General features: G+C 47.4%; 49 protein-coding genes, 1 tRNA gene and 1 pseudogene (1 of these 51 only partly in view). 14 read left to right on the top strand and 37 right to left on the bottom strand.

The genetic code is table 11. The features are described 5' to 3' along the window. Positions 1 to 103: 103 nt before the first annotated feature. Together IXB50_RS08210 and sipA are read right to left on the bottom strand one after the other, a co-directional pair. A tRNA-Lys gene (locus IXB50_RS08210) sits at positions 104 to 175 on the bottom strand. 111 nt (positions 176 to 286) lie between these two features. Continuing rightward, a complete protein-coding gene (sipA, locus tag IXB50_RS08205; RefSeq protein ID WP_246564253.1) occupies positions 287 to 616 on the bottom strand; it encodes a regulatory protein SipA in 330 nt (109 codons plus the stop codon). Between sipA and IXB50_RS08200 the strand changes: the two genes are divergently transcribed. Further along, entirely contained in the window at positions 615 to 1,415 is an 801-nt protein-coding gene (locus IXB50_RS08200) for an ion transporter (protein ID WP_246564251.1), read from the top strand. The genes sipA and IXB50_RS08200 overlap by 2 nt on opposite strands. Before the next feature lie 31 nt (positions 1,416 to 1,446). On the opposite strand, the gene IXB50_RS08195 is transcribed toward IXB50_RS08200, so the two are convergent. After that, positions 1,447 to 1,926 (bottom strand): hypothetical protein, encoded by a 480-nt coding sequence (locus IXB50_RS08195; RefSeq protein WP_215608469.1) that lies wholly within the window; start codon positions 1,924 to 1,926, stop codon positions 1,447 to 1,449. Between the two features lie 83 nt (positions 1,927 to 2,009). Further along, positions 2,010 to 3,494, bottom strand: a complete 1,485-nt coding sequence (locus IXB50_RS08190; RefSeq protein WP_215608468.1) for a serine/threonine protein kinase — start codon at positions 3,492 to 3,494, stop codon at positions 2,010 to 2,012. Between the two features lie 110 nt (positions 3,495 to 3,604). Between IXB50_RS08190 and argC the strand changes: the two genes are divergently transcribed. The 5 genes from argC to IXB50_RS08165 all read left to right on the top strand — a co-directional run bounded on the left by argC (position 3,605) and on the right by IXB50_RS08165 (position 15,674). Continuing rightward, positions 3,605 to 4,567, top strand: a complete 963-nt coding sequence (gene argC / locus IXB50_RS08185) for an N-acetyl-gamma-glutamyl-phosphate reductase (protein ID WP_215608467.1) — start codon at positions 3,605 to 3,607, stop codon at positions 4,565 to 4,567. Between the two features lie 591 nt (positions 4,568 to 5,158). Further along, positions 5,159 to 6,184, top strand: coding sequence for a DUF1350 family protein (locus IXB50_RS08180; protein ID WP_215608466.1), 1,026 nt, complete (start codon positions 5,159 to 5,161; stop codon positions 6,182 to 6,184). Between the two features lie 116 nt (positions 6,185 to 6,300). Beyond that, positions 6,301 to 10,494 carry a DEAD/DEAH box helicase gene (locus IXB50_RS08175; RefSeq protein WP_215608465.1) on the top strand — a complete coding sequence of 1,398 codons (4,194 nt, stop codon included), beginning with the start codon at positions 6,301 to 6,303 and terminating at the stop codon, positions 10,492 to 10,494. Between the two features lie 518 nt (positions 10,495 to 11,012). Continuing rightward, the gene (locus IXB50_RS08170) at positions 11,013 to 13,418 is read left to right on the top strand and encodes an EAL domain-containing protein (protein WP_215608464.1); all 2,406 of its coding nucleotides are present in this window, start codon (positions 11,013 to 11,015) and stop codon (positions 13,416 to 13,418) included. Between the two features lie 513 nt (positions 13,419 to 13,931). Then, positions 13,932 to 15,674, top strand: coding sequence for a DUF3747 domain-containing protein (locus IXB50_RS08165; protein WP_215608463.1), 1,743 nt, complete (start codon positions 13,932 to 13,934; stop codon positions 15,672 to 15,674). A gap of 51 nt (positions 15,675 to 15,725) precedes the next feature. On the opposite strand, the gene IXB50_RS08160 is transcribed toward IXB50_RS08165, so the two are convergent. The 5 genes from IXB50_RS08160 to def form a co-directional block, all read right to left on the bottom strand. Further along, positions 15,726 to 16,214, bottom strand: coding sequence for a hypothetical protein (locus tag IXB50_RS08160; protein ID WP_215608462.1), 489 nt, complete (start codon positions 16,212 to 16,214; stop codon positions 15,726 to 15,728). A 131-nt stretch (positions 16,215 to 16,345) separates the two neighbouring features. Next, the gene (locus IXB50_RS08155) at positions 16,346 to 17,563 is read right to left on the bottom strand and encodes an FAD-dependent monooxygenase (RefSeq protein ID WP_215608461.1); all 1,218 of its coding nucleotides are present in this window, start codon (positions 17,561 to 17,563) and stop codon (positions 16,346 to 16,348) included. A gap of 11 nt (positions 17,564 to 17,574) precedes the next feature. Continuing rightward, a complete protein-coding gene (locus IXB50_RS08150) occupies positions 17,575 to 18,597 on the bottom strand; it encodes a methyltransferase domain-containing protein (RefSeq protein ID WP_246564249.1) in 1,023 nt (340 codons plus the stop codon). A gap of 125 nt (positions 18,598 to 18,722) precedes the next feature. Continuing rightward, the gene (locus IXB50_RS08145) at positions 18,723 to 18,923 is read right to left on the bottom strand and encodes a hypothetical protein (RefSeq protein WP_215608460.1); all 201 of its coding nucleotides are present in this window, start codon (positions 18,921 to 18,923) and stop codon (positions 18,723 to 18,725) included. 92 nt (positions 18,924 to 19,015) lie between these two features. Continuing rightward, positions 19,016 to 19,573, bottom strand: a complete 558-nt coding sequence (def, locus tag IXB50_RS08140; RefSeq protein ID WP_326520750.1) for a peptide deformylase — start codon at positions 19,571 to 19,573, stop codon at positions 19,016 to 19,018. Positions 19,574 to 19,779: 206 nt separating this feature from the next. Between def and IXB50_RS08135 the strand changes: the two genes are divergently transcribed. Beyond that, a complete protein-coding gene (locus IXB50_RS08135; protein ID WP_215608459.1) occupies positions 19,780 to 20,685 on the top strand; it encodes a cell division protein FtsX in 906 nt (301 codons plus the stop codon). 103 nt (positions 20,686 to 20,788) lie between these two features. On the opposite strand, the gene psaC is transcribed toward IXB50_RS08135, so the two are convergent. Beyond that, on the bottom strand, positions 20,789 to 21,034 hold the full coding sequence (gene psaC, locus IXB50_RS08130; protein ID WP_215608458.1) for a photosystem I iron-sulfur center protein PsaC: 246 nt from the start codon (positions 21,032 to 21,034) through the stop codon (positions 20,789 to 20,791). Between the two features lie 437 nt (positions 21,035 to 21,471). On the opposite strand from psaC, the gene acpP reads away from it, so the two are divergent. The 3 genes from acpP (at position 21,472) to tkt (ending at position 25,503) form a co-directional block, all read left to right on the top strand. Beyond that, positions 21,472 to 21,714: an acyl carrier protein gene (acpP, locus tag IXB50_RS08125; protein WP_215608457.1), complete on the top strand. Its 243-nt coding sequence runs from the start codon at positions 21,472 to 21,474 to the stop codon at positions 21,712 to 21,714. Between the two features lie 67 nt (positions 21,715 to 21,781). Then, positions 21,782 to 23,035, top strand: a complete 1,254-nt coding sequence (fabF, locus tag IXB50_RS08120; RefSeq protein ID WP_215608487.1) for a beta-ketoacyl-ACP synthase II — start codon at positions 21,782 to 21,784, stop codon at positions 23,033 to 23,035. Between the two features lie 470 nt (positions 23,036 to 23,505). Further along, positions 23,506 to 25,503 (top strand): transketolase, encoded by a 1,998-nt coding sequence (gene tkt / locus IXB50_RS08115; RefSeq protein WP_215608456.1) that lies wholly within the window; start codon positions 23,506 to 23,508, stop codon positions 25,501 to 25,503. Between the two features lie 276 nt (positions 25,504 to 25,779). On the opposite strand, the pseudogene secG reads toward tkt, so the two are convergent. The 4 genes and pseudogenes from secG to IXB50_RS08095 form a co-directional block, all read right to left on the bottom strand. Then, positions 25,780 to 26,004, bottom strand: a pseudogene (secG, locus tag IXB50_RS22755) (preprotein translocase subunit SecG); the annotation flags it as partial. A gap of 137 nt (positions 26,005 to 26,141) precedes the next feature. After that, the gene (gpmI, locus tag IXB50_RS08105) at positions 26,142 to 27,740 is read right to left on the bottom strand and encodes a 2,3-bisphosphoglycerate-independent phosphoglycerate mutase (protein ID WP_215608454.1); all 1,599 of its coding nucleotides are present in this window, start codon (positions 27,738 to 27,740) and stop codon (positions 26,142 to 26,144) included. Positions 27,741 to 28,340: 600 nt separating this feature from the next. After that, entirely contained in the window at positions 28,341 to 30,062 is a 1,722-nt protein-coding gene (locus tag IXB50_RS08100) for an ABC-F family ATP-binding cassette domain-containing protein (RefSeq protein ID WP_215608453.1), read from the bottom strand. A 127-nt stretch (positions 30,063 to 30,189) separates the two neighbouring features. Beyond that, on the bottom strand, positions 30,190 to 30,915 hold the full coding sequence (locus IXB50_RS08095) for a DUF928 domain-containing protein (protein WP_215608452.1): 726 nt from the start codon (positions 30,913 to 30,915) through the stop codon (positions 30,190 to 30,192). A gap of 90 nt (positions 30,916 to 31,005) precedes the next feature. Between IXB50_RS08095 and IXB50_RS08090 the strand changes: the two genes are divergently transcribed. Next, positions 31,006 to 31,620: a PsbP-related protein gene (locus IXB50_RS08090; protein ID WP_215608451.1), complete on the top strand. Its 615-nt coding sequence runs from the start codon at positions 31,006 to 31,008 to the stop codon at positions 31,618 to 31,620. A 265-nt stretch (positions 31,621 to 31,885) separates the two neighbouring features. Here the strand turns inward: IXB50_RS08090 and IXB50_RS08085 are convergent, their stop codons facing one another. Next, the gene (locus tag IXB50_RS08085) at positions 31,886 to 32,425 is read right to left on the bottom strand and encodes a hypothetical protein (protein ID WP_215608450.1); all 540 of its coding nucleotides are present in this window, start codon (positions 32,423 to 32,425) and stop codon (positions 31,886 to 31,888) included. Positions 32,426 to 32,812: 387 nt separating this feature from the next. Here IXB50_RS08085 and IXB50_RS08080 point away from each other — a divergent pair, with 387 nt between their 5' ends. Further along, positions 32,813 to 34,123: an AAA family ATPase gene (locus IXB50_RS08080; protein ID WP_246564247.1), complete on the top strand. Its 1,311-nt coding sequence runs from the start codon at positions 32,813 to 32,815 to the stop codon at positions 34,121 to 34,123. Between the two features lie 3 nt (positions 34,124 to 34,126). Here the strand turns inward: IXB50_RS08080 and aroQ are convergent, their stop codons facing one another. The 3 genes from aroQ to IXB50_RS08070 form a co-directional block, all read right to left on the bottom strand. Further along, complete coding sequence (gene aroQ / locus IXB50_RS08075) at positions 34,127 to 34,573, bottom strand: type II 3-dehydroquinate dehydratase (RefSeq protein ID WP_215608448.1); 447 nt, start codon at positions 34,571 to 34,573, stop codon at positions 34,127 to 34,129. 123 nt (positions 34,574 to 34,696) lie between these two features. Next, positions 34,697 to 34,828: a hypothetical protein gene (locus tag IXB50_RS22410; RefSeq protein ID WP_281413252.1), complete on the bottom strand. Its 132-nt coding sequence runs from the start codon at positions 34,826 to 34,828 to the stop codon at positions 34,697 to 34,699. 179 nt (positions 34,829 to 35,007) lie between these two features. Continuing rightward, positions 35,008 to 36,264, bottom strand: coding sequence for a competence/damage-inducible protein A (locus tag IXB50_RS08070; RefSeq protein ID WP_215608447.1), 1,257 nt, complete (start codon positions 36,262 to 36,264; stop codon positions 35,008 to 35,010). A 166-nt stretch (positions 36,265 to 36,430) separates the two neighbouring features. Between IXB50_RS08070 and IXB50_RS08065 the strand changes: the two genes are divergently transcribed. Next, a complete protein-coding gene (locus IXB50_RS08065) occupies positions 36,431 to 37,993 on the top strand; it encodes an ArnT family glycosyltransferase (RefSeq protein ID WP_215608446.1) in 1,563 nt (520 codons plus the stop codon). A gap of 89 nt (positions 37,994 to 38,082) precedes the next feature. Here IXB50_RS08065 and IXB50_RS08060 read toward each other — a convergent pair whose 3' ends face one another. Beyond that, positions 38,083 to 39,147 (bottom strand): glycosyltransferase family 4 protein, encoded by a 1,065-nt coding sequence (locus IXB50_RS08060; RefSeq protein ID WP_215608445.1) that lies wholly within the window; start codon positions 39,145 to 39,147, stop codon positions 38,083 to 38,085. A 407-nt stretch (positions 39,148 to 39,554) separates the two neighbouring features. After that, positions 39,555 to 40,835 carry a serine hydroxymethyltransferase gene (gene glyA / locus IXB50_RS08055; protein ID WP_215608444.1) on the bottom strand — a complete coding sequence of 427 codons (1,281 nt, stop codon included), beginning with the start codon at positions 40,833 to 40,835 and terminating at the stop codon, positions 39,555 to 39,557. Between the two features lie 468 nt (positions 40,836 to 41,303). Between glyA and crtB the strand changes: the two genes are divergently transcribed. Then, positions 41,304 to 42,233: a 15-cis-phytoene synthase CrtB gene (gene crtB / locus IXB50_RS08050; RefSeq protein WP_215608443.1), complete on the top strand. Its 930-nt coding sequence runs from the start codon at positions 41,304 to 41,306 to the stop codon at positions 42,231 to 42,233. 116 nt (positions 42,234 to 42,349) lie between these two features. On the opposite strand, the gene IXB50_RS08045 is transcribed toward crtB, so the two are convergent. The 17 genes from IXB50_RS08045 to IXB50_RS07965 all read right to left on the bottom strand — a co-directional run. Beyond that, on the bottom strand, positions 42,350 to 42,802 hold the full coding sequence (locus IXB50_RS08045; RefSeq protein WP_215608442.1) for an RNA recognition motif domain-containing protein: 453 nt from the start codon (positions 42,800 to 42,802) through the stop codon (positions 42,350 to 42,352). 748 nt (positions 42,803 to 43,550) lie between these two features. Next, positions 43,551 to 46,091, bottom strand: coding sequence for a M48 family metalloprotease (locus IXB50_RS08040; protein WP_215608441.1), 2,541 nt, complete (start codon positions 46,089 to 46,091; stop codon positions 43,551 to 43,553). 139 nt (positions 46,092 to 46,230) lie between these two features. Continuing rightward, positions 46,231 to 47,475 carry a metallophosphoesterase family protein gene (locus tag IXB50_RS08035; protein WP_215608440.1) on the bottom strand — a complete coding sequence of 415 codons (1,245 nt, stop codon included), beginning with the start codon at positions 47,473 to 47,475 and terminating at the stop codon, positions 46,231 to 46,233. A gap of 108 nt (positions 47,476 to 47,583) precedes the next feature. After that, complete coding sequence (gene prfA, locus IXB50_RS08030; RefSeq protein WP_215608439.1) at positions 47,584 to 48,687, bottom strand: peptide chain release factor 1; 1,104 nt, start codon at positions 48,685 to 48,687, stop codon at positions 47,584 to 47,586. 107 nt (positions 48,688 to 48,794) lie between these two features. Continuing rightward, complete coding sequence (gene rpmE / locus IXB50_RS08025; protein ID WP_215608438.1) at positions 48,795 to 49,037, bottom strand: 50S ribosomal protein L31; 243 nt, start codon at positions 49,035 to 49,037, stop codon at positions 48,795 to 48,797. A 50-nt stretch (positions 49,038 to 49,087) separates the two neighbouring features. Continuing rightward, complete coding sequence (gene rpsI, locus IXB50_RS08020; RefSeq protein WP_215608437.1) at positions 49,088 to 49,498, bottom strand: 30S ribosomal protein S9; 411 nt, start codon at positions 49,496 to 49,498, stop codon at positions 49,088 to 49,090. A 42-nt stretch (positions 49,499 to 49,540) separates the two neighbouring features. After that, positions 49,541 to 49,972 carry a 50S ribosomal protein L13 gene (gene rplM / locus IXB50_RS08015; protein WP_215608436.1) on the bottom strand — a complete coding sequence of 144 codons (432 nt, stop codon included), beginning with the start codon at positions 49,970 to 49,972 and terminating at the stop codon, positions 49,541 to 49,543. Between the two features lie 86 nt (positions 49,973 to 50,058). Then, on the bottom strand, positions 50,059 to 50,937 hold the full coding sequence (truA, locus tag IXB50_RS08010) for a tRNA pseudouridine(38-40) synthase TruA (RefSeq protein WP_215608435.1): 879 nt from the start codon (positions 50,935 to 50,937) through the stop codon (positions 50,059 to 50,061). 10 nt (positions 50,938 to 50,947) lie between these two features. Next, on the bottom strand, positions 50,948 to 51,298 hold the full coding sequence (gene rplQ, locus IXB50_RS08005) for a 50S ribosomal protein L17 (protein WP_215608434.1): 351 nt from the start codon (positions 51,296 to 51,298) through the stop codon (positions 50,948 to 50,950). A 93-nt stretch (positions 51,299 to 51,391) separates the two neighbouring features. After that, positions 51,392 to 52,339, bottom strand: a complete 948-nt coding sequence (locus IXB50_RS08000) for a DNA-directed RNA polymerase subunit alpha (RefSeq protein WP_215608433.1) — start codon at positions 52,337 to 52,339, stop codon at positions 51,392 to 51,394. A 66-nt stretch (positions 52,340 to 52,405) separates the two neighbouring features. Next, positions 52,406 to 52,798, bottom strand: coding sequence for a 30S ribosomal protein S11 (gene rpsK, locus IXB50_RS07995; protein WP_215608432.1), 393 nt, complete (start codon positions 52,796 to 52,798; stop codon positions 52,406 to 52,408). 173 nt (positions 52,799 to 52,971) lie between these two features. Then, the gene (gene rpsM, locus IXB50_RS07990) at positions 52,972 to 53,352 is read right to left on the bottom strand and encodes a 30S ribosomal protein S13 (RefSeq protein WP_215608431.1); all 381 of its coding nucleotides are present in this window, start codon (positions 53,350 to 53,352) and stop codon (positions 52,972 to 52,974) included. A gap of 104 nt (positions 53,353 to 53,456) precedes the next feature. Continuing rightward, positions 53,457 to 53,570: a 50S ribosomal protein L36 gene (gene rpmJ, locus IXB50_RS07985; protein ID WP_006515920.1), complete on the bottom strand. Its 114-nt coding sequence runs from the start codon at positions 53,568 to 53,570 to the stop codon at positions 53,457 to 53,459. A 231-nt stretch (positions 53,571 to 53,801) separates the two neighbouring features. Further along, a complete protein-coding gene (gene psb27 / locus IXB50_RS07980) occupies positions 53,802 to 54,212 on the bottom strand; it encodes a photosystem II protein Psb27 (protein ID WP_215608430.1) in 411 nt (136 codons plus the stop codon). A gap of 128 nt (positions 54,213 to 54,340) precedes the next feature. Next, positions 54,341 to 56,125, bottom strand: coding sequence for a R3H domain-containing nucleic acid-binding protein (locus IXB50_RS07975; protein ID WP_215608429.1), 1,785 nt, complete (start codon positions 56,123 to 56,125; stop codon positions 54,341 to 54,343). Positions 56,126 to 56,215: 90 nt separating this feature from the next. Next, entirely contained in the window at positions 56,216 to 57,361 is a 1,146-nt protein-coding gene (gene ldpA, locus IXB50_RS07970; protein WP_215608428.1) for a circadian clock protein LdpA, read from the bottom strand. A gap of 85 nt (positions 57,362 to 57,446) precedes the next feature. Beyond that, a protein-coding gene (locus IXB50_RS07965) for an NAD(P)H-quinone oxidoreductase subunit N (protein ID WP_215608427.1) crosses the window boundary here: on the bottom strand, positions 57,447 to 57,671 show its 3' end. 249 nt of this gene lie beyond the right edge of the window; 225 of the gene's 474 nt are visible here — the last part of the coding sequence; its start codon lies off the right edge, out of view — the gene reads right to left on this strand; it ends in the stop codon at positions 57,447 to 57,449.

Below are 57,671 nucleotides of genomic sequence, written 5' to 3'. Positions count from 1 at the left end.
TGTCGAATAGATAACTTTGCTCATCCTTTTGTCAAGGAAAAGAAAAAATTAACCGTAGGGACGTTCCATGGAGCGTCCCTACAGGGATGAAAAATAATTAATATGGGTCGCCTGGGATTCGAACCCAGGACCAATCGGTTAAAAGCCGAGTGCTCTACCGCTGAGCTAGCAACCCGTGTTGAGTTAAAGAATATCCCTCAAGCACAGTTATTGAATATAACAGATGGTTCCCCCATTTGGGTGGATATTTATTTTTTCTGGGTTTTGATTTTGGATTGGGTCGATATTAATCGGCTACTCGATCAATGTAACGCCCATCGATTAAGAATGAGCCGCGTTCAAACTTTACGGCCCAATAGCCACCAAGCTTTTGTTCGAGGACGGTCCCTTCTTCGCCCAGGGTGACTAGATCGGGAGGTCGCAGCATGGGCATAGGGTCAGCAGTTTTGAGGTAAGGGGGCTGCGTGGTGACGGTGACGAGATCTCCCACTGTAAATAGCTTATCGGCCATGAAAAAAGTTTTTTCTTTGGTGTTTGTTTCCTGAGTTTGGGGGACTTGGTGAGTCAGCGTCAACTGCGGCGTGTAAAACTCATCAAGATAGATACTTAACTGCATGATGGTGGCTGGGCAATCTGAGACAACGCTGCGGCAACGGGTACGGGCTGAATTGGAAGAGGCTGCAACAGGGTTGGGGCTGGGGGTGAATATTGCGATCGCAGCTTTTATCCTGATTTCAGCAGGCTTATTTGTTGCGGAAACCTATCCTCTGTCTCCAGTCGTAAACACCGCCCTCACGCTTCTAGATTGGCTGATTCTAGTCATATTTGTGTTGGAGTATGGCATTCGGCTGTGGGCGGCTGAGCGACCACTAAGTTACGCCATCAGTCCCTATGCCATTGTGGATTTGGTGGCGATTTTGCCAGTGCTGGCGGGGGTGTTCGATACGCGATCGCTCCGACTGATCCGCTGGTTACGCATTCTCAAGCTAGCCCGATTTTTAGAAGAAGATCGCTGGCTAGGGCGTGAGGGGCTGATAATTGCCCGCATTATTTTCACCCTATTTTCGATCGTCTTTATCTACTCGGGGGCGATCTATCAAGTTGAACATCCCATTGACCCTAAGGTATTTGGGACCTTTCTTGATGCTATGTACTTTGCCGTGGTCACCATGACCACCGTCGGCTATGGCGATGTCACCCCGGTATCCGAAGCCGGACGCACCTTGACCGTCATGATGATTTTGACTGGTATTGCCCTTATCCCTAGTCAGGTGGGCAGTTTGATTCAAAATATTAACCGGATACAAATGGTGAATGCCATTCACTGTGAGAGCTGTGGCCTCTCCAGCCATGAGGCGGATGCAGTGTATTGTCGCCGTTGTGGCACTAGACTGCCCAATGGCAAGGCTTCGTAGGGTTTTTGTCCCTTGTTCTTTGGTGCAGACGCTAGACCAGTGACTGAAAAGCCTTTTCTACCAAGCGTTTTGCCTTTTGATCCAGGGTAATCCAGTTGACCTCGCCGATTTCTAAATCTAGCAACTGGGTATCGATTGTGATTGGTTCATCGATAGTGTCTGTCGCATTACACAACCGATAGCAAAGTTGCCAAACATCGATTTCCTGCTGCTGTTCCTCTTTGGTGAGGCATAGGGTATATAGATGCTCGGGAGACGGTAGCTGAGAAAGGGCTGCTTGAATTTGGTCATACTCCTCTGGAGTAGCCGTTTCGAGCATATCTTGAAGGGCCAGATATTGTTGTTTTTGTTCAGCTGTAGCCTCTGCAGGCCAGCGCATATCATCACGATAGGAGCCCTTCCAGTCAGAGGCCTCTAGTTGCTTACGAATATTATCGATGATGCGAATTAGGGCAGGCTGCATCAGCGCCTGGGCATAGCGCTGATCTTGAGCGGTGGCAAACTGGGGCATAGTGACCAGTAAGTTACAGGGATTTAACCAGTTTAGGTGACTAGGGGTAGAGAAGGGGCCTGAAGATGTCTATCCCGAGAGGGTTACACCGAAGGGGCCTTATGTTTTAGCCAAAGCTGCAAAATATTGTTGATCCAACTAATTTCTGATGGAGTTAAGCCCAGATCTAAGGCAGGAAGCACATATTCCAATTTGCCCATGACGGTGCGGTTATTGCGTAGGTGAAACGTTATGGTTGACCCTCCAGGTTGGAGATCAATATCTTCGATATCCTGTTTATAGGTGTTGATCTGATAATCTACGGGACGGCAAGGAACTCGGTAGCCCAGTAGAATAATGTCTGGCAATAGCTGAATACTGACCTGCTGGAAAAGTGTGGTGAGTGTGCGCTTAAATCCTTGGTATCCAAAACGTAGGCTCAGGTGAGTCCATCCCCAACTAACCACGATAGCCAAGAGATGTTGCCAAAATCCGATTAGCTGAGGCCAAAAGTATCGAAAGCTCTGGAAAATTAGCCATGTTCCCACTACCCCCGTCATTGTTTGGAGAAATGCTAAACAGAACGGTTTGGTTTTCCAGCCTTGGGGCGGCAAGACGACCTCTAAGGTTTGGCTATATTCAAAAATCTTTAGCTGCGTGTCTGCGGGAGCCATCGTTTCTAGGAACGCTCGTTGAAAGCGTTGGCTGAGGTTACCTAGGGAAAGATGGTTGTGAGATGGCACAAAGATTTTATCGGCTTGTGCTAATCCTTGGATAGCAGCCTGAGCTGATAGCGGTCGCTTATGTTGCTTGGGCTGAGTCAGCCAACGTAACCAGGCCTTGAGAGATCGACTCATATGCCCCAATTCTTGCCCAAATAATATGCGTAATCCCCGTTGAGGCAATTGATTAGGATGTTGTCCCGTCGCTAGATGTACTAGGGTGGCCCCAAGACTATAAAGATCAGTCGCAGGGACTGCTCTATCCCCCAACTGTTCCGGGGGACGATATCCAGGGGTGCCAGAAATTAAAATAGGTTCCTCTCCGATTCCCTCCGTGGTGCCAGCCCGCTGTACTAGGCCAAAATCTACCAGGTATACTTTTCCTGGAGTGGTATTAGAGGTTTGACTGAGGACCAAGCTGCTGGGTTTGATGTCGCGGTGAATGATAGTGGGCCGTTGGTTATGCAGATAGTCAAGAATGTCCAGGATCTGACGTGCTAAATCCCGTATCTCTGGCTCAGCCAGGGTTTTCTGCTCATTGATCACCGCATAGAGTGATTGCCCGTCGATATAGGCTTGCACCAACATGAGACCAACGTATCCATGTTCGTTGATTTCAAAGCTGTCTAGGTAGGTGGGAATGGCTGGATGGTCCAGGATTTTGAGGACTGTTATCTCTTCATGGAAGCGTTTTGTGTCGGACGGCTGCAGTGGATCATCAAAGCATAGATATTTGATCACAACCTGACAGTTGCGGCTGTGGTCGTAGCCTAGTAAGGTTCTCCGTCCAAGTCGTGCCCCTAACGTTTGTTGGATGCTGTAACGATTGTGTAATCGGGGCTGTTGTAAAGTGCTGGTGGAAACCATGGAACTGTTGCTATGTCGCCTGTCATCCATCAGCATGCCCGATTGAATAGTAGAGGTAGCGGGTTTAGAATGACACCCAGTGCTTAGAGGGATTGACAGGGAGTTGCGATATGGTTAAGCCCAGGGTTTTTATTGATGGGGAAGCGGGTACAACTGGGTTGCAGATCTATTCACGGCTAGCTCAGTGCGAGGGGGTTACTGTCGTGAGTATTGATCCCGCCAAGCGTAAAGATGTGGCGGAACGCGCTCGCCTGATTGATACTGTGGACGTGGCTATTCTCTGTCTTCCCGATGCGGCTGCCCGTGAAGTGGTCGATCTAGTCTCCAGTCCCACCGTGAAAATTTTGGATGCGAGCACGGCCCATCGTACCCACCCCAATTGGACCTATGGATTTCCAGAACTAGCCCCAGGGCAGCGGGATGCTATTGCCAAAGCCTATCGAGTCAGTAATCCGGGGTGCTATCCCACGGGCTTCTTGGCTGCGATCAAACCACTGGTGGCCTCTGGGATAATTCCTGCTAGTTTTCCGGTGACCATCAATGCGATTTCTGGGTATTCCGGTGGTGGCCGTAAGTTGATGGAGGCCTATGCCGGGTATCAGGATGAGTCTGAACCTGATTATCCCTATGGGGTGTATGGTCTTACCTTTGGCCACAAGCATGTGCAGGAGATGCATCAGTATTCAGGGTTAGCCCATGCACCGTTGTTTTTACCGGCAGTTGGGGCTTTTGAGCAAGGTATGTTAGTGCAGGTGCCCTTACCCTTGTGGACTTTGGATCATCCACCGACAGGGCAGCAGGTGTGGGAGGTACTGGCTGACTATTATGGTTCGGAGCCGTTTATTCAGGTGAATGGGTTAGGTGATGCTGAAGCGCTGCGCGATCGCAAATTTCTAGATACCAAGACTGCCAACGGTACCAATCAAGTACAGTTGTTTGTCTTTGCTAATGACGATACCCATGAAGTCCTGGTTGCGGCTCGGTTAGATAATTTAGGTAAAGGAGCCTCAGGAGCCGCTGTCCAAAATATGAACATTATGTTGGGTTTGCCGGAACATATGGGGTTGGGCTAGGTCGTTTTCTTTGGGCAGGGCGAGAAAATACAAAAGAGGAGTCGCTAGTTACTAGCCACTCCTCGCTTAGAGACTTAATTCCCACTGTGGAAGACACGGACTCTTACGAAACCGCAAGAAAACTAGGAGAGGATTTTCTCTCCCAATCCCTGATATCAGCTTACGTGGTATATCAAAATGACCTGGGATATGATGCTCAAAAATGTTGTTTAAAAAACAACTGCTTGTAACATTTTGGCATCAACCATGCAGGCTGTTTTTGATATACCTACAGTACCGAGTAGTATTTTTTCTCTCGATGTAAGCTGTTGCCACTATGGCTGAGCCAGAGGGCATTTGGGTAGTACCCACTTGGGTACTCTTGGTTTCAGCTAACTGTCCGGAATTATGAATAACGATAGAGTATGGATCAGAAGGGGTATCAATTTTAGCCAGGAAATCCTGACTGCGTGGGGAGTCAGGCTAGAAGCCTGCAGGAAATTGGATGTCACTGATCCCTGGCATCATTGTCATCGCTCAGGATCGGATTTATGGCTGGATTAATCGCGCGATTTACACCTCAAATCAGCAACGGCAGAAATCACGTTTATTATGGATTTATCCTTACCAAGTGCTGCTCAATTCAAATGCCTACCGTATTCCCATAGTTGGGTTGCACTTCATCCCCGGCCCAAGGGCGTGATTCAATTTGTCGGCACAACGCTACTGGGGACATTTCCGACAATGACCTATCGTCATTTTCTAAAAAGTCTCTTTGAAGCTGGCTATACGGTTGTGTCCTTTCCGTTTCGCTTTACGCTTGATCACTGGTCTGTTGCCCTTGATCTTTTAGAGGAACACTATGCTGTACGCGGTGCGATGATCGAGGCCGCTGTCGCCAAAGGCTATGATCCAGGCGTTTATCTGGATGTGACTAACTATACCTGGATAGGACATGGCCTCGGTTGTAAGTACGTGACTCTGTTGGAAGTGTTGAGCTCGCCAATGGAAGTATTGGAAAAGCATTTCCAGATATTGGGGCAAGATTTAGCTACGCAGAATCGTCAGATCCGGCAGTTGCAAACTGGGTTAGCTGCTCTTCAAAATAACTTACGATCTTTAGAGCAACGGATTCTGCAGCTGACGGGGCAGACGGTTGACTATGGGCAGCCTTCCATCATGGATGAGGCTTCTTTATTGTTAGCTCCTGTGGTGACTGATTTAAACGGTGCTATTCCGGTCAAGTTTTTAGAACGGTTCTTTGGCAGGCGGATCACGATTTATCCGACTGTTGAGCAAACCCATCAGTTGATTGAGCACAGTCAGTTATTTCATCTGACGGGGTTACTTCAGTTTGCCCGCGATCGCATTGCAGCCGATACCTGCCAACAGCTCATGCAGGAGCAGCCCCATATTCGGCGACGGTTATTGAAGGGCAATCATTCAGAGGTGGTTGGACTGCAGCTTGGACAATGTGTCGTAGATATGAATCCACTGGATAAGTTTATTCAGCCCCTGACGCATCGTGATCTAGAGTCCAAGTCCTTAACCTTTCTCCAGCGTCTGCGACATCAGCCTGCGTCGGTTTCGCGTCAGTCCAACTGTAGGGCGAGCGACCGACGCTCCATCGCCGCTTAAGCACAGTTCTGCCGCACTGTCATAATTCCATCTCTTAAGCTATCCTTCAGAGTACCTGTTAACCAGCGCTAGCCTATATAATTAACCGTTTAGGTGAGCTTAATTTGGTAAGTCAGATGGATAGCTGGATAGATGATGAAATTGAATTTGAAGAGCTGCAATCTCGGCTCTTCAATACCTATCAGCAGCAGTCACCCTTACGCAAAAGTATTGTTCAACTCCTTTCAGTTTTTTACGGCCCTACGACTATTGCCAATACTGTCGCTGCTCTCAACTACATTGGCATCACGACTAAAACCGGTAAAAAAATCACCTCTGGTAATCTCAAGCCGCAGATTGTTAGCCTGATTGAGGACAAGTTACTGATCTATGGCGCAGGGCATCTGCCCCAGTGTGATCCCCTGATCGTGGAAATGGTGACTCGGGATGCCGTTAAGCTCGACACGTATGAGCTAATGCGTCAGGCGGTGACGAGCATATTTCATCCCCGTCGTAACCATGTTGGACGCGTAAATCGCATCCGCCATATTTGTCGCTCCAATGATGAACTTTATCGAGAAGCACGTCTAGCTCTTTATGATCGCGATTATGACGCGCTACCACAGCTGTTTCTCGATTACAGCAATTACAACTATTATGCTTCACCCGTTGCCCTAGAAGATTTTCTCCTAGATGTAGTCAACAATCCATTTGATGCAGAGTGGCTCAGTACGCTGTCTGTAGAGCACTATGGCATCGTGTTGAAAATGCTTCTCGTGGAAGCAACATCAATGTTAGAACCTGCCGATCAGCTATTGCAGCTTGTGGAGAACCATGCTGAAAGTGCAGGTGAGTTTAACGTTTTGTTGGTAGAGCAATACCTTTTACGCAATCGTTTTGCTGATGCTGAAATAATACTAGATAAAATTGTTGACGAACAATCCCAAGTTTATGGGACAGCGTTACGAGGGACTCTGGCACTGTTGCTGGGAGAAACTAAACTCTCGCTTGATTACTATGCGACTGCTACCAAGCTGGCCCGCAAACAGGTAAATAAAAAAGCTGTTATTGGTGGTATCGCTGGCTTGTTTTATATGTTGGCCCTCCTCAAATCTGGAGAGCCTAAGCACCTCAAGCAAGCAATTACCCTGAGCACTCCCCTGATGCAAAGTTCGGGTTACTTGAGTAATGCCTACAGATTGTTGCATGAAATCACAGTTCTACATCAGGGTCAGCTCTCTGTTCGCCAGCGATTATTGGAAATGATCGAATGTTATAGAGATGATCCAAATGACAGTTTTGGCATGTTTTTTAGTATGCTCTGTCTCTACTGGCTAGATCTAGATGAGGCCAGAGCTACATTGCCACGTCCTTTGGCATTTTTTGCAGAGCAGGCCAATGACGCTGGGTTACATTGGTTGGCGACCGAAGCCGCTGAGATGTTGCATCGTTTAGTGCCTGACAGTGACTATGGGGAATGGCTTCATCAGCGACAGAGTGTTTCGATTGTCGATACCCTGCAACCCCATAGTACTTGGGAACTTAGCCTAAAAGCTTTGACCAATGTTGCTGGGGCAACTGCCAAGCACAGCGTAAAAAGCGAACGGCGACTTGCATGGTTTTTGACCCTGTATACCAAACACTGGCTATTACAGCCAAAGGAACAAAAGCTAAGTGCCAAGGGGACCTGGACCAAAGGACGGGTGATTGCTCTCAGTCGGCTGGCCAAAAATCCTGCGGAGTTTGACTATCTCACACCGCAGGATCTCCAAGCTTGTAACCACATCAAATATGATTATTATTCTGGTACCCAATATAGCCTCAATCGTGATGCTGTCAAGGCTCTAGCGGGCCATCCGCTTGTGTTTTGGGAAGAGTCTCCTACGGTCCGTGTGGAGATTGTTGCGGCTACACCAGAGCTTGTCGTGGAGCAGGGGGGGGATGGCTCCCTAACGCTGCATATGGAGCCCGCTATTAGCCCCGGAGAGGGCATTACCCTGGTTAAAGAAACTCCAACCCGAATCAAGGTGTTGGAGGTGACATCTGAACATCAGAAAATTGCTGAGATCTTAGGTAAACGTAATCAGCTGACTGTGCCTGCCGCCGGTCAGGATCAGGTGCTGGCGGCGATTCAGTCGGTATCCAGCTTAGTCACCATTCATTCTGATATCGGTGGTGATATGGATGATGTGGACGCGATCGAAGCCGATGCTAAACCCCATATTCACCTCATGCCTGCGGGGGATGGCTTAAAGCTATCGATGTTGACCCGGCCTTTTCCCAATTCGGGTACTTATTATCCGCCTGGTACTGGTCGTAAGACAGTGATTGCTGAGATTGATGGTAAGCGCTCCCAAGCGACTCGGGATTTAGCGATGGAAAAACGACTGGCGCAGGATGTGCAGCAGGCATGCCCGGCTCTGCAATCGGGAGAGGAGGCTGGCGGAGAGTGGATTTTAGATGAACCTGAAACCTGTCTAGAGCTATTGTTGCAGCTTGAAGCTGTTGAAGAAAATATTATCTTGGAATGGCCCGAGGGAGAGAAACTCAAGATTCGAAATAAGGCTGGCATTGATGGCTGGCGGCTCCATATCAAGCAAGAACAGGATTGGTTTGAGGTGAGTGGGGAGCTAGAGCTAGATGATGGCAATGTGATGGATATGCAGGCTCTGCTATCACTATTAGATCAAACATCCAGTCGATTTGTCCCCATTGGTGACGGTCAGTTTTTAGCTCTGACTCAGGCTTTTCGCAATCGCTTGGATGAGTTTCGGGCCTATTCAGAACGTCATGGCAAAGGCGCTCGCTTTCATCCTCTGGCGGCTTTAGCTTTAGAGGAAACCCTGGATGAGGTGGGGCAGCTCAAAGCGGATAAAAACTGGAAGTCTCACATTAAAAAGCTCAAAGAATCCAAAACCGTTGTTCCAGAAGTTCCCTCAACGCTTCAGGCGGAGTTGCGTGATTATCAGCAAGAGGGTTTTCAATGGTTAGCGCAACTGGCTCACTGGGGTGTGGGCGCTTGCTTAGCTGATGATATGGGGTTGGGGAAAACCTTGCAGGCCCTCGCCGTGATCTTGCTGCGCGCTCCGGATGGGCCGACGCTGGTGATCGCTCCCACTAGCGTTGGTGCCAATTGGGTGAGTGAAGCGCAGCGGTTTGCCCCGACGCTAAATGTGATGCAGTTTGGCAGTGGCGACCGCCAAGCTGTTGTTGATCAGCTGAGTGGCTTTGATTTATTGGTGTGTAGCTATGGTCTGTTACAACAGCCAGACGTGGCAGACTTGTTGGCAGAGGTCGATTGGCAAACCATTGTTTTAGATGAGGCCCAGGCGATTAAAAATAGCGCTACCAAACGCTCCCAAGCCGCCATGAAGCTCAAAAGTGGGTTTAAGGTTATTACCACGGGAACGCCTATTGAAAATCATTTAGGAGAATTGTGGAATTTATTTCGGTTTATTAATCCGGGGCTTTTGGGCTCTTTGGATAAGTTTAATCAGCGGTTTGCTACGCCCATTGAGCGCTATCAAGATAAGCAGGCGCGACTGCAGTTGAAGAAGCTGATTCAGCCCTTTATGCTGCGGCGGACTAAGACCCAGGTGTTAGATGAGTTGCCCTCACGCACCGAGATTACCCTGCATGTGGAGCTGAGTGGGGAGGAGAAGGCTTTGTATGAGGCCCTGCGACGGGATGCGATCGCAAAACTCACCAATACTAATGCCAAAGCCGGAGCCAAACATCTACAAGTCCTGGCTGAAATCACCCGTCTTCGACGCATGTGTTGTAATCCACAATTAGTTATGCCAGAAATGGCCACCACAAGTGCTAAGCTACAGCTTTTTGGCGAAGTCCTAGAAGAATTACTCAGTAATCGCCATAAAGCATTGGTATTTAGCCAGTTTGTCGATCACTTGACTATTTTGCGGCAGTACTTAGATGACCAAAAAATCACCTATCAATATCTAGACGGCAGTACTCCAGCCAAACAACGTAAAAAGCGAGTCGATGCATTTCAGTCCGGTGAAGGCAATGTATTCTTAATTAGCCTTAAAGCAGGGGGTACTGGCCTAAACCTGACAGCAGCAGACTATGTTATTCATATGGATCCATGGTGGAATCCAGCCGTAGAAGATCAGGCCTCAGATCGGGCCCACCGTATTGGTCAAACGCGTCCGGTAACAATCTATCGTCTAGTGACTAGAGGTACGATCGAAGAGAAAATTGTGGAACTACATAACAAGAAACGAGATCTTGCCGATAGTCTTTTAGAAGGCTCGGATATTAGTGGCAAGCTTTCCACCGATGCCTTACTTAAGCTCATGAGTGAGGTATAAATGAGCGAGTTTGGGGTGATGTTTTTCTGAATTCACGATTAAGCAGGTTATCTTGAGGAACGCCTGGTGATTTGAAATGTGGTCAGCCAAACGTACGTTTGTTTTTGTAACAAAAATATCGATCAATTCCTTTGAGAAAAAAGGATTCAACCCGATCAGGTTCTTGTCTCGCCAGTAAGCTTTTATACCCTTGTCCATAAAAAATGGTGTACCCTTACCAGTAGATGCGAACTCTTTAAGACACTTATCAATTAAGTCAACGTCATGCCTGATCTAAAGATCAATAGTTTGAATTGATAAGCCTGTCAGCAATATTAATAATGATGATTCAACCAGGGTTCTCAAAATAATGCACTTGGGATCATAGCTTAATCAACTAAAGGTAATAGTTTGAGGGAGTAATTCCCCCTTGATTTAGGACATTAAAAGAGTCTAGGGGCTTATCTTCTTTTAGAAATAAGCCCATGGTTTCTTTCTAATATTTTGCTTGACATATTTGATTAAAATATTTGGTGCATATGGATGCCGTAAATAATGAGTCCTCTATCGAAGCGACTAATAGTTCGGTTCATCGAGTTGAATTTGAGCAAGCTCCTCTGATCGTAAAACCCAAGACTGCCATCAATCAGGTTTTAGATTGGATGTCTCAGGGAAAGGCTAGCCAACCCGAAGGAAAATCTACTGAAACGCCTCGTGCAACCAGCTATTGCCTGGTGATGTCAGAGGGACAATTACTCGGTATTTTTACGGAACGAGATGTTGTTAAGAATATTGCTCAGGGGATAGATTTAGGTACGTTTACTATTGCCGATGTGATGACCCCTCATCCCATCACGATTTCTGTTGCGGAGTTAAATCATCCATTTGGCGTGGCCTCTCTTCTCAGGCGACACCGTGTTCGACATTTACCTGTGCTAGATGACCAGGAGCAGCTCCTTGGTGTAGTTACCCATACCAGCTTGCGCCAGTCACTGCAGGCATCTGATCTATTGCGTCTCAGACGGGTGAATGAAGTGATGTCTAACACTGTTGTGACGGCTTCTCCTGAGACGTGTCTGTTGCAGATCACACAGCTAATGGCAGCCCATCGAGTGAGTTGTGTTGTCATTCTTGAGACCAGCGATCCAGACAATCCTCAAAAGCCAATTGGCATTATTACCGAGCGTGACATTGTGAAACTGCAGGCCCAAAACCTGGATTTAGCTGATCTGGTTGCTGGCGCTGTAATGAGTGCTCCCCTGGAATGTGTTGCGCCCCAAGATACCCTGTGGATGATTCAGCAAACAATGCAAACCATAGGTGTGCGTCGTTTAGTTGTTGCTGATAAGGATGTTCTATGTGGTCTGGTGACACAAACAAGTCTCTTGTCGGCCCTGGATCCGGCAGAAATGTACAACACCATTCAAGCCCTACGAGAGGAGGTGCATCGGTTACGAGATCAGCGTCTGGAGTTACTGGAATCAGAAGCCTCCCTGTTGGAGCAGCAAGTGAAAACGAGTGAAACTCGGTTTCGGGCTATTTTTGATCATACATTTCAGTTTATTGGACTTTTAGAGGTAGATGGCACTCTGATCGAAGCCAACCAGACAAGTTTGAAGTTTGGTGGATTAAGGCGTGAAGATGTGGTTGGTCGACCCTTTTGGCAAGCCTCCTGGTGGGGCTTATCTTCGACTACTCAAAGCCAGCTACAATCGAGCATTGAGCGGGCGGCCCAGGGAGAATTCATTCGCTATGAAGTGGATGTTTTGGGGGCTGACGATCAAATCATTACTATTGACTTTTCCCTGCGGCCAGTGGTCAATGATGCGGGTGAGGTGATCTTGATTATTCCGGAAGGGCGCGATATTAGCGATCGCAGACGCATAGAAATCGAACTAGAAGCAAGTCAAAATCACTTCGCTAGTCTAGCCGCCACTTCCCCTGTAGGCATTTTTCGTACCGATCAACAGGGTGATTGTGTCTATGTGAATGAACGTTGGTGCGACATTGCGGGTATCGGGTTGGAGGAGGCCTTAGGGCCAGGATGGTCTGCAGCGATTCATCCAGACGATCAAGATCGAGTATTCCAGGAATGGTATCAAGCGGCTCAAACTGACCAACCCTTTCAATCCGAGTATCGCTTTCAAACACCTGATGGCATAGTGACCTGGGTGTTTGGTCAAGCGGTTGCTGAGTATGACAGCCATGGTTCTCTGATCGGCCATGTTGGTACCATTACCGATATCACGGAGCGCAAATGCCTGGAGGAAGCACTAGAGGCCGAAAAAGAAATGGCCCAAGTCACTCTGGATTCCATCGGGGACGCTGTGATTACGACGGATGCTCATGGCAATGTCCATTATCTCAATCCAGTTGCTGAAGTCATGACTGGATGGACTACCCAAACTGTCCGTGGGCGTCCCCTTGCTGAGGTCTTTAAAATCATTAACGAAACAACCCGAGAACCTGCCATTAACCCTGTGGATAAGGTTTTGTCGGGTACGAGTCTTAATGATGAGCAGTTTCTTGAGTTTGTTAGAGCCCAGTTTGAGAGATTTAGAGTGCCTCCTAACCGTATCTGTTTTGAAATTACGGAAACAGCGGCAATTGCTGATTTTGAATGTGCAACGTCCTTTATTCGAGCACTTAACCGTTTGGGATGTCGCTTTGCGTTAGATGATTTTGGTAGTGGGATGTCTTCCTTTGCTTATCTAAAAGCCTTGCCGGTTGATTTTCTAAAAATTGATGGTGATTTTACTCAAACGATTCTATCTGACTCGACGACTCAGGCCATTATTGAGTCTATTCATCGGGTTGGACATGTTATGGGGCTACAAACCATTGCTGAATCCGTAGAAAATGAAGCAATTTTGGCCAAAATACAAACCATTGGGATCGACTTTGTCCAAGGCTATGGAATCAGTCGTCCTTCTTTTTGGTGCTAGCAGTGTCGTGTCAGCAAAACATATCTTAAAAAATCGATAAAGCTACGTGAGGACGATGTGTAGGCAACATCGAGCAAGCTGTGACAGCCCTGGAAGCTCCACACTTAAATGTCTGTAACCGTTGTCATGCAGGTGGTTTTTAATAGCTCACAGGCAAATCAAAGCGCGGACAGCTGATGAACTGATATAGTTTCTAACCGAATGGGCAACCTTTGCCGGATAACTGCATATAGTTCGTATTGTCAATGTCTTGATGCATTAAAACATTGGTGCACTCAATTGGCTTTAGTTTATAAGGCTTGCTCATATCCAAGTTGAAATCTGTAGATTCCTCTACGGTAAAACTTCAGTTCTGGACGTGGACTAGGTTGAAACAATCACTGAGGCTGTATCCAATTGGGTCAACGAATAGGTATCGATAGACAACCATAGACAGAGATCCCATAGCCCCTTAGTCTGTTGTCTATTCGTAACCATTAGATAGTTCCCCTCCTACGCGCTATTCCCTGGGATATGAAATCACTTCTTCGTCAACTCACTACATTGTCGGCTGTTGCGGTTACGTCCGGTGCAGCTATGCTGCTGCCATCCGTTGCTGCAGCTGCTCAGTTTGGTCAGCAACCCATTGCTAATGATCGGGTTGTTGCTGTGGCAGAGCCTGTCAGCAATGGCCGATTTTATAAACTGTTGATTATTGAGCAAATCAGCTCAGTCAGGCGATGTTGGCAGGAGCAGGGGGGAAGTCCAACGACAATCAATCCGCTGCTACTGACGTTTGACTTTACCGGGATCTGCGGACGGAGTTCCGATAGCAATGGTTACTCTGTCCGTATTGCTGGAGAGGATCTGGGCTCGCGCTATCGTCTACAGGTGGAAAAACGAGGCGATGTATTGGTTCTAGTGGCCTCGCCGAGTCCGCTGCAGCGAGGATTGCCAAAATTAGAATTAGGCCGATCCAGTGGGATTACTAACGACTTTGTCAAAATTGAACTGGATGCTGGTTGGACGATGGCCCGGCGAGTGTACAACGGTCAGACCCTAGGGCATATCTATCTGTCTAATAGTCAATCTTTGGATGCTGTGATCGCCTCATCCGGTGCCAGTCCAAGTACGCCGACACCGACACCGAGGCCCACACCCACGCCATCATTACCCACACCCCCTAGCAGTGGTCGCCCTTTACCCCGTCCAGGCAGTCCTGCACCAGGGAACAATTCTAATGTTGATTACCAGGTGATTGTGCCAGGTAGCTCTAACATTTTGCGATCGCGGGTTAATTCTGTTGAACCCGGTGCATTTCGTACTACAGTCAATGGCCAAGCTGTGATCCAAGCTGGTCGATTTCGGGAGCAGTCTCGAGCCAATGAGCTCCGCCAACGATTGACCCAGGCAGGTCTTTCGGCTCAAATTGTTGAAACAGCTCGAGTTAATACCCCAACTAGACCTACCCCCACTACCCCATCGGGTGATGTTGCCTACCAGGTGATTGTGCCAGGTAGTTCTAGTATTTTGCGATCGCGGGTTAATGCCGTCGAATCCGGTGCATTTCGTACGACCGTTAATGGTCAATCCGTGATTCAAGCTGGGCGTTTTCGTGAACAATCACGAGCCAATAATCTACAGCGTCGATTGCAAGGTGCGGGGCTGGATGCTCGAATTGTACAAACAACGGGGACTGTTGCTAGCCCATCACCGAGTCCATCACCCACTACGCCTGCCCGTCGTGGAGAAGTGCTAATTTTGCTTGATCCTGGTCATGGTGGTCGTGATCCTGGTGCTGTGGGCAATGGCCTGCAGGAAAAAGAGATTAACTTATTTATCTCTCGTCGTGTTCAGCGCACCTTAGAGCAGCGCGGTTATCGTGTCGCCATGACGCGCAATAGTGATTTTGAACTAGACTTGCAACCTCGGGTGGATATTGCAGAGCGGGCAAATGCCACCGTATTTGTCAGTATTCATTCCAATGCCATTAGCCTCAGCCGTCCTGAGGTGAATGGTTTAGAAACTTACTACTATTCCTCGGGGCGCAGCTTAGCGCGGTCGATTCATAGCAGTGTTTTGCGGAGTACTGATTTGCGCGATCGCGGCGTACGCCAAGCTCGTTTTTATGTGCTGCGTAATACCTCCATGCCTGCGGTTTTGGTAGAAACCGGGTTTATCACTGGGCGTGAGGATGCCGCTCGTTTTCGTAGCAATGCTGCCCGTGAAAAGATTGCCGATGCTATTGCTCAAGGGATTATTGATTACTTACGTTGAGCAGGCTGTGCTTTAGAACGATGGGCATTGCCCACCCTACAGCCTAATTTTCTAGAATGTGGGGTCGTGGTTAGGATCTACACATTCGCGATCAATCCAGGCAGCTCCATTCTTTTCACAGTTGCTCTGATTTTTACGAAATGGCAAAACTGTGGGATGAAAGCTTTCTTCATCTGTTTGAAAAGCTGTGTTGGCGTGAGCTGCTTGGTAGCCATAGCGAAATTGCATAAGTCCAGCGACGCAGCCCGTTCCCACCATACTGACCATCATGCAGAGCACTGGTACGAGTATGCTGTGGTGACTCCTTTGGAGCGTACTCCTTTGAGAGCGTCCTGCGGTTAGAGATAGATAAAAAGGACCCAGGGTAACTTTTAAATTAGGTTGTTTCTGCCGCTTTTCTGCCAGGGCATTTTGTAACGCTTTGACCTGCTCTGTTGTAAAACTGTGGCGATGTTCTGGTGGAATCCGTTTGAGAATTTTGACGGCTAAATCACAGGGAACTGTTGAGGAAAAATTAGGGTTTCGTTGGGATCGGTGCATAAGGTTATGCTCGCAAAAGACCGATGGTTCGGATCAGTAACTGATGTACCATATGTGCATATTTATACCTAACCTACCTACGTAGTCCCATCGCTGGAACCACTGAAGTCCCCATAAGGTTTATGTAAGCCTTATTCCACCGTTAGCTGTACGGGTTGTGATCCATAGCGTAGATCGTGTTGGCGCGCGAGCCAGGCTTGTTGGGCCAGGCGCAGTTGGCCTACTAGAGGTAAGATTTTTTGGGCGATGGCCAATTTCCAAGGAGAGGAACGAATAATTTTAAGGCCACTGGCTTCTTGCAGCTGTAGGGTTTGCGATCGCACCACCTCTGGTAGTCGTTTTTGTTGAATTAATGCGCAGGCTTCATTAATGGCTGATGGAGTCTTTCGTAAGGCGGGCACTAGATGATTGGTCGCGATAATGGCATCCCGCAGGGCTAGATTAATCCCTTGTGCCCTCACAGGTGACATGGGATGGGCCGCATCTCCTATGAGCAACATGCCTGGCACCCACCACTGAGTACATCTGCCTACTACCACGTTTAACCGTACGGGCTTAGTGACCGATGCTCGTTGGGATAATACATGCTCAGCCAACCAATCAGGTGCAGATCTAGCTGCAACCCTTAGCCAGTCCGCATCCCCTAACTGCCCCAATCCCCCCTTAGGCAAGATCAACCCATATTGCAGCTGACCATCCCATGAGGTGTAACAACTTGCTGGATGTTGCTGGGCCTTGGCCATTAGGTAAAACTGACAAGTATTTTGCAACTGTGCTGGAGCTGGGAGCTTAAACCACAGAACATCATATTGGTCTGGCTGTAAATCGATGGTTAAGCCTGCCTTCCGTCGCACTAAAGACCCACGACCATCACAGCCGATGACTAAATCTGCACGGAGCTCTGAGAGGCTATTGTTTGTTTTGACTTTGACACCAACAACTCGGTGATTTTCCCAAATTAAATCTTGTACTTGGCAGTCAGCTTTAAACTCAAAGCAATCAGATTGAGCGGCTTCATCAACCATCTTGCGCAGTAATGCCGGTTGGGAAACAATTCTGAGAGATTGCTCACCCAAGTCTGGTTCCGGGATAACAAAGACTTCCTTGCCTCCCAGATGAATATTCCAAGACTCTAGCCTGCGGTGGGGAATTGTTTTCTCCAGGGGGACTAATCCCATTTGCTCAAGGGCATCCATACCCGCAGGCATTAACCCCTCGCCCCGAAATACCCGTTCGAAGGTGGTTTCCTGTTCCAGTAAGGTGACACGAATACCAGCACGGGTCAGTAGTCGTGCTAGGCTTGCCCCGGCTGGTCCAGCTCCAACAATAATGACGCCCATATTCGGCATATTCGGAGTTGCTACACGATAGCGGGTGAACCCGAGGCTGTGGGTTCACCCGAAGATGCAGCGTGTTGTTGTGTAGTACTAGTCTTTTGAGAGCTTGGGTTAGCTCTAACCGCGCGGAACATACCAAAGTGACATAGACCAGCCCCAAAAGCCAACCGCATCAGTAGGATGGTTGGTACTTCCCGTAAGGATTTGAGCAAACCAGAGAAACCAAAACGGATCAATCCTTTGGGGCGAACCACACCCTGCCAAATTGAGTCGAGCCATGATGGTAGGGTTTCCCGAGTCCAGTCTGCTGTGACCACATCACCCTGGACCCATCCAGTGGCTTCTAGGTTTTCGGCAAATCCCTCGATACTGGCAAAAGCAGGATGAGACCACTGGTCCAATAACTGTCGCATCACTGGCTTTTCCCAGAAGTTTAAGGGGACCTGGCGATCATCCCGCTGATTCCAATCTGCCAGAACTAAGATCCCCCCTGGCTTGAGCACACGCATGAGTTCCTGGGCGAATACAGCTTTATTGGGCATATGCGGCCCTGCTTCGACCGACCACACCACATCAAAGCTGGCATCTGGAAACGATAGAGCCATGGCATCATCCACCTTAAACTTGGCAGTGACGCCCGCTGGTGTTAGCTGTTGCGCTCGATTGACTTGCTGGGGACTGATGGTCACACCAGTCACGTCAAAGTGATAATCCCTGGCTAAGATCCGACTGCTGCCACCAATGCCACAGCCGACATCAAGCAGTGTCGTGCCAGGGGCTAAGCTTTCTAACCCACCCCACTTCACCATCTCATGGACAAAGTCTACCTTCGCCTTGAGGAATTCCTTAGAACGAGGAGGTGAGCCATAGTGCCCAAGGTGAATGTGCTCACCCCAGTAAAACTCTAGGATGCCATCTTCGGTCCACTGATCATAAGAATTTGCTACTGAATCCGAGGACTGGTAGCGACGGGCCGTCAATAAATAAGTGACAACTCCAAGCACTGACAATGCCAACAGCAGCTTGAGCACAAACAGTAAATTCATTCGAGAAAGTGGATAGGTAGGTCTATGTAAGATAGCCAGTTTGATGTCGCTAGGAGGTCGGTCATCAAACTTAAAAGCGATACATTCCTTTACATCCTACCAAACCGCTACATTACCCTAAGGCGTTACCATTGCTGGTTTTCTCGTGTGTCCTTCACAGCGGCCATGAAAGATATAACGGTGATGGGAATACTCAACGCCAGCACAATGCTAGTGGGCAAGACACCCAGGTCGGGCTCACCATAGGCGAGTTCAAACACTGAACCGACACCTGCGATCGCAGCAATGCAAGTGCCAGCTAAAAACAAACCACTTTTAGGGGTCACACTATTCTCCTGATAATGAAAGATGAGGCATCAGATTTAGATTTCTACAGACACGATAGTGGAGACGTTGCATGCAACGTCTCTACCAAACCCTACGCAACCTTCTTAACATCATTAGCAGAAAACCCGCCTTTTTGAAGTTCCTGAGCCAAGGCAATTGCGTTTTCCACCCGGTCAACAAACATAACGCCATTGAGGTGATCCATCTCATGTTGGATCACCCGAGCGAGTAAATCATCGGCTTGGATTTTTTGGGGACGACCATTTTCGTCTTTGAATCTGACTTCAATGGCTGCTGGACGAATGACATCCAAAAAGACGTTGGGGATACTCAAACAGCCTTCTTGTCCACAGGCCATTTCCTTACTATGACGAATGATCTTGGGGTTGATCATCACTAAGGGCTGGTTAGCAGCTTCTTCGGGATCGGTATCAACCACTAAGATTTGCTTGTGAACCCCCACTTGGGGAGCTGCTAGACCAATACCATCTTCGCTATACATGGTCTGTAGCATCTTATGGGCTAGTTCACGGATCCCGTCATCCACTTTCGCAACGCGTTTAGTGGCTTTTCTGAGCACCCGATCACCCAAATAGTGCAATTCGAGGGGGGGCTTTTTTAACTTTTCTTTGCTGACTGAAATACCCACGGTTAAATTGATTAGGCTGATGAATCTAAACCTATCCTAGCAATTCGGGTCTCACCTCGGGCAGGTTGCTTGGAAGTATGGAGCTATGAACCTGAAGCCCTTGGGGTAATGCCCCTAGGCTAGTATTTTTAGCGGGCTGCTTGTGTTTTCTGTATAGTTTTTATTCTTTGTTCAGTCGTCTTGGATGGAGACGGTCTTAAACCAGCATGAGTAAGTTTTTTACTAAGGCAAGCTACTTATTGCGGGAAACCTTTTTGGGGCTACGACGTGGCGGTTGGATGAACTGGGCTGCTGTGAGCACCATCATGGTGCTGTTATTTCTATTTGGTATTAGCTTACAGGCGACATGGCAGGTGGAGAGTTTGCTCAATCAGTTTGGTAGTCAACTGGAAATAGCGGTTTATTTGGAAAGTGGTGTAACTGCCGATAGTCTGAGCGATCGCATCAGTAGTTTGACCGATGTGGCTCAAGTTGTAACGGTTTCTAAGGAAGAAGCTTGGGCTCAGCTTAGTCAGGATCTAGGGATTGTCGATATCTCTGGTGCTACAGAGCAGCTCAAGGGCAATCCACTGGTGGATGAAATTAAGGTCAAGGTGCAAAACTCTGAAGCTGTCCCTGCGGTTGCCACTCAGTTAGAGAGCTTAGCGGGTGTGGATGAGGTGCTTTATATTACCGAAGCGGTGCAGCGTCTGACAGAGCTAAACCAGGGATTGCAGTATGTCAGTTTGGCGGTACTGGCAATTTTGAGTCTGACTGCGATCTCAGTCATCACCACAACGATTCGATTAATTGTCATGGCACGACGACGGGAAATTGAGGTGATGCAGCTAGTGGGTGCCACATCCGTATGGATCTATATGCCCTTCATCTTGCAAGGGATTACCTTTGGATTGCTGGGAGCACTTATCGCTTGGGTTCTACTTATAGGGACCCACCAATCCTTACAGCGGCTGTCGGCGCAGCAGCCTGAATTTCTCCAATTTTTGACTGTGGGTCTACAATTTACACCAAAACAAATGATCTTGTTGCCAGCCTCGCTCTTTGCCTTGGGCAGCTTAGTCGGGCTATTGGGCAGTTTGGTCGCGGTCCGTAAATTTGCAGTACGTGCCTGACCCCATTCAGGAAACTAAAAAACAGGAAACTAAAAAAACTCCTAGTCCCGAAAGACTAGGAGTGTGTAAACGTTTCGAGTGAAAGCTGTGATTGAATCAGTGCCTAGTAGGCTAGACCCATGCTACGAGTGGTTTCAGCACCCAGATAAACACGAATACTTAAGAAATCAGTTGGGCAAGCGGTCTCACAGCGCTTACAGCCAACACAGTCCTGAGTCCGAGGGGAAGCGGCAATTTGCCCAGCCTTACAACCATCCCAAGGAACCATCTCTAGTACGTCTGTTGGGCAAGCCCGAACACACTGAGTGCAACCAATGCAAGTATCGTAAATCTTGACCTTATGAGACATCGAAGGAATGCTCCAATACTTATTAAACGGTTTCAGCTATTAGCGGCTTGGCTATGACCTGTAATGCAATAGATATACCAGAGAAAGAACCAACGGTAGTGTGGATTACAATTCTGAAAGATCCATTTACATTAGCCAAAATTAGCCAAAAGAGTTCTCCAATCAAGTTTTAGTCTATCAGTGCCGTTTTTAGGGAACGGGGCAACATCTAAAAAGTTTATGGATTGTAATAAAAGCGCTACCACGGTTCCCTAAAAACCTGCTGCATCATTGCCCTAAACCTTGATTCTTCGCTTGAGGCATCACGAGTAGGACGCACGCTTTCCTATAAGATTAAAAAATGTCTAAATTCGGACAGACGCTTTGACGTCTAGGAGTGTTCCAATCTGCATTTGGGACATGTTCTCTGCTGCCGCTGAAAAGGAAATTTGGAGATTATGGCTGACACGATTTTGGGAAAGGTTCAAAAGATTGTATCTGAGCAGCTCGGTGTTGATTTAGATACAGTCAAGCCAGAGGCTAGCTTTGCTAATGACCTGGGGGCTGATTCTCTGGATACTGTAGAGCTGGTCATGGCGCTTGAAGAAGAGTTTGATATTGAGATCCCTGATGAGGCTGCTGAGAGCATTGGTACAGTCCAGGCTGCTGTTGACTTTATTACTGAAAAGTCATCTGCATAACCTCCTCTGTCTGTTTGAAATACTGTTTTATTAATTCCTTGGGACCTGCCCCCTTGTGTCGATGACCATGACAAGTACTGAAAAAAAGCGCGTTGTAATTACTGGAATGGGGGCAATTACCCCCATCGGTAATGATTTAGAAGCCTACTGGCAAGGGTTGCTAGCGGGAAAAAGTGGTATTGGGCCGATCACGCTATTTGATGCGTCAAAGCACAAATGCCGCATTGCTGGTGAAGTTAAAGGATTTGATCCGTTAGAGTATCTGGATGCTAAGGATGCTAAACGGACCGATCGATTTGCTCAATTTGCGATCGCAGCTAGCAAACAGGCCTTAGCCGATGCCAAGCTAACCATTACCGACCTCAACGCAGAGCAAGTGGGTGTCATGATCGGCACAGGGGTGGGTGGCCTCAAGGTCATGGAAGAACAGCAATCTGTTTACATCAATAAAGGGCCTAGCCGCTGTAGCCCTTTCATGGTGCCCATGATGATTGCCAACATGGCGGCAGGTCTGACTGCAATTCATACTGGTGCAAAAGGTCCTAACTCTTGTGCCGTAACGGCTTGCGCTGCTGGTTCTAATGCTATCGGTGATGCTTTTCGGATTGTGCAAAATGGCTATGCCCAAGCCATGATCTGTGGTGGAACCGAAGCCGCTATCACACCGTTATCTTTGGCTGGATTTGCCTCAGCCAGAGCCCTCTCTACCCGCAATGATGATCCTGATCATGCCAGTCGTCCTTTTGATAAGGGGCGAGATGGTTTTGTCATGGGTGAAGGGGCTGGCATTCTGGTTTTAGAAGAACTTGAGCATGCCCTTAGCCGAGGTGCCCGTATCTATGCAGAAATGGTTGGCTATGGCATGACTTGCGATGCCTACCATATGACTGCCCCTGTACCTGGTGGAGCTGGAGCAGCACGCTCCATGGAGTTTGCTCTCAAAGATGCTGGGATATCCCCGTCAGAGGTGAGCTATGTCAATGCCCATGGGACGAGTACCCCGGCTAATGATCCGACCGAAACGTCTGCTATCAAGACAGCCCTTGGCAAGAGTGCCAAAACAGTGGCGGTTAGTTCTACCAAATCGATGACGGGGCATCTTTTGGGTGGCTCCGGTGGCATTGAAGGCGTGGCTGCCTGTATGGCGGTTTCTAAGGACCATGTACCCCCTACTATCAATTTGCAAGAGCCGGATGATGACTGTGATTTGGACTACGTGCCCAATCACAGTCGTGCTCAGACTGTAGATGTGGCCATGTCTAACTCTTTTGGCTTTGGCGGCCATAACGTTACCCTAGTTTTTCGCAAGTATCGTAGCTAGTGCTACGGCTTGGTAGGTATAATGACCTAACGGAAAACATTAAGTAAAACGGAAGGTTTGCTCACTTTGTGGGTGTACCCTTCTATGCGAGCTTATTCAAGACCATGAATGTGCTGGCAAATCACGGTATAGGCTTAGGCCAGTGACTCTCCTTTGACTAGGTTGGGGTGATTAGCTCACGTGCTTGGGCTATGAGCTATCACAATCAGAGTCGGTGGGTGAGTGGCTAAGTGCCTGCTCCAAACTGTTGTCTGTGGGAATGTTTTTTACATTGCTATGTGTTCCAGTGCATTGGCCTGGGGGCATGTCTTTGTAAATTACATACCTATCCGTCTCTAGCGCATGCTTTGCGTATTGGGGAGTACCTGCTTTAGGGACCCTAATCTGCTATCACCATCAGCAAAGGTGCGTTCATCTAATACTGCTCTGTTCACACCTGGACTGTACCGTCGTTAATTACTTGGAAGACTATGGCTGTCGCAACCCAATCTCTTGAAACCCAGTGTATAAATGCCATTCGGTTCTTGGCCATTGATGCCGTTGAAAAGGCTAAATCTGGTCATCCTGGTTTGCCCATGGGAGCTGCGCCAATGGCGTTTGTTCTTTGGGATCAATTTATGCGCTTTAATCCCAAAAATCCCCAGTGGTTTAACCGAGATCGCTTTGTCCTATCCGCAGGACATGGTTGCATGCTGCAGTATGCACTGCTGCATCTCACTGGTTACGACAGTGTCAAGATTGAAGACATTAAGAACTTCCGTCAGTGGGGAGCGACTACTCCTGGACACCCCGAGAACTTTGAAACTCCCGGTGTTGAAGTTACGACAGGTCCCCTTGGTCAAGGTATTTGTAATGGTGTCGGCTTAGCTATGGCAGAAGCTCACCTGGCCGCGCGTTTTAACAAGCCTGACTGCACTCTGGTTGACCACTATACCTATGTGATTTTGGGTGATGGCTGCAATATGGAAGGTGTCTCGGGTGAGGCATGTTCCTTGGCCGGTCACTTGGGCTTGGGTAAGCTGATTGCCCTCTATGATGACAACCATATTTCCATCGACGGTTCCACAGACATTTCCTTTACTGAGGATGTCAGCAAGCGCTTTGAAGCGTATGGCTGGCACGTGCTGCATGTAAAGGATGGCAACAATGACCTGGACGCGATCGCAAAAGCTATCGAAGCCGCTAAGAAGGTGACTGATAAGCCCACTATGATCAAGGTAACCACCACCATTGGTTATGGTTCTCCCAATATGGCTGACACCTCCGGTGTCCACGGTGCAGCTCTAGGTGATGCAGAAATTGCCTTAACTCGCGAAAGCTTGGGTTGGGAACATGCGCCTTTCGTCATTCCTGATGATGTTATGGCTCGTTTCCGTCAGGCCGTTGAGAAAGGGGCCAGCGCTGAAGCTGAGTGGAATCAGGCATTAGCTACCTATCGCACCAAGTACGCCAAAGAAGCGGCCCTATTTGAGCGGATGCTTTCTGGTGAACTACCTGCAAATTGGGCAGATGCCTTGCCTACCTATGCACCTGGTGATAAGGCGATCGCAACTCGGAAGACCTCTGAAGCCACTCTCAACGCTTTAGCTCCGGCAGTGCCTGAGTTAGTGGGGGGGTCTGCTGACTTGGCCAAATCCAACAATACCCTGATGAAGATCTCTGGCGACTTCCAAAAGGGTGGCTATGAAAACCGTAACCTGCGCTTTGGCGTGCGTGAGCATGGCATGGGCGCTATTTGTAACGGTATTGCTCTGCACAACTCAGGTTTGATTCCTTACTGTGCTACGTTCCTGGTATTTGCTGACTACATGCGGGCGGCGATTCGTCTGTCGGCACTATCCGAGGCCGGTGTCCTTTATGTCATGACCCATGACTCCATTGCCTTGGGTGAAGACGGACCTACTCATCAGCCAGTAGAAACCGTTGCTTCTCTACGTGCGATTCCTAATCTCTATGTGATTCGTCCGGCGGACGGTAATGAGACCTCGGGGGCATATAAGGTTGCGATCGCAAGTCGCAAGACTCCCACGCTCATGGCCTTCTCCCGTCAAAATCTACCTCAGCTAGAAGGTAGCTCCATTGATGCTGTTGCTAAAGGCGCGTACGTTATTTCTGATGACGCTGGTGCTGACCTGATTTTGATTGGTACGGGTAGTGAAGTGTCTCTTTGCCTGGATGCAGCCAAGAAACTACGTGCCGAAGGTAAGAAAGTTCGTGTTGTTTCAATGCCCTGTTGGGAACTATTCGAAGCTCAAGATGCTGCTTACAAGGAGTCTGTTCTACCCAAAGCGATTACCAAGCGCCTTGTGGTTGAAGCGGGTATCGAAATGGGTTGGGGCAAGTACTACGGTGCGGACGGTGACATGATTAGCGTTTCTGGCTTTGGTGCGTCTGCCCCTGGTGGTCGTATCATGCAGGAGTTTGGTTATACCGTTGAGAATGTGGTTGCTCGTGCAAACGCTCTTTAATGATTCTCACCAGATAGGGCACATACCCTTGTGTGCTCTATCTGGAAAAAGAAATAGATAACCAAAAGCCTCAGAGTAATACTACTCTGAGGCTTTTGGTTGTTTTATTGAGCAGGGTGAAAACCTTTACTCAGCTGCTTCGCCAGGTGTTTCAGGAGACTCTAAATCCGCTGGGATAGTAGTTTCAACGGCAGGAGCTGTTTCTTCAATAGGTGGAGCTGTTTCTTCAATGGGTATAGCCTCTACAGATGTGGGTAGTTCCGATACTGAATTACCCAGCCAGCCAGCACTCAAAATAACCGTAATTCCCATAAATAGAATCGTTAACAGCCAAGTGGCACGATTCAAGGCGGTTTCGGCACTCTTGGTACTCGTAAACATTTGGGCTTGCCCACCTAATGCTCCAAGACCATCTCCCTTGGGGCTATGAAATAGCACCAAAATGATTAACCCAATGGCAGACACTAGCCATATCACCTGTAAAACCGATACTACCGCCATTGCAATTAGTCCAACTGTTCTTTCAATTACCTAAAGCAGTGTGTCCAGGTCACGTAAACCTGGAACACTAGTGCCAAACCATGGTACCTCAGGGTATGGTGCCATGGCGAACCCGATGATCTAGCCAATCAACGCTACTAGAGCGATACCTTGACTGGTGTGCGATTGCGTTTCACATCAACGCGAGCGGGTTGAATCATAGATTTCCCTGTCATTTCTTGGGGTTGAGGCAGTTTAAGAATCTCCAAAATGGTGGGAGCAACATCAGCTAAACAGCCATTTTCTCTCAACTCAACTTCACCACCACGACCCGGGATCTTTAACCGTTCACCTTCTACCAAAATGAAGGGTACTGGATTAGTTGTGTGGGCAGTCCAAGGGCGACCTTCTTCATCCCACATATACTCAGCGTTGCCATGGTCCGCAATGATAATTGTGGTACCACCAGCCTGACCAACAGCATCGAGTAAACGGCCCAATTGTACATCCACTGATTCAAGGGCCTGGATGGTAGCCTTCATATTTCCAGTATGGCCAACCATATCGGGATTGGCATAGTTAATCACTACCAAGCCATATTTTTTCTTGCCAATGGCTGTAATGGCCGTGTCAGTGACAGCTTTAACGGACATGGCAGGAGCCTTATCATAGGTCGCTACCTGAGGGCTAGAAACCAGCTCACGATCTTCACCCTCAAAGGGATCCTCACGACCACCATTAAAGAAGTAGGTGACGTGGGCATATTTTTCAGTTTCTGCTGTACGAAACTGCTTAAGACCATGATCTGCAATGACTTCACCCAGAATATTGCTCAGATTTTGAGGTTCAAATGCGACCTGCACTGGCAGAGCGCCATCATATTGAGTCATGGTGACAAAGCTTAAGGGGGTAATGGGCCTTGTCTCAAAACCTTTAAATTCAGGATCTACAAAGGCTTGGGTTAGCTGACGTGCCCGATCGGGGCGGAAGTTAAAGAAAATGACACCATCGTTAGGTTCGACTGCACCATCCGCTAAACGTACGGGCTCAATAAACTCATCAGTGACGTCCTTCTCATAGGACGCTTGGATTGCGGCTATGGCGGTATGACCATTGCCATTGCCAGGCTCTGTCATCACGCTATAGACTTTTTCTACACGATCCCAGCGATGATCGCGGTCCATGGCATAGTAACGACCACTCAGGGTAACGATTTTCCCCACCCCAATTTGATCAATATGGTCCTGTAGTTTCTGAATGGCTGACTGAGCGGCTTTGGGTTGAGTATCACGGCCATCTGTAATGGCATGAATACAAACCTCTTGAAGATCTTGTGACTTGGCCATGTCTAGGAGGCCGAGTAAATGATTGAGGTGCGAATGCACACCTCCCTCTGAGCAAAGACCGATGAAGTGGAGTTTGCCTCCGTTGTAACGCACCTGCTGGCATACGTTTAGTAATGCCTGATTTTCTTGGATCGAGCCATTTTCAACTGCGTCGGAAATACGGACGAGTTCTTGGGGAACGATGCGACCGGCACCAATATTCAGGTGTCCGACTTCTGAATTACCCATTTGGCCATCGGGCAAACCTACGTCTTTACCCGATGTCTGAATCAATGTGTGGGGGTAGGTGGCCCAGAGGCTATCAATGACAGGGGTCCTTGCATTATTAATTGCATTCCCATTGTCCTCATCGCGATGTCCCCATCCATCCAGGATGACGAGCACCATTGGAGAAACAGACTCCTGTGCCATACTTACAAATCCTTCTTGCGATTGTGAACGACTGTACTTTCTACCTAGCGAGATCATATCACTCGCGCTTTCCTGATTATTAATGTTTTCTTAACTATCTAATTTCAATTACCTTGAAACTAGATTGGGTGGCTCTGGTTGGAAACCCAATTAGGTCAAGACTCAGTCAAAATGATGATGTCTGTTAACCCTACTTAGCAATCACCTTATAGCCCAGTCCGAACAATGATTACTAACTGTCGGCGGCAAGACGATAAGGCTGAGCGCAATTTATTAACCTATGGCGTTGTTAACTATATTCTTATTCCCAGATGATGATAACCAGGCGATACCTGAACTTTTAATGAGTAATTTGACTCATTAAAAACATGACAACTATCAGTTGTATTCTGCGTATACACTACGCTGCTTCTGACTATTCATAATACTGCGCCAGTATTATGAAAGACAATTCGTAGCGACGTCATTGAACTTATACCTAAAAGTTTAAGTCTGGTCATTCAATTAACGGCCATAACTATAGAAAGGTTTTGGGAGCATGCTGCAAAAATGGTTGCTCCTCATCAATAGACTTATTTGCGGACATTGTATTCTCAGTCCTTAATTTTTCTTTTTGGAAGCAGCTTTTGCTTTTTGCTTATCTTTCTGTTTCTGACGTTTGGCAGCTGCTTTTGCCGCTCTCTCTGCTTCTAGCTTTTCCAGTCTATCGCGCTCTTTTTCTTGGGCAATTTTATCTAGATAGTAGCTGTAATCACCCCGATATAAACGTAATTCACCTTCGCGAATTTCGACTATCTTGTTAGCTACTTGAGAGATGAAAAAACGGTCATGGGAAACGATGAGAACGGTACCATCATATTCTTTGAGGGCTGATTCCAGCATCTCTTTGGCCGGAATGTCTAAATGGTTAGTGGGCTCGTCTAGCATCAAAAGATTTGCCGGAGCTAATAGCATTTTTGCTAATGCCAAACGTGCTTTTTCACCACCACTTAGGGCTGTGACGGGCTTACGTACCATATCGCCACTAAATAGAAACCGGCCTAGCAGTGTGCGGACTTCTTCATTTTTCCAGGTTGGCACTTCGTCATGGATGGTTGCCATCACGGTTTTGCTGAGGTCTAGGGCTTCTGCCTGGTTTTGCTCAAAGTAACTAGGAATAACGTTGTGTTCTCCCAGACTTGCTGAGCCTTCTACGGGGTCTTCTATCCCCATGATTAAACGAAGTAATGTGGATTTACCAGCTCCATTAGGGCCGACAAATGCAATGCGATCGCCCCGCTCAATCAGTAACTCTGCTCCCAAAAATAGAATATTGTCTCCATAGGTATGAGTAAGGTCGCTGATTTGTACAACTTCACGACCGCTACGGGGAGCGGGTGGAAATTTAAACCGTAGCCCCTTGGCATCAGCAGTAGGAGCTTCAACTAGTTCTATTTTCTCCAGCTGTTTTTCTCGACTCTTTGCCTGGGTGCTACGGGTGGCGCTGGCCCGGAAACGATCCACAAAGGTTTGCTGCTTGGCAATTTCCTTCTGCTGTCGGTCAAAGGTGGCTTGCTGAGCTATCTTTGATTCTGCTTTTTGAGTGAGGTAAGCACTGTAATTGCCTAGATAGGTGGTTGATACACCGCGCTCAGTTTCTACAATCTGGGTACACAGACGATCGAGAAATTCGCGGTCATGGGAGATGATCACCATCGGAGTGGTTAGGCTTTTGAGGTAGCCTTCGAGCCATTCGATGGTTTCTAAGTCTAAGTGGTTGGTTGGCTCGTCCAGTAGTAGCAAGTCGGGGGCTTTGAGCATGACTTTACCTAAGCCCATGCGCATTTGCCAGCCACCGCTAAAAGAGCTGACTAGACGTTCGCCATCGTCATTGTGAAAGCCCATTTCGGGTAAAATCTTTTCAATTTTTGATTCCAGGCCATAGCCGTCTAATGCCTCAAACTTTCGCTGTTCTCGATCTAGGGCCTTGATTAATTTTTCCAATTCATTGGGATCGGCGGTTTCCATTTGAATTGGAATTTCGCCAAGCTTTTTTTGAACTGTATTTGCTTCTTCAAAGACAGTCCAGAATTCTTCACGAACGGTACGGCGGGGATCAACCTCAAATTCTTGATTGAGGTAGCCAATGTGGAGCTCATTTGGGCGAATCACGTTACCGCTGGTGGGTTCGATTTCCCCCATGATGATTTTCAGCTGGGTGGACTTGCCAGCGCCGTTGACCCCTACTAGCCCAATGCGATTGCCTGGTTTGACTTCCCAGGTGACGTCTCGCAATACTTCCCCAGTGGGATAAACCTTAGTGATGTTTTCGAGACGCAGCATAAGTAACCCGTGGGATCGTCAACTTTGAACGTGTTCATAAACTTTAACAAAAATCAACGTACACTTTGTTTGCTGCAGGTTAAACCCTCAATATTAGTGAGGGTTTAATTAGCTAAAACATCGATATTTAGGGTAGTAGAGGTGCCTCAGTAATATTCTCTAGCCCGATAGATTCCAGCAGGGTTTGCCAGCTTGAGATTGCTTGCAAGTCATTGGGATGACTGTGCAGGTGATCGGTCAAGGCGCGGGTCGTATCAAACCAAAGGCTATTGTCCGCTGCGATCGCAGCTCGGTCTATCCCATTGCTGCTTGCCAGAGCCTCCGCTAGTGATGGCTCAGGTACCAGCAGCTCTACAAATCCTTCAGCCATCATCACTGCAGTGGGGGTATCAGGGCAGTAAACCTCCACACTCCAGTAATAGTAATTATCTGGGCTGAGAGGTACTAATCCAGCTTGATCTGGCAGTTGTAAGGTAGCAATACCTGCAGTGGCACTTGGGACAAAGGCCGTCTGATAAACCGGTTGAAATATGCCCTCATCCTCATTGAGGACTTCATACAGATTGAACTCTACATGGCTAGCATTGTTACTCGGCATATACCATTGGAACGCAGGGTATTCGTCAGTTGTATAGCCAAGATCATCGTCTGGAAATATGGATGTTAGCTGAGGTGCCTGAGGATCACTAATGCAGTTCACACCAGAAGGGGAACGGGTTCCACCCGAAACTCGTATGTTAGGAATGCCACGAGGCTTGGGTGTATAGTCGGGAAATGCCTCGGCTCTGGCGGCCATGAAAGTCAGCCCCAACGCCAGGGGGGGGATGGTCGAAAAAACATTAAGAAGTTTCATGGAATCCTGCTCGATTTGGATGACTGCGTTCAGACAATTAGGATCCTTGAGAGCTATTGTTCAAGGTAATAAACAAGACTGCTAAACACTATGGATTTTGATACTAAGCAAACCGTAGGGCAATTTTTTCTGGGTATGGGCGCTTTAGGGATTGTCCTGACCCTACCTGTAGACGGGTTTTTCGCTGAAGCGCAGACTATAGGACAGCCGATGCTTGAGGTTAATGCTTCAAAAAACGCTCTTAACATCAAGCAAGAACAGCCTGACTCCAACGAATTTGCTCGCTATGACTCTGCTAAGTTTAGTGTGGACTATCCGAGGGGATGGCAAATAGAACCCCAAGGAGAGAATGGTTTGGCAATTGTCAGTATTGCCGATGGCGCTAATATGGCTATTCGCACCGATATTGTAGTGCTCCGGGAAGATCCACAGGTCGCCGTGCCTCAACGTCTTGAGCAAATCACGGCTGATGCTGCATCTTTACAAAGTTACTCATTAGTGGCTGTGGATGGTCAATCAGGGATTCGTATCTGGTATGAGCCAGAAACCGGACAGCGAGCTTTGGTGACATTCTTGGGCTATGGCAATCAACAAACTGTCGTGCTCACCAGCCAATATACCCAAGACACGACGGCTGAACCTCTAGTTACCCAGATTCATGATTCATTTGTAAATCATTCAGTGGCTCAAGCGTTGGTCCCTTAAGTCTAAGCGTTGGCCCCTTAAGTCTAAGTGGTGGTCCCTTAAGCTTAAGTGGTGGCCCCTTAGACTTAATCTATGGCGCATCTTAAGCTATCTAAGCGGGTCTAATACCAAATCCGAATTAACCTTAACCCCGATTCAAAAATAGACAATCCTGTAGGGGCACTCCCTTGTGGATGCCCTTCGATATCGAGCGCTATCAGTCAGGATTTCGTATAGGCAGTTGATTAGGTCTGCCTCTTAAGGTAATCACAAGCCAATGATCTTCCTACTGCCGTCGAGTGTAATAGGACACTTCCAAATCGGCACACCAACTAGCGTTTGTACTTTCATATAGAAAAACAGCGTCTACGCGAAAGTATCGTCCATCATGAAAAATGCAGTCACCAACACGGGGAATAATAGGGTATACCGCAAACCACAAGTAATCGCGGCTGGGCATATTCGTATTGGTAGGCATGGGAATTTTGGCCAGGACCTGGACTTTATAGCCATTGCCAGTGTAGTTAGGTGGAGCGGTTGGCGGGGCGACTGGCTGACTGGCTCGTTTTCGCTTATTGGTAGAGCGAGATTTAGCTGCTGTTGATTTAGATAAGGATTTTGCCGTTGGTTTTGCTGTTTTTGGAGCAGTGGTTTTTTTTTCCTTCTTTGATAAGTTTGGCCGCTCGCTAAGTTTTTCTGGTGGAGACAGCGAGAGATCTTTTGGTGATTTAGAGGGGTGTTCGGGCTCAGGCGATACAGGCGGTTTCTTTTTGGCTCCCTGCATAAAGGGATTGCTAATAAATGGATTACCTTGCGAATCACCCATAGCGGTTCTCTCGGTCTTTGTTGTGGCTAACGTAGCATAGGTTGCGAAACCCTATTCAAGCTAAAACCTTGAGTTACTATTGCGAAAAAACTAACGTTCTGGACGTGAGCTAGGTTGAAATGATACCGAGAAACTCAAGTTTTCCCATCAGTTTTGAAAAAGCAATGCAAAATATAGCAAATGTCCTAATGCACTAGGTCATTGCTTATCACATTGCCATACCCCATGCCTTTAAGGCGATGGCCTATCTCCACTAATGTGATATGTACCGCTCAAACCAAATTCAGTTTTCCTCAGCACTCACGTAGGTAGATACGCTTCAGCATGCTTTATTCATCGGGTTCGCGTTCAGTCAATCTCACCTATCTGATTTTAGAAGCGCTGAGGATGTCCCCTGCATCCATTCCCTATTATGTCAGCCAATTTTTGACTGATAGCTTTCCTGGGAAAGTGATTGTCGAGGGGGATAGTCACTACTTTGAGCTGCGTAAATATGCGCAAGAGGAATTATGTACAACCCAGGTTATTAGTAGCGTCGATCTGCCGCCAGGCTATGCTGCTTGTGCCCGTGAGACTTTAGTGCATAACCATGTGATGACACTTTGGGATGCCAAGAAACAGAAGCTACGTTATGAGCAGAAGAATTTTTGTTTTGAAGTGCAATGGCAGGAGCATACGCTGATGGTCCTGCAGCTTTCTTGGCCCCAGGGATATTTTGATGATTGCCGCTACTACTGGATTTTGGCAAATACTCAAGCTGTTGCCGATGACTTTTTTGCTGCTGTTTGTCAGTGGAATTCTCAAGTTAGGGAAGAAGTTTTGGTATTTGAAGGTGGATTTTGGCAAAAAAATCGAGATCTCTATGCCTCGATTCAAAGTGCAACTCTAGAAAATTTGGTGCTGGCTGGCACTTTAAAAGAAGATATTTTTGAAGATGCTCAACGATTTTTCGAATCCCAAGCGATGTACTCCGAGTACAACGTGCCTTGGAAACGTGGGCTGTTATTCATTGGTCCACCAGGGAATGGCAAAACCCATATGGTCAAGGCTTTAGTCAATTCCTTGGGGTATCCCTGTTTGTATATTAAGAGCTTTAAGACTCGTCAGAATAGCGATACTGATAATATGCGCTTAGCCTTTAATCGAGTGCGAGAGGCGGCCCCTTGTATTGTGGTGATTGAGGATTTAGACGCTTTAGTCGATGATGAAAATCGGTCGTTTTTTCTGAATGAGCTGGATGGATTTGCCCTCAACGATGGGGTTTTGATGATCGCCTCAACCAATCACCCAGAACGATTGGATATTGCTATTTTGGAACGACCCAGTCGATTTGATCGAAAGTATCACTTTGATGCACCTGAGCTAGCCGATCGAGTTTCGTATTTGCAGCTATGGAACCAAAAATTAAAGCTGGAAATGCAGCTATCGGCAGATGATATCAACAGAATTGCGATTAATTCTGAGAACTTTTCCTATGCTTATCTCAAAGAGTTGCTGCTCTCAGCCAGTATGGTCTGGGTTCAAAAGCGTACACCCGGTACGATGGCAACGATCATGACCGAGCAGCTTGATAAGTTAAAAATGCAAATGCAGAGTCAATCATCTAAAGCTGATGATCATGGTGAGCAAGACTCGTCAGATATGAATGGGGCTGTTGTGGAAAATGCTCATGTTAAGCAACCCAAGGCAGAGGCCTAAAATTTAGGCCTGACATTTTTGTAAGTAGTCCACTAAAGCTCGTAGACCCAGATAATAGCTATTGACCCCAAAGCCACAGATTTGACCAATGGCGATGGGCGCTATGTAGGAATGATGCCGAAAGGCTTCGCGCTTGTGAATGTTACTCAGATGAACCTCTACTGTGGGTAGGGCTACAGATGCGATCGCATCTCGAATAGCAATACTCGTGTGAGTATAGGCACCAGGGTTGATCAATATTGCTTGATGCTTGCCGTCAGCGGCTTGGATCGCATCAATTAGATCACCCTCATGGTTTGACTGATAGCAACTTACCAGAACATTTAAATCCTTAGAAAGCGTGCCCAGTGCAACATTGACATCTTCTAAGGTATCACTGCCATAAATCTCAGGTTCACGCTTTCCCAACATGTTTAAATTGGGACCATGAAGCACTAAAACACTATTCAATGAAGTCACCAAAACCTACATGTTGCATACTATCAGAGCCTAGTAATTTAGCGGCGTAAACTAGACCTTGTAGAAAACTTTGGTAGTAGGTTTTGTAATCGAAAGAACGCTGACCGTTCGATATTAACGACGACGACGATCATCTACTGGAATGGGAATTGCTTCTGGCTCCGGCTGTGCTGAAGGGCCAAGCAGCGAGTCCAAGACTCGGTTGACCCAGTTCTTCAGCTTTTCCAGAATTTTGCCAATATCCATGAGCCAGGCTGCTCCTAATCTCATCTGGTGCAGTATTGCGTGTAACTATTATAGGTTCCACAAATAGCAAATCAACTTGAAGTAAACTTCAGTAAAGTTACTTGTGGGAGTATTCACTATGATAACGAATTGTCAGAAATGATCAAGGTAGTGGAATCTGCCTAGGGAGCAAGTGTCATTTAGGTATTACTCAGGAGAGTACGCCGCAGTATATCTAAAGCAGTATTACGGCTCATTAAGCGAATCCAGTCACGGTCGTTACGATGGCCAAAGCGGCATTCAATATGGTGGGTTTCTGAGTCGTTGGCAAGACCGATGTATACCAGGCCGATGGGTTTTATTGTGCTGCCACCACCGGGCCCCGCAATCCCAGTAATGCTAAGGCCCCAGTCGGTCGCTAGCTGTGTCCGTACCCCAGCGGCCATTTGTTCTGCAACGATGGCACTCACTGCTCCAGACTTGGCCAGGTCTGAGGCTGCAACGCCCAGCAATCGTTCTTTGACGGTGTTGTCGTAGGAAATAATTCCCCCCATGAAGTAAGCTGAGCTGCCAGGTACAGCCGTAATCATTTCTCCTAAGCCTCCTCCTGTACAGGACTCGGCTACGGCTAGGGTGGCTTGGTGCTTTAACAGGAGGCGACCTACGGCGTCGCCCAGGGTGTCATTGTCTTCTCCGAAGCAGTCGATGCCGCCGATGTATTTAAGTTGAGTGGCAATGGGTGCAATTAACTGCTTGGCTGACTCTAGGGTGTCAGCTTTGGCGGAAATGCGTAGCTTAATCACACCGTTACTGGCGTAGGGCGCAACAGTAGGGTTTTCTAGCTTGAGAAAGGCATCCACTTTAGTGGCCAGACTCGACTCGCTAGCGCCCCAAAACTTGAGGGTGAGGCTGTGGATGATACCGCTACTCCATCCCTGTTCCTGTAGATAAGGAATGGCACTAGTTTTCCACATGGTATGAAGCTCTCGCGGTACCCCTGGAAAGGTCATCAGATGCAATCCTGGCCGGGGCTGCCAGAGAATGCCGGGAGCAGTGCCCTGGGGATTTTTTAGGACAGCTGCACCTGCAGGCAAGAGGGCCTGTTTACGATTGTTGTTGCTCATGGTGCGATCGCGCTGAGCAAATTTAGCCTTAATATCTGCTAGCACATCAGCGTTTTCTACCAAAGGCACCCCAAAAAAGTTGGCAATCGTGGCAGTGGTGATGTCATCGGGCGTAGGGCCTAGACCACCTGTGAAAATGATTAGCCGTGATCGCTCACAGGCAATGGCGATGGCCTTTGCCAGACGTTGGGGATTATCGCCCACGACGGTTTGATAATGATGGGAGATGCCCAACTGCGTTAACTGCTGAGCCAGATACTGGGCATTGCTATTGAGAATGTCACCCAGAAGTAGCTCGGTACCTACACATATAATTTCTGCACTGCCGGTCATGGTGGTTGGATTGAATTTTATAGGTTGTCAGAGAGGCAAGCGGTCAACGATCAATGAAAAATAGTGGCAAAGGCCCTGTGTTGGTTGATGGTAAAGCATTTCTCCCTGATTTGATCTGATACTGTGAGGTGCGCGGATAGCGGGATGAGCTTTGGTCGACATGGAAATGAATCAGAATTCACCCCTAAGAGAGTTGAGACATTGGCCAAACTGGCTGTTGGGACTATTGGTCGGCTCTTGGGTAATGCGGTTGCTAATTGCGTGGTTGCTACCGCCAGGGTTTGATGAGGCTTATTACTTTCTATACACCCAGCATTGGGATTGGAGTTATTTTGATCACCCGGTGATGGTGGCATTGACTACGGCAGTCGGGCCCTGGTTAACCGGTTATATCTCTCCCCTGACCCTCCGATTGGGCGCATTGGTGCTATACGGATTGAGTACGGGGTTTATCTATCTGAGTGGACGGCGGTTATTTAGTTCGGTGGTAGGTATGTGGGCAGTTGCGATCGCATCTCTCTGCCCCCTCTTTATTTTTAGCTTTGGATTGTTGGCAGCTCCCGATAACGCGCTTATTTTGGGTTGGTCGGCAGTTATGTATGTAGCAGTGTTGGAGTTTTTCCCTATGGAAAAGCCCTATCGCCCTACCAGCAAAATTGCCTTGATTGGATTATTGCTGGGGCTAACCTGTATCAGTAAGTACCACGGTTTTATTTTGGGTCTGAGTTTAATCGGATTTTGTCTTACCAGTGCGAAGCATCGACAGGCACTGGTATCTCCATGGACCGGCGCAGCCTTGATCCTGTTTCTATTTGCTCTGACACCGTTGCTGTACTGGAATGTCCACCATGATTGGTTATCTTTTGGCTTTCATTTATCAGAGCGATTTGATGGTGGCAACACTGCCCGCCAAACTGAGTTTAATTTGCTGAATATGGTGGGCGTATGGCTGGTGGGGGTAGCTTATCTATTTCCGTCCCTGGGTTTTCCTTTGTGGTGGGCCAGCGGGCGTAGTCTTTTGCAATTGAGCGATCTCCGGCAGCGGTTTGTGCTGTGGTTAGGTCTGCCTATTGCCCTTGGTTTTACTCTATTGGGCGGAGTTACTCACATTTATCCAGCTTGGCCTGCACCAGGGCTGTGGAGTCTGAGTTTGTTGCTGGCGTTGGCCATGGCAGGCTGGTCTCCAAGCACAGTTAGACGATGGCTGGTGGGTAGTTCTTTAGTGATAGCTACGCTGCTGATTTTTGCCTTAGGGCATGTGGCTTTAGGCACTTTGCAACGACCAGGAGGTTTAGTAGCAATACTGCCTCCAGCAACTGATCCGACAACGACGATGATTGATGTGGTAAAGCTGCGGCATGTGTTGACAGAGTCGAGAGTAGGAGATGCGCTCTCAACCGCTGATTTCCTGGTAACCAATGAATTTTGGTTAAGTGGCTATGTAGATATGGCCGTTAGTCCCATCACTTCAGTGCCTGTCATGGCCTTTACCCAGGATCCACGGGGACACGCCGTGTGGTTTAACCCAGCAGCCTGGCTTGGATGTTCAGGACTATTTCTCAGTATTGCCGATGACGACCAGCACCAAATTCGAGCTACCTATGCCCCTTACTTTGAGCGGTTTGATTTATTAGAGATTGTTGAAACCCATAGAGCAGGGGCGACCACAGAAACGTTTTACCTATACGATGTCGGGAAATTAATCGCACCCTATAAATATCCGTATTGACCTAAAAAATTAGGGTAGGTGCAAGACCTACCCTATCCAGTTCACCCTCTATTGAATTGATGAGTTCAGGTCGTCGTCAGAACAATCTTTCATTGCCTGGCATGGCGTTTGGCTCGCCAGCTGGTGTAGCTCAGTAGAGCCGTTGAACCTAGTGCATAGACGATGCCACTGGGCATGCCCGAAAAAGCTAAGGCAAGACTGCCTACCCATAGGGTGAGGGCATAGATAAACAGCACCGTAAACCGATGGGACAACCCAGCATTTAAAAGGCGATGATGCAGATGACGTTTATCAGCCACAAATGGCGATAACCCGCGACGTAGGCGTGCCAGAATTACCGCTGACATATCCAAAATAGGAACTGCCAGTATGAGTAAGTAGGGTAGAAATACTGCAGCGGTAGTTACCCCCTTAACCAGGCCGATCACTCCAACACCGCCTAGGGTAAAACCCATATAGTAGGCCCCGCCATCGCCCATAAAGATCTGAGCCGGATTGAAGTTGTATTTCAAAAAACTCAGCGCTCCGCCTGCAAGTGCTGCTGCAATGATAGCTGCTGCAGGCTGTTCCATAAATAGGGCCACCAGCATCATGACGATGGCTGCAATCCCAGAGACTCCGGCTGCTAACCCATCTAATCCATCAATCCAATTAATGGCATTAGCCATTCCTACCAGCCAAATAACAGTTACGGGTAAGCTCACCCAATTAGCCAGCTGTACAATTCCTATGCCTGGAATCGAAACAAATGCAATATCAACACCCACATGCCAGGTAATAGCAGCCACAATGGCCTGCATGAGTAATCGACTAATGGCGGACAGTCCAAACAGGTCATCTAGTAAGCCAATTAAGAAAAATGCTAGGCCACCTAGGGTAACTCCCCAGATTTCTGCTTCAGGTTCATTTATCAGCTGCTGACCTTGGGCATCCATAAAGCCGCCTGTATTCCACACAACCAACAGGGCAACGACTGTTCCCAGAAAAATGGATACCCCCCCCAATCTGACCATGGGAACCTGATGAACTTTTCGTCCTCCAGGCATATCGACTCGACCGCTGTGTAACCCAATTCGTTTGACAACTGGAGTTGCCAAAAGCACCACAGCGGCTGACAGCGTAAAAGCCAGTAGGGGATATATCTGAAAGGGCATGGGTGACAGAGGATGAGGTAAGACGGCTCAATCTATTTATGAAGTCAACTCAGAGGGTCGGCAGCATACACAATAGTCACCGTCACCCTAGCAGGTTTTTTAAAACTTTCAAGTTGTTAATTCAAAGGTGCCAAATAGTGTTGTTGGTCTAACAACACTCATCTATTAGGGGTATCAATTATTTATAGGTATCTTATTTAGTTATGAGTCTCTGACGTATCAACTTTAATTCAGTAGGAATTTAGGGTGAGTTAACTGACCAAACCAAGCAAAAATACTGGAGTCGCTGATTTAGGGTATAAATTACTCTGTGATTTACTGACAAATAACGACTTCAATAGATTGATTCATACCTTAAATCAGCAACAGTAAAATGTTGATTCAGTTAGCTTAAAAACAAAACATGCCTATGTCAGCACAGTCTGTGTTGAATGTAGATGAGGGTACAGTGGGAAGCGACTACAAAGGTCGGCAACGCGATTTCGACAGGTGGTTTCAACATTACTATCCTCAGGAGATAGCAGCCGATCAGCAATAATGTTGGCAATCTCTTTGAAATCTTGAACTTCTAGTCCTCTAGTGGTCATCGCGGGAGACCCCAAGCGAAGACCACTGGTTACAAAGGGTGATTCGGGATCAAAGGGGACTGTATTTTTATTTGCGGTGATATTGACCATACTGACTAGCGCATCGGCCTGTTTCCCTGTCATGCCAATGGAGCGTAAGTCAACTAAGACTAAGTGATTATCAGTACCGTCCGATACAACCTTGATATCTCGTGCTTGTAACTGAGCTGCAAGTGCTTGCGCATTGGCAATGACCTGGGCGGAGTAAGTTTTGAATTCAGGCTTGAGGGCTTCACCAAAGGCAACGGCCTTTGCTGCGATGACGTGTTCTAGGGGGCCACCCTGGCTACCGGGAAAAACGGCTTTATCAAATTTTTTGCCCAGGTCTGGATCGCTAGTCATAATCAAACCACCCCGAGGACCGCGTAATGTTTTGTGGGTGGTGGTGGTAACCACATGGCAGTGAGGGATGGGATTAGGGTGGTGGCCTGTGGCTACTAGCCCTGCAATGTGGGCAATATCAGCCATCAGATAAGCTCCAACCTCATCGGCAATGGCTCGAAACTTATCAAAGTGAATTGTGCGAGGATAGGCTGAATAGCCACAGATCAGCATTTGGGGCTTATGCTGCAGAGCCAGTTCTCGAATAGCATCATAGTCAAGCTGTTCATTAGTCTGATTGACGCCATATTGGATGACATTAAACCACTTACCTGAAACGTTAACTGGAGAACCGTGGGTTAAATGACCACCATGGGAAAGATCCATGCCCATAATTGTGTCTCCGGGCTTTAGCAGGGCTAAAAAGACAGCAAAGTTTGCTTGGGCTCCGGAATGGGGCTGGACATTTGCATGGGCAGCGCCGAAAAGCTGTTTAACTCTTTCAATAGCCAGGGCTTCTGCTTGATCTACAAATTCACAGCCACCGTAGTACCGTTTGTTAGGCAGGCCTTCCGCATATTTGTTGGTCAACACTGAACCTTGCGCAGCCATGACAGCGGGGGATGTAAAGTTCTCACTGGCAATGAGCTCCAAGTGGTCTTGTTGGCGTTGACGCTCTCGCCCAATGATGGCTGTAATATCTGGATCAGTTTGTCTTAAAAAGTCAAAATTAGTGGTCATGGGAATGGATGCTCTAAGTTTAATAAGCCTGACTTTTTGTGGGGTCAGGCAGTGAGATTTTGGAATTACTGTATGTCACCCGCAGATTATAGTACCGCGCTGCTAGTGAAGGTATTAGCTGATTTGTGGTTGCTTATGCCTATCAGTATTTGACTTGACCGCACCGTTCTAATCGCTCTAACTCTAAATATTACGTTTTTGTATCAAAATGTAACGCTTGAAAATCTATAATGGAATTAGATAAACAGGGCCATGGGAGCAATCGCTGTTTTGAGGTAATAACCTTTGGTCACATCTAGGTTTTTTGCTTTTCTGGCAAAGAAACTCCAAAATTTACCTTGGATGTGTTTAAGCAAGCACTTAGTGTTTGTAAGGTGAATTTGATTTGTCATATTGTGGTAGAAAAAATGGCCACTGCTTATTAACTCGCCACTAGCCCATGACGCTTTTCGTTGAATAAGGACACCCATGCTTTTGCAACCCACCACCACTGTCTCGCCTGCATCTGTGTTGGCGTCTGTAGATGAGTCCTACGAGCGCTGTCGGCAGATTACTGCTAAGTACTCAAAAACCTTTTATATGGGTACGATGCTGATGTCTGAAGCCAAACGCCGGGCCATCTGGGCTATCTATGTGTGGTGCCGTCGTACAGATGAGTTGGTGGATGGTCCATCTGCTCAATTTACGACTGAAGCGACTCTTGACGATTGGGAAGAACAGCTAGAATCTGTTTTTGCAGGTCGTCCCAAGGATGATTATGACGTGGCTATGGTTGATGCTTTGGGGCATTTTGCTTTAGATATTCAGCCATTTCGTGACATGATTTCGGGGCAGCGGATGGATTTGCACTGCTCTCGCTATGAAACCTTTGATGATTTGAAGCTTTACTGTTATCGCGTTGCAGGAACTGTTGGGTTGATGTCTACGGTTGTCATGGGTGTTGACCCTGAGTACAACACCGCACCATGGGCCAAAGCATTACCTTGTCCGACTGAGGAAGCGATCGCACTTGGAATTGCTAATCAATTGACCAACATTTTGCGGGATGTGGGTGAGGATGCCCGACGGGGACGTATCTACTTACCACTTGAGGATTTGGAACTCTTCAAATATAGTGAAGCGGATTTGATTAATGGGGTGATTGATGAGCGGTGGCGGGCGTTGATGCGTTTTCAGATTCAGCGAGCGTTGAAGTTTTATCGTCAGGCTGAGTTAGGAATTACTGTATTGAGTCCCGATGCTCGTTGGCCAGTATGGTCTGCACTTATGCTCTATCGGAAGATTCTGGATGTAATTGCTGAAAATCAATACGACGTTTTTAATCGTCGTGCATTTGTACCCACCGTGCGTAAGCTTCTGTGTTTACCCCCTGCCCTATTACGTGCTCGGGTGCTTTAAGTCAGGTTAGTTTGCCAGACAGAGAAACTTTTTAGTCTAGAAATAGCAATAAGAAAGCCCAAGAAGCAATTCTTGGGCTTTCTTATCTATGTAAATTGCGCTGATTGAGTTTTGTTCTAAGAAGCCGTTGTTTGTGCGGCTAGCATTTCCTTCAATTTGGCTAAATCAGAAGCCCAACGAGGATCGGGCTGAGTGCTTTCTGGCGCTGGGGAGGAATAGCTCGCAGGTTTACGATTATTGCCACCACTGTTGCGCTTGCCACCTCCTTTCCGATTGCTATTACCGCTATTGTTGGTTGCTGCACCCTCATTTTCTTTAGCGCGAGGCATTGCCTTTTCTACTTTTAGAGTTGCATCTTGCAGAGCCTGGCCATTGTACTTACTCACAAGAGTATCGGCGATTTCGTCAGTTTTAACGGTTACAAAACCAAATCCCCGACACTTACCTGTTTTTCTGTCCGCAATTAGCTTGACTGAAACGATATTATCAACGTCCTCTGCAAAAACAGCTTCAAATTCCTCGCGTTCTAATTCACGGGGAAGATTGCCAATATATAAGCGCACTGACATGGGATACCTCTTAAACAAATCTAAAAAACAATTGCAGCGGATGGCTAACAACAAATCAGTCAGTCTACTCTAGGAGTCAAACATACCTAGAAGAAAATTTGGCGCTCTGACTCTCAATACTTTAAAAAGTGACGAACCGCAGCAAAAACTGACTGGCCATATTAAGCGAGTAACTACTTGAATCAATCAAAAACCCTAATTGGGCGGTCTGTCAAAATTACCCCTCAACCTCTATCAATAGCCTCTTAAAAAGCTATGTATCAGTTTCTTTTCCAGAGGTCTCTCACTGCATGAAATGAGAAATAGACCGTATTTCTACCTCCTCAAGGTATCATGCTGTCCGATGCCAAGCCAAGTGATTCAATGGTTTTTTTGGTGAAGCTCCCTAAAGATAACGTGGAGTAGCCATAGAACTTAGACTACAAAGTCTAAATTCTATGATTAAAGTAGGTTTGTTTGAAGCTCATGGCGTGATAGCAGCAAGGAGTGGGGATACCTGGTTGGCCAGCTTGAGGTAGATTTCTTGGACTCCATAGCTGTAATAAAAAACCAGCCACTCTAATGTGACTGGTTTGCTGTGTTGAGAGTAGGAGAACCCACACCTAACGCCAAATTCCCAAACTAGAAATTTGAAAATGGCTAGGTTGTTAGTGCTCGTTTACAAAATTTAACATTTTATGAAAATAGCCGCAATGCTTGATTGGGTATTGATATTTTTGGGGTGTTGATTTGATTGGTAGGCTCAGGCTTAAACACCTTTAAAAATGATCCAGAGGCCGTAAGCTAATGGTATAGCGCTGATCATGGCTGCCCACAGTGGATGTTGGGCCAATTTTGTTTGATTTTGCTGAGTACGCAAGCGGTCAATATCAATCCAGATGTGGTGTCCGCGACGAAACCAGCCCGTGACTTGTAAGGGGGTATTGAGCCAAGGGGTTAGCCCTTGAATGTTGCTTAAAGGGCCGAAATAAGCGGTATGGTGCAGTTTAATGCTGCCGTATTTTGTGCGTAGTCTCCATTCTTGTCCTAACCAGTTTGCTAAGGCAGGACGCCCCGTTAAAGTGCCGTTGATTTTGATGGGGAGGCTACTCAAGGGCACAAGGGTAGGATCTGTTTGCCAATTGGCTAATTCTGCTTCATTGATAGGTATGGAGTCTGCTATCTCTGGAAAAAATGGATTGATGCGGAGTAAATGTCCTGTAGCTGTACCAATCAACGGCATACTCAGGAGAATACTGCGATCTTTGTATAGCCAGGCCAGTAGAGATAGATCAAAATGTGTTGCGATCGCACCCATCAGCCACATTATCATTGCTACACCTAACCCAATCATTAGGCCAGACCAGGCTCCTGCTTGTAATAGAAGGTTTTTCCAGTCCCTTTGAGTAAGGGCGCGTGAACCGTGTTTGAGTTGTAGTTGCGCAAAGTTAAGACTAGGTGTTAGCTTCCAGTGCCGTCCATAGGCATTGATAATGTAAATCCTATCTCCTAGAGGAGGATGTCCCTGATTTAGTGATAACCAATGACGTAATGGATTAAATGCTCCCCAAGCAAAGTGTTGGCTCGATGTGCCTACGCTAGTAGGACCCACGGGCAACATTAAATCCAAGCTTTCTAGCAGTTGTGGAGTATATCCTTGACGGTTAACAGTATTCGCCATGGCTGCTGAAAGTTTAGCTAAGGCGCGTATGAGGCCATTGGGATTGCCCGTAAGCTCAGCTGTTTTGCGATCTCGATAGGGGGTACGGATACGAGCCAGTCCACAACTCACCTGAGTCAAAAGCCAAAAAATGCCATAGCTCAGATTCGCTATAGTACCTGCGGTGATTTTCAACAAGGCAGATCGATTTTCCCCCCACTGAGCCAGAAACCAATAGACTCGGTGAAATCCCTGTAGCAATAACCCGTGAGTAGAAAAAAAGATCCAATCTAAGGTTGACCAGTGACTTATTTCATACATCATTACAGCAGCTAACTCATCAGCGGCTAGATGCTCAAGTAGACCTTGACTGACCACGATCTTTCCATGCCGAGGTCGCCAGCCATAGGAAAAAATCAGGGGCAAATCACTGGTAATGAGTTGAACTTTAGGAACAGGCCAGTGACGTTGGGCGCAAAAGCGACGTAATAATTGACTAGCTTCTGGACTGTAAGATTTCAGCTGTTGGGTTGACAGGTTTTTGGTTGGACGCAGTAAGAATGACCATAGCCAAGGTGCAGCAAGTGTGAGTGCACCGAAGCCAATAATGACTGTCCAAGTCTGAGTACCCCAAAAAAAGTCTGGGAGTTTGAGGTTGATGGGTAATAGTCGATTGAGAAACAGAAGATAGTCACGGGTGCATGATAAAGCGGTTTTTACTAGCCAGCGGACTACCCAGAAAATAATAGGAATAGTCGCTAATTGAGCAAACCAAAGCCGACCCATACTGACTTTGCCTAGAGACTTTAAGGTTCTGAGTCGACTGCCCTGGGGCCAGGTCTCAGGACCTAATGCTGTGGCTATAGTTGTCTTGACTGGTCGTTTAGGTTGTTTGTTGGGTCGGAGCTGAGTTAGATTTGCTGAGAAATTCTCGGTTTGGGAGGCTGCCGAGACCTTAGGGTCGGTCTCAGTAGATGTATTGGTGATGTCTGTTTTATGCTCAACCCTTCGATTGTTGTTGAGATTCTGATAATGAAACAGAGATGACCCGACCTGCTGTTCGGTTAAGTTGGCTTCTGGAGTTGCTGTAGCTTTCGACGGCGTACTACTGACAGATGTTCTGTCGGTAACGCTCTTCTGTTCCTGGGGAAAGTCCTGGATTTTGGTCTGAGGCGTTGAGATGTCTGATGAATGTGCTGAGTCAGAGACTTGAGGCACAGTCCTTTCCTCGGCATTAAAGGGGACAAATCCACTTGTGTTAGAGATAACGCCACTAGCTTGATTGACGTTATCCAAATTATTAACTGGCTGCTTAATCGATATTTTTTCAATAGTAGTCAGTTGCTGTAATTTTTCATGGGCCCACTGACGGATTGCCTGGCTGCGACTCTTGAGTAAAGGCTTGCAGAGGTCTCGAGCCTGGTCATGGTTTCCTTGCTCCTCATAGGTACGAATCAGTCCCATTTGTGCTTTAAGCTGATGACTGGTACTGCTTCCGTCTGTCTGAGAGATCTGCTGAAACGTTGAGATCGCACGCCCATAGTCTTTTTGCTTAAGCGCAGCTAGTCCGGCTTTGAGCAGTTGTTCTGGCGATCGATCTAAACCCATGCCAATATCCTCTAATGTCCTTAACGGCAGTGCAGGACGCACAATTGTGCCGCGATCTTAGCGCGAATGCTTAAAAGACGGTTTAGCTGGATGTATCTATAGAATGTGGCGCATTATTTGACGTCGTAAATATGAGATGCCAATGCTTATAGCCCATCAAAATGCTGATCCATTAAAGTGTTTACTTTAAAATCTGCTCTACTATCGTATAGAGAGTTTTTTCAGTTTCACCGAGTAACTGACGCTCTTTCAGATCAATCAAGCCTTCGGCAAGGGGTTGGGCTCGTTTTTTATAGACATTATTAGCTGACAAGAGATCGTTAAAAATCTCTCGTTCAATTTGATGGCGGTCGGCATCGTCCGCTATTGGAGTACCGTAGGCAATATTATCCACCTCATACTTGAGGAGAAAGATGAGTGCTCCGCAGTGGGTCTGTAATCTATTCTGTAGCTGACGTGTGTCTAGCTCTAATCGCTCGAACCCTACTTGCCCCTCAATGCGTAACTCAACAATAGGTTGTTGCTCAGGGGCTATTTGTTTTTGTTCAATTGATTGATTGATGGTTTTTAGGGCTAGTTCTTCAATATCTTGGAGAGCTTCCTGCCCACGCAATTTTAGGGATAAACGGACGATAGGACGCTGTTGATAATCCGTTTTCAGCTGGGCTTTAACCTTTCCATTCATGATTTCGACTAGCAAAGCACCTCGCTCAAAAGAGCTTTCTTCCACATTATTGGCTTCGAGAGAACCAGGATTAAAAACCCAATTATCGACTGTGTAATGTTTATGAATATGTCCTAGACCGAGATAGTCTACTCCCACTTCTTTGAGGGGAAGTAAGTCTCTGTAGCGTAGCGCTCCCGAATAGCGAGCGATTTGCCCTTCTAGACCATGGTGGAAAAGTAAAATCTGAGAGTCTGGACCAGACGGTAATGCTGCGATTGCCTGACTAATTTGCTCAATAGCTTTTGGCGCAGCAGCTCCGTACCAGTTTGAACCCATGATTCGGACACCACAGGCTAGATCGATGTAGCCACCTCGTTTAGTGTCATCGTCCCAATGGGTATACATTACGTCACCTGGATCAGGTTCGAGGAGTTTGAGTAATCCCCAGTCAGATAAATAACGCAGCCAGCTAGTTTTTGTCCCATAGGGACAGTTATCATGGTTGCCTTCGATGGCGATCACCGGGATCTCAGCCTTTTCTAATTGTTGGAGACAAAGCTGAGCTTGATTTAAGATGGCAGGTTGGATCATGCGATGCTCAAATAGATCACCAGCAATCACCACAAAATCTACAGCTGTACCAATGGCATATCGCTCAAATACATCCCATAGGGTGTGAAAAAAGTCCGTAGTGCGTACTTTGCTGTTATAGCGATCAAAACCTAGGTGGACATCGGCAACATGCAGAAATTTGGCCATGAGGTGAGAGATATGGGTTGCAGCTGCTAGATTTTAACCTTAAGTTGAAAGTTTCAAGCCAAATCAACTATCGGCCATTTCTCATCTAATAACCGTTATCCCATTTTCCTAAACTGTAGTTTCAGTCTCAGCTGCTAATTGTTCCAACTTAGCCTGCTGATCTTGAGTAATACAAGACTGCACCATAATCTCAATGTCCCCTTCTAGAGCTGGAGACAAACTAAAGTTTTGACCGAGACGATGATCTGTGACCCGATTGTCTTTGTAATTGTAGGTACGGATCTTTTCTGAACGTGATCCGGTCCCAACTTGGGATCGGCGCATATCGGTCACCTCAGCTTGTTGCTCTTGAAGCATCATTTCATAGAGCTTGGCACGAAGAATTTGCATGGCGCGCTCTCGGTTTTGTAGTTGCGATCGCTCTTCAGTACAAAAGATGCGAATGCCTGTCGGCTTGTGAAATAAATCGACAGCTGTCTCCACCTTGTTGACATTCTGACCACCGGCACCACCTGATCGAGCTGTACTCAGGTCAATATCTTTAGGATCAATTTTAACTTCAACATCGTCTACTTCTGGCATCACGGCCACAGTGGCTGTGGATGTATGGACACGACCACTAGTTTCTGTGGCAGGTACTCGTTGGACACGATGAACACCTGCTTCAAATTTCAGCTTGCTATAGACTTGATCCCCTTTAATTTCTAAAATAGCTTCTTTACAGCCACCCATATCAGCTACCGATTGGCTCAAGGTTTGCACTTTCCATCCCTGTCCTTCGGAATATCGTGAGTACATCCGTAGTAAATCTCCGGCCCAGATGCCGGCTTCATCACCACCTGCACCAGCACGGATTTCCAGCATGATGTTTTTATCATCATTAGGATCTCGCGGTAGTAATAAAATTTTGAGTTGAGTCTCTAGAGCCTCAATCTTTTCCTTAAGTTCTTCAACTTCAAGCAATGCCATTTCCCGCAGTTCATCGTCACCTGCGGACTCTTTGTAGACTTCCTGAGCCCCTTCATAATCTGATTGCGCTTTTTTCCAATCGTTATAGGTTGTGATGGTTTCCTCTAACGATGCTCTTGCCTTAGCAATCTTTTGAAACTCATCCGGATCTTTGGCCACATCAGGGTCGGCAAGACGACGAGTGAGTTCTTCAAAGGTCTGTTCAACCGACTTAAGTTTATCGAGGAGATATTGCTCAGCCATGGGATTTGCTTAAGAGTTTCAGCGAGGGACTGCTAATGGTTAGTCAAATACAAAACATCCGAGGGATATATTCATCCCTCGGATCTCAAATTGATGTTTATTAGCAGCTAGCCTTCAGCGCTATCTTCGGTCTTATTGCTATTGTCGGACATGCCGTACTTACGTAAAAATCGCTCTACACGACCTTCAGTATCAATGATCTTTTGAGTACCTGTGTAGAAAGGATGATTGCCAGACCATACATCAACGTGAAGCTCGGGCTTGGTTGAGCCCACAGTCATAATCAGTTTGCCGTCGCAGTAAACCTTGGCATCGGGATACCACTTAGGATGAATATCAGCTTTTGGCATGGGTCGATTCCGGGTAATGAGATATCTAAAAAATAAACAGACTTGAAAAATTAGCGTTTTGAGAACTGAGATGCTTTACGCGCTTTCTTCAAACCGTACTTTTTGCGTTCCTTACAACGGGGATCACGAGTAAGATAGCCTTCAATTTTCAGCGGGCCACGATTTGCGGGATCCAGTTCACAAAGGGCACGGGCAACACCCAGTTTAATGGCATCAGCTTGACCTGTTAGACCACCACCACGGACGTTAACCAAGATATCGTAATCGGACTCAAGCCCAAGGGTTTCGAGGGGAGCCTTGGTTGCCGACATATAAGCGGCATTGTTCTGAAGATGGGTTTCACCTGGCTTGCCGTTGACAACAAGTTTGCCATCTCCAGGTACTAGACGAACACGAGCTATAGCCGCTTTACGACGACCAGTACCCCAATAAACAACGCGATCAGACTGTTCTTCTGTCATGTGATGATGTTCTCCTGTAGATATTGTTTGAATTCAGATTAACTAGAGATCGATTACTTCAGGTTTTTGAGCTTCGTGGGGATGCTCAGAGCCTGCATAGACCTTCAGGTTTGTAAACAGCTTACGCCCGAGAGCATTTTTAGGCAGCATTCCCTTCACAGCTTTTTCGATAATGCGTTCAGGGATGCGATTTTGTAACTGCTCAAATGTTTCAACCTTCATTCCACCGGGGCGACCGGAATGGCGGCGGTATAGTTTCTGCTGACGCTTTCTACCAGTTACGTCCACCTTTTCAGCGTTGATTACGATAACAAAGTCACCCGTGTCCATATTGGGTGTGAACGTGGGTTTATTCTTGCCCCGCAGAATACTGGCAATTTCTGTTGCTAGACGACCAAGTCGCTTGTCAGCGGCGTCGACAACATACCACTTTTTGTCAATTTCTTGGACAGGAGGAATATAGGTCTTAAACATGCTTAGGCTCTGATATCAACGAACTGAATGGAAGGAGGCTGCCATCAAGAGTGGGAAATTACATCTCAAAGACTACTGATAGTAATCTAAACAGCCAAATTCTTTGTGGTGGAATGCAACGTGAGCTTTGGTTGGGTGTCAAACCAAGCGTCCGGCGCAAAGGGGAAATGTTGGTAACCTACCCGTAATAGGCAAAGTCCCCGGGCAGGCGCGGCATGTTTCACCAAATCACGTCGCCCTGACTGCCAAAGTTCGGTAAAAGCAGCAGGGGTTAGGCGACCCCGCCCAACCCTCACTAGTAAGCCCATCACCAGGCGCACCATGCCGTAGAGGAAACCGGCAGCCTGCAACTCAACCTGAACAAACGGTCCATGACGGGAACATTTAGCCGCTTGCAACTCAACCCATGAATGGGCACGACTAGATCCCGCGCGATGAAACGCAGTTAGCTCATGATAACCCACCATGGGAGTTAATGCCGCCTGCATTAGATGTTCGTCCAAGGGTTCATGGTAGACGTGCCATGTATATGGACTAATGAAGAGGTTTGGATAGGCATCGGTATAGATGGTGTATCGATACCGTCGCCATTGGGCTGAGTACTGAGCATGCCAATTATCAGGAACGTGAGCAGAGGCACGAATGACAATATCTTCATTCAAGCGATGGTTGAGAATAGATGCCCACCGATAAGCAGGGATCACCTTAGGAACATCAAAGTGGGCTACCTGAGCTGCCGCATGTACGCCTGCATCAGTTCGCCCTGCACCATGAATGGTTACTTCTGAACCCAGCACGGATGCTATGGCCGTTTCAATCTCTGCTTGTACCGTACGTTCCTCTGGTTGACGTTGCCAACCACGAAAGTGGGTGCCTTGGTACTGAATGATGATAGCTACCCGATGAGTTCCCTGTTCATGCTCAGGTACAGCCTCTAGTTGTTTGGCTAGGGTACGGTTAGCCATTGAGCAAAAACTAGGTAAGCTCAATAATAGCCATCACAGAGTTGTCACCTCGGCGACTAACTGTGCGTACAATGCGGGTATATCCACCTTGGCGTTCGGCATAGCGAGTGGGGGCTTGCTCAAATAGAGCATGCACAAGATCTTTGTCATATATGTAGCCCATAGCTCGGCGACGAGCAGCCAAAGAGCCTTCTTTGGCGAGTGTAATCATACGCTCAGCTTCAGAGCGAACAGCCTTAGCACGAGTTAGCGTGGTTTTAATTCGACCGTGACGAATAAGTTCGGTGGTTAGCGATCGCAACAAAGCACGACGCTGGTCAGCAGGTTTACCCAGATGGGGCGTACGACAACGGTGGCGCATGGAGTCTCCTTATTAGCACTGTAAACAAGAAAAAACCGAAGCCTGGGGCTTCGGAGGATGGCCTGAAAGGATTCAAGGCCGAAAACTAGAAACCTAAGATGACTTCGCCGGCTTCTCCATCGGCAACATAATGCCTAGACGGTAGTGCAAAGCCTCAACAACCTCTTCAGCTGACTTCTGACCAAAATTCTTGATCTCCAAGAGATCTTCTTGGCTATAGTCCAGCAGATCAGAAACAGAGTTAATCTGAGCGCGCTTCAAACAATTGTAAGCTCGTACAGATAGCTGTAGTTCCTCAATCGGGATTTGATAGGTGGTGTCTTCTTCTTTAACATCCTCATCCCGCTTCGGTTCAAGAGTGACATCCTTCAGTGGATTAAACAAGTCCACCAATATATCTGCTGCCTGACTCATGGCTTGTTGAGGAGTTAGGCTACCGTTAGTGCTAACTTCCATAATCAGACGATCTTTTGGCTGATCAGCCCCAACGATCGTTTCTTCAACAGAATAGTTAACCTTACGAACAGGCATAAAGATGGCATCAATCTGCATAAAATCTAATGCAGTTGCCTCATCCCGGTTGTTACTGACAGCCCGATACCCACGACCGTTTTCCACTCGGAATTCCATCTCAAGGGTATGACCCTGAGCAACCGAAGCTACGTAGTGATCTGGGTTAATTAACTCTACCTCAGCAGGTAACTCAAAGTGTGCAGCTGTAACGGTTGCTGGACCTTGCACAGCTAAACGACCAATTTGTGGCTGATTTGTATAAGTTTTGAGTACAACCTCTTTCAGGTTTAGAATAATGTCCAAAACATCTTCACGAACACCTGGAATAGTGGCAAATTCGTGGTTAGCTCCTGCCATACGAACGGCAGTGATAGCTGCACCTTCTAAGTTGGAAAGTAGTACTCGTCTGAGGGCATTGCCTACAGTAATACCTTGACTCCGCTCAAGGGGCTCGATGACAAATCGACTAAATTGGCTCTGGTCGTCGTCAACAATTGATTCTACGCATTCAACTTGAAACTGTCCCACTACAGTGACCTCCCTTGGATGGCTATTGCCTGCTGGCTGATCGATTAGCTGATAGGTAGCAAATATTTAGACACGGCGACGCTTTGGAGGACGGCAACCGTTGTGGGGAATTGGAGTGACATCGCGAATCAAAGTGATTTCTAACCCAGCCCCTTGTAAAGCACGAATAGCCGTTTCACGGCCAGCACCAGGACCGCTGACCATTACCTCAACTTGGCGCATACCCTGATCCATAGCCCGACGAGCAGCACTGTCAGCCGCAGTTTGAGCTGCAAATGGAGTGCCTTTTTTAGCTCCTTTGAATCCACTAGAACCAGCTGATGCCCATGAAATTGCATCACCCTTGGTGTCTGTAATGGTCACAATAGTGTTGTTGAATGTCGATTGGATGTGGACGACACCATTGGGGATATTCTTTCTCGATTTGCGTCCACCTGACCGCTTGACGCCTTTTGCCATAGTTCGTGTATTCCGAAAAACGTTAACTTTTCAAACCCTTTCGTACTCATCGAGCAGTCATTATTCTGTCTGCCGATTTGTGCTGCCTTGCCAAAATACTTCCCCTGTTTTACCACGCATGTTTTAATCGGCAACCCTATATAAAGATCACCTGCAGATTGCGTTCTCAGGATTTACTTCTTCCCAGGCTTCTTCTTCCCAGCAATAGCTAGACGCTTACCACGTCGAGTACGCGCATTAGTACGAGTACGTTGACCACGAACTGGCAGACCCATACGGTGACGACGCCCTCTGTAGCAGCCAATATCCATCAGCCGCTTGATATTCATGCTCTCCCAACGTCTCAGATCACCTTCGATCTGATAGTCGCCTTCGACTACTTCTCGTAGTTTTGCTACATCGCTGTCTACCAAATCCTTGACGCGGATATCGGCATTGACCCCAGTCTTTGCCAAGATTTCCTTTGATCGACTCAGGCCGATACCATAAATGTAGGTTAACCCAATCTCAATGCGCTTATCCCTGGGTAGGTCAACGCCTGCAATACGTGCCACCGTGCTTTCTCCTAGTTTGCTGCCGTGCGGTTACGTAAGCACTGACTTGTCAGTGGGCAACCGCTAAGTTGAATATGAAATAAACGTTAAACCTGTTACAGCGACTAACCCTGACGTTGCTTATGCTTAGGGTTAGAACAAATCACCATAACTCGACCGCGCCGACGGATCACCCGGCACTTGTCGCACATCTTCTTGACGGATGCCCGTACTTTCATGCTGAAAAAATGTAATAAGACTTGTCTACAGAAGTGTGATTCTAGCAAATGCTTTAACAAGCAGTCAATTAATTTTTGTTGCGAATAGTTGATGCCGACTTTAGCGCTTGCTAACTGGCAAAAAACTTGCAGTACTTTGTATTCAGATGCTTCATGGTTACACGTTTTAACTAAAAGGCCCTGATGCATCACTACGCCAGGGCCTTTTAGTCTATAGATTCAGCTGGGCTGCTAAGCTGCTTCCCGACGAAGGGCCATTTCAACCTGCTTAAACTCTTGCTCAAGACGGGTTTTAAGTTTGGCTGGAATAGGACGATTTGGGTATGAGCTGTAATGTCCTGCCAGAGCACTGAGTGCTGTTTGCATCGTGGCGAAGGAACTCAAACTTGATGCCCCTGCCGAACGACGGTAACGAGCTGCAAAAGCATTAATTTGTTGCCTGGCCTGAGTTTGCACCTCAGGTAAATTTGGAGAATCCGCAGGCAGCTCAATGGCTGTTCTGAGGGTTCCCATTACATCTATCGTATCCTGGCGATAGTTGCCACTTAGGCCATCGGCCCCCATGCCAGCACCACCGCAGCTGGTGAGGCCCAGGATTGCCACTAGGGTAAATGCAAATAAACGAGACAAAATGCGTTTCATAAACTTATTCCCAATTAAGATGGCTCCACTTTGGTGTGCCTGGCTACTGGACTTGTGGTGATTATCTTATCGGAATGGTGTCCTGAGGAGAAATCTTCGCGGCAGATGCGAATTTTCTTCGTTGCTTACTAAGCGGGGAAAATGCGTAGTCGACGATTGGGCTCATCGCCAAAACTCAGAGACTTGAGGCGATAATGTTCGGCTAGTTCATGCTGCATTTTTCGGATTTTGGCAGAACGAGGAAGTAGTTCAACTGGCTGCCCTTTAGGGATAACAATTTGTTCAACGGCTAGTCTCGCTTCTTCAAGAGCCTCTAGTTCGTCGTCGTCTCCTTGCCGGGTAAATAGGGAAAGGTCGATGGCTGCTGCCTGATCTCTGGGATCAATATCTAGTAGCCGTTGTAGAGCCCGTGTAATTTGTGGAATGGTATTTGACTTGACTGTGTATATGGGGAGCTGACGCGATTTGGCGATAGTTTTGAGTTTTGAATGATTGCGCACATGAGATCGCAATGCTAATACGGCTTGGGCCACTCCTAGTTCTTTGGTAATGGCAACCGGTAACTTGAGCGTATCGATCACATGGTGCAGTTGTTCTCGACTAATGCCATAGGGATAAATTGGTACTAAGTCTTCGCCATTGAGACCTACCGGTGACGACATCTCTAGGCTGGTCGTATCTAACTGTTGATCTAATAGTTCCTGAAAATTATCAGCTGCTGTGGGCAGAGGCAAAGGAGTGGGGGCAGAGCGGCGAGAACGATTGGAGGTAGAGGTTATGGGCTCCATTTGACCCGTTTCTCTCCAGCCTCTAGCCGTTCGCCGGGTGCTGCGCCGTTGGCTGATTACATCTGGAAGCTCATGGGTAATGACCACCTTGCCACTGTCACCGATTGACCGTATCTGGGTCTCAGGTAACCGTCCTCGGAGTAGATGATCAATGGTCGTTGCGACATCTTCATGGACTACCCATCGCTGTCGTTCTAGCATTTCGATGGCCATCTCAAAAGTGGGAGGTGCTTTGCGCTCCAATACGCTTTTCTGGCTACCGCGACGCCGAGCTTCATCGTCTCCCAAGGTAACGGTTTGAATACCGCCAACTAAGTCTGCCAGCGTGGGGTTTTTAATTAAGTTTTCTAGTTGGTTGCCGTGAGCTGTACCTACTAGCTGCACACCTCGCTCAGCAATGGTACGAGCGGCGAGTGCTTCTAACTCAGTACCAATTTCGTCAATAATGATGACCTCAGGGGTATGATTTTCAACGGCTTCGATCATCACTTGATGTTGTTGCTCTGGACGAGCTACCTGCATCCGACGGGCACGACCGATGGCGGGATGAGGAATATCGCCATCACCGGCGATTTCATTGGATGTGTCGATGATGACCACTCGCTTCTTGAGGTCATCTGCCAGTACGCGAGCGATTTCACGGAGAGCTGTTGTTTTTCCTACACCTGGTCGACCTAACAGTAAAATTGACTTTCCTGCTTCGACAAGGTCGCGAATTATTTCTACGGTGCCAAATACAGCTCGTCCCACACGACAAGTGAGGCCAATAATTGTCCCACTTCGGTTTCGTATGGCGCTGATGCGGTGTAGAGTCTTTTCGATTCCAGCTCTGTTATCACCACCAAACGTACCAACCCGCTCAATACAGTGCTGTAGATCAGCGCTAGAGATCACTTGTTTTGATAGGTAGTCAGCTTGGCCTGGAAATCTAGCTTCAGGGCGTCTACCCAAATCCAGAATTACCTCAATGAGCTGATGGCGTTGAGAATGATTGCTCAAGGGCTGACGCAGTTCAGCAGGCAAGATACTAAGTAACTGATCCAAATCATCATGAATTGGAGGGGTAATACTAGACAATGCAGAAGTCGATTCAGGCGCGAGCTGAGATTCGTCTGAACGAGCCATAGATTTGGAGGTTAAACAGAGAATTTTAGGAAAAGGTGCAATTAGAGGTTCTGTCCTGCAGCATATAGAAAGGTCCCCTGACTACAAAGATTATGGAGGGATAGTAGCAGCTGAGGCTTGTGGCAAGTGATCTTGCTGTTTTAAGAATTGTGAGACATGGGGGATGTTATGGACATCGGGTTTGATTTGGCTTACTAAGTCACGGGCCAAGCTAACCTGGTGCCACAGTTGCTTAGGCTTAGTTTCCAGATGTCCATCCCCTAAATTCACCAATTGTCGTGCATAACTACCGTAGGCAATTCCATGGATGGCTTGCGATGCAACCTGATCCCCATCAATGGGCTGATGTGATTCTTTGATCAGATTGAGAGATCGCAACTTAGCCATCGTATAGTTATTAGTCCCGCCCGCTAGTTGAACATAGCCAGGTAAACGGGCGTTTAAGACTTTTTGAGCCAGGCGAATAGTGGCGCGAGTTGTGCCCTTTCCAATATCACCACTCATGGGGCGACCATCAGTCTGCCATAACAGTTGGTTGGGTTTGGGCCTCATCAATGGATACAGTTGGTTTAGATAATCAACAATGGCATTGCTATTGGGCTCATGGTCAGGACAGCTCACGGCCACTAGCTTGAGTTGAGGAATATAGGGGCTCAGCTGCTGCCACAATTTTTCAAATTCTTTTTGTCGACCCACTTGGGTATGGATTTCGATTGCATCCACATACGATATAAGGTTTGGAATAATGTCACTTGAACTGACTGTGAATGCATGTTCCTCAATTAAGTTTTGGGGACAGACCGGTAAACATCGTCCACAGCCATAGCAGCGCTCAGTCAATACTTCTAGAGCAGTTTCCACCTTCCCATTTGGAATTGGCAATATGGCATCGGCTGGGCAGACTCGCTCGCAGGGGCGTAAACAGGTGCTTGGACACTGTTGACCATCAAACCAAGCCTTACGAAAGTGAGGATCTTGTCCGTCATTTAAGCTCACCATTAGCCATGGACGAGAGCCTAAGCCAGTGGATGCAACTGACTGCGATATATAAATACCTTCACAAGCAGCACGTACCACTGCTAGGTCCGCTGCCACATCAATGCAATCTGCCCCTGCTAAACCATAAACCAGAGACAAATTCCGGATCGCTGCCACATCTTGGTAGCTAGCACCACAAATTAACTTAAACCATTGCCCACGCTTGAGGGACTCTAACGGATTTTGGAGGTTAGTCACCCACCTATGCCATCTCTTATCAATTGGACTTACAGCGATCCTAGAACAAATGTTCTTTTTTGAGGTTTAATTCTTATGTAGTTCCTTATGCAGATTGGACAGCGTCCTTCAAGGGAAACCATTTGAAAGAGCGATCACCACCCAGCTCAACGACGACTTTGATACGTGAGTCAGAGGCACATAAGGCTGCCAAAAATGCCAATTCCTGGCTCGATAATATGTGCCCCTCAATTAGCCAGAGCACAATTCCTTTAATCCCAGGGGCCATACGTTCTAGTCGATATCCTAAAACTGGAGGCACAAAGTAGCG

Origin of the sequence: Leptothoe spongobia TAU-MAC 1115, assembly GCF_018739885.1 — a bacterium.
GTDB lineage: Bacteria > Cyanobacteriota > Cyanobacteriia > Phormidesmidales > Phormidesmidaceae > Leptothoe > Leptothoe spongobia.
This window is presented reverse-complemented; position numbering and strand designations above follow the sequence as displayed.

Coding starts and splice junctions, on each gene's coding strand:
- IXB50_RS08095 (WP_215608452.1), bottom strand. CDS start 30,915: ATGAAACTTCTTAATGTTTTTTCGACCATCCCCCCCCTGGCGTTGGGG.
- IXB50_RS08170 (WP_215608464.1), top strand. CDS start 11,013: ATGGATGCCGTAAATAATGAGTCCTCTATCGAAGCGACTAATAGTTCG.
- IXB50_RS08165 (WP_215608463.1), top strand. CDS start 13,932: ATGAAATCACTTCTTCGTCAACTCACTACATTGTCGGCTGTTGCGGTT.
- IXB50_RS08045 (WP_215608442.1), bottom strand. CDS start 42,802: ATGTCAGTGCGCTTATATATTGGCAATCTTCCCCGTGAATTAGAACGC.
- IXB50_RS08080 (WP_246564247.1), top strand. CDS start 32,813: ATGTCCCCTGCATCCATTCCCTATTATGTCAGCCAATTTTTGACTGAT.
- IXB50_RS07975 (WP_215608429.1), bottom strand. CDS start 56,125: ATGGCTCGTTCAGACGAATCTCAGCTCGCGCCTGAATCGACTTCTGCA.
- IXB50_RS08155 (WP_215608461.1), bottom strand. CDS start 17,563: ATGCCGAATATGGGCGTCATTATTGTTGGAGCTGGACCAGCCGGGGCA.
- IXB50_RS08195 (WP_215608469.1), bottom strand. CDS start 1,926: ATGCCCCAGTTTGCCACCGCTCAAGATCAGCGCTATGCCCAGGCGCTG.
- fabF (WP_215608487.1), top strand. CDS start 21,782: ATGACAAGTACTGAAAAAAAGCGCGTTGTAATTACTGGAATGGGGGCA.
- glyA (WP_215608444.1), bottom strand. CDS start 40,835: ATGACCACTAATTTTGACTTTTTAAGACAAACTGATCCAGATATTACA.
- argC (WP_215608467.1), top strand. CDS start 3,605: ATGGTTAAGCCCAGGGTTTTTATTGATGGGGAAGCGGGTACAACTGGG.
- IXB50_RS08150 (WP_246564249.1), bottom strand. CDS start 18,597: ATGAATTTACTGTTTGTGCTCAAGCTGCTGTTGGCATTGTCAGTGCTT.
- prfA (WP_215608439.1), bottom strand. CDS start 48,687: ATGGCTGAGCAATATCTCCTCGATAAACTTAAGTCGGTTGAACAGACC.
- rplM (WP_215608436.1), bottom strand. CDS start 49,972: ATGTTTAAGACCTATATTCCTCCTGTCCAAGAAATTGACAAAAAGTGG.
- sipA (WP_246564253.1), bottom strand. CDS start 616: ATGCAGTTAAGTATCTATCTTGATGAGTTTTACACGCCGCAGTTGACG.
- IXB50_RS08200 (WP_246564251.1), top strand. CDS start 615: ATGATGGTGGCTGGGCAATCTGAGACAACGCTGCGGCAACGGGTACGG.
- rplQ (WP_215608434.1), bottom strand. CDS start 51,298: ATGCGCCACCGTTGTCGTACGCCCCATCTGGGTAAACCTGCTGACCAG.
- IXB50_RS08175 (WP_215608465.1), top strand. CDS start 6,301: ATGGATAGCTGGATAGATGATGAAATTGAATTTGAAGAGCTGCAATCT.
- IXB50_RS08100 (WP_215608453.1), bottom strand. CDS start 30,062: ATGCTGCGTCTCGAAAACATCACTAAGGTTTATCCCACTGGGGAAGTA.
- IXB50_RS08160 (WP_215608462.1), bottom strand. CDS start 16,214: ATGCACCGATCCCAACGAAACCCTAATTTTTCCTCAACAGTTCCCTGT.
- truA (WP_215608435.1), bottom strand. CDS start 50,937: ATGGCTAACCGTACCCTAGCCAAACAACTAGAGGCTGTACCTGAGCAT.
- IXB50_RS08060 (WP_215608445.1), bottom strand. CDS start 39,147: ATGCCCTTTCAGATATATCCCCTACTGGCTTTTACGCTGTCAGCCGCT.
- tkt (WP_215608456.1), top strand. CDS start 23,506: ATGGCTGTCGCAACCCAATCTCTTGAAACCCAGTGTATAAATGCCATT.
- IXB50_RS08085 (WP_215608450.1), bottom strand. CDS start 32,425: ATGGGTGATTCGCAAGGTAATCCATTTATTAGCAATCCCTTTATGCAG.
- IXB50_RS08180 (WP_215608466.1), top strand. CDS start 5,159: ATGGATTTATCCTTACCAAGTGCTGCTCAATTCAAATGCCTACCGTAT.
- acpP (WP_215608457.1), top strand. CDS start 21,472: ATGGCTGACACGATTTTGGGAAAGGTTCAAAAGATTGTATCTGAGCAG.
- IXB50_RS08190 (WP_215608468.1), bottom strand. CDS start 3,494: ATGGTTTCCACCAGCACTTTACAACAGCCCCGATTACACAATCGTTAC.
- IXB50_RS08065 (WP_215608446.1), top strand. CDS start 36,431: ATGAATCAGAATTCACCCCTAAGAGAGTTGAGACATTGGCCAAACTGG.
- rpmJ (WP_006515920.1), bottom strand. CDS start 53,570: ATGAAAGTACGGGCATCCGTCAAGAAGATGTGCGACAAGTGCCGGGTG.
- rpsI (WP_215608437.1), bottom strand. CDS start 49,498: ATGACAGAAGAACAGTCTGATCGCGTTGTTTATTGGGGTACTGGTCGT.
- rpmE (WP_215608438.1), bottom strand. CDS start 49,037: ATGCCAAAAGCTGATATTCATCCTAAGTGGTATCCCGATGCCAAGGTT.
- gpmI (WP_215608454.1), bottom strand. CDS start 27,740: ATGGCACAGGAGTCTGTTTCTCCAATGGTGCTCGTCATCCTGGATGGA.
- IXB50_RS22410 (WP_281413252.1), bottom strand. CDS start 34,828: ATGGATATTGGCAAAATTCTGGAAAAGCTGAAGAACTGGGTCAACCGA.
- psaC (WP_215608458.1), bottom strand. CDS start 21,034: ATGTCTCATAAGGTCAAGATTTACGATACTTGCATTGGTTGCACTCAG.
- crtB (WP_215608443.1), top strand. CDS start 41,304: ATGCTTTTGCAACCCACCACCACTGTCTCGCCTGCATCTGTGTTGGCG.
- IXB50_RS08035 (WP_215608440.1), bottom strand. CDS start 47,475: ATGGCCAAATTTCTGCATGTTGCCGATGTCCACCTAGGTTTTGATCGC.
- IXB50_RS08135 (WP_215608459.1), top strand. CDS start 19,780: ATGAGTAAGTTTTTTACTAAGGCAAGCTACTTATTGCGGGAAACCTTT.
- psb27 (WP_215608430.1), bottom strand. CDS start 54,212: ATGAAACGCATTTTGTCTCGTTTATTTGCATTTACCCTAGTGGCAATC.
- IXB50_RS08090 (WP_215608451.1), top strand. CDS start 31,006: ATGGATTTTGATACTAAGCAAACCGTAGGGCAATTTTTTCTGGGTATG.
- IXB50_RS08070 (WP_215608447.1), bottom strand. CDS start 36,264: ATGACCGGCAGTGCAGAAATTATATGTGTAGGTACCGAGCTACTTCTG.
- rpsK (WP_215608432.1), bottom strand. CDS start 52,798: ATGGCAAAAGGCGTCAAGCGGTCAGGTGGACGCAAATCGAGAAAGAAT.